The following is a 44,451-nucleotide window of genomic DNA, read 5'->3' as shown; positions in this document are numbered from 1 at the left end:
GGGGCGCCGTTTGCGCCTGCGGCTTGCAGATGGCCGTGAAGCCGGCGGCCATGAAGGCGGCCATGCGGGCCTTCACGGCTTCGAAATCGTCGGAATCGCACAGGCCTCCGGACAGGCGGTTGATCCGCCCCGTCCGCGCCAGGGTCAGCATCAGGGCGCCGGTGACGAAATGATAGCCCCAGAAGATGTCCTCCTCGGCGCACCCCGGCAGGGCCTTCTTCAGGATGTCGATCAGGCGCAGCACGACCGGATCGAAATGCAGGTCCATCAGCTCGGCGCCGTAGGAGGTGTTCGACACCTGGGCGCCCAGGACGCCGTAGTTCTTCCAGTTCTCGCCACCCTGGCTGTAGAGGTCCAGGTCGGTGTCCAGAAACGCGCGCAGCGCCCCCTCCAGGGTGGGCCTGCCCTGGGTCTCGGCGTCATAGCGGTCCAGCGCCGCCATCCGCTTCTTGATCGTCACCTCGGCGCGGCGGCCGATCACGGCGTCGAACAGCTTCTTCTTGTCGGTGAAATAGTAGTTCAGCAGGGTGTGGTGGACGCCCACCCTCTGGGCCACGTCCTTCAGCGTCACCCCGTAGAGACCGTGCTGGGAGAACAGATGCTCGGCGGCGTCGAGGATCTGCTCCATCATGTCGGCGCGCTGCTGGACCTTGGTCCGGCGGCGGCGCGGCCGGGGCGCCGCGGCGGGGTCTCGCGCCGGTTCCGGCGCGGGCCGTTCAGAGGTCTCTTCAACTGCCGCCATAATCCACTCTCAAACGCATCTTGTCGATCTTGCCGGTCGAGGCCAGGGGCATCTCGTCCAACCGCACCACGACATCCGGTATCCACCACGGAGCGACCCTGTCACGCAATGCGCCCAGCAGTTCGTCGTCGTCCACCCCGTCGCCTTCGTTCATCCGCACCACCAGGACGGGACGCTCGCCCCATTTCGGGTCGGGGCGTCCGATCACGGCGGCCAGGGCCACGGCGGGATGTTCATTGACCACGGCCTCGATCTCGGCCGGATTGATCCATTCGCCGCCCGACTTGATCAGGTCCTTTGCCCGACCGGTGATGATCAGATTGCCATCCGCGTCGATTCTGGCCAAGTCGCCCGTCGAGAACCAGCCGTTTTCATCGACCGCCGGAGCATCGGCGCCGAAATAGCGCTGGATGACCGAGGCGCCGCGCACCAGAAGATGGCCCTCGACCCCGCGCTGCTGGGCCAGGGCGCGGCCGTCGGCGTCAGCCAGCAGCAGGTCCACCCCGACCGCGGGCCGGCCCGAGACCTGGGCCGAGCGGGTCGCGTCCGACAGGGGGGCGCAGGCGCCCAGGGGCGACAGCTCGGTCATGCCCCAACTGGTCTGGACCACCACCCCCAGCCGGCGCTCGATCCGCTCCATCAGGGCCGGCGCCAGGGGCGCGCCGCCGACGATGATCCGCTCCAGGCTGGGCGTCTCGCCGCCCGCCGCCTCCAGGTGCTCGACCAGGCCCAGCCAGACCGTGCCGATGCCGACCCCGATGGTGACGGCCTCATCGTTGATCAGCGCGGCCAGGCTGGCGCCGTCCAGGTGACGGCCGGGCAGGACCAGCTTGGCCCCCGCCGCGGCCGTGGCGAAGGGCAGGCCCCAGGCGTTGGCGTGGAACATCGGCACGGCGGCCAGGACGCTGTCGCGCCCCGTCAGGCCCATGACGTCCGCCTGCAGCAGCCGCAGGGTGTGCAGATAGTTGGACCGGTGGGTGTAGGTCACCCCCTTGGGCGCCCCGGTCGTGCCCGAGGTGAAGCACAGGCCCGCCGGCGACGCCTCGTCGAACCCGCCCCAGATCTCGTCCGTCGCGGCCGTCGCCAGCATCGGCTCCAGCCGCTGGACGGGGGGCCGGCCCCCGGCGTCGTCCCCAGTGTCCGCGGCGTCGATAAGCAGCACCCGGGTCAGGCTGGGCGTCCGCGCCGCGACCCGCCGGGCCAGGGGCGCCAGGTCGCCGCTGGCGATCAGGATGCCCGCCTGCGACTGGGCCAGCATGGCCGCCAGCTGGGCCTCGGTCAGCCGGGGGTTCAGGGTGTGGCACACCGCCCCCATGCTCATGATCGCATACCAGGCCTCGACATGGGCCTGGCTGTTCCAGGCCAGGGTCGCCACCCGGTCGCCGCGCCCCACGCCCAGGCCGGCCAGGACGTGCGAGGTCCGCACCGCGCGCTCCCTCAGGCCGGCGTAGCCGATGCGACGGCGGCCGCCGTCGTCACCCGCGGTGACGATCTGGGTGTCCGGGCGCCACTTGGCCGCGTGATCCAGGAACTTGTCGAGGGTCAGGGCGTAGGGCTGCATGCCTCCGTCGTTCATCGGCAGCCCGAACCGGCCGCGGGAACCGGCAGGGCGGCGACGCCCACCAGCCAGCTCCAGGCCGTTCCGCCCGTGGCGCGGCGGCGGCAGACCTCGATCTCGCGCACCTCATACATGCCCGGCATCAGCCTTTGGCCGGGCTGGGGCCGCTGGTCGAAGCCCATGTAGTTGCGTTCCTGGCCATAGGGCGCCCAGGCAGGCTGACCCGGCGCCGCCGGCACTCCATCGCGCGCGAAGCTGAGCCAGTAGGCCTGCATGGCGCGCGCCAGATCGGCCTCGGCCTGGGTATCGGGAATGGCCGGCCAGCGCGGCGGGGTGCGGTCGCGGCCGTCGAAGACATAGGGGATCTCAGCCGCGTGGAAGGCGTGCAGTCCGGCCTCGTCCGCGGCCGGATAGCCGTGGTCGAAGAAATACAGATAGGCCGGTTGTCCCAGGGCCGTCTGGCGCCGGACCAGCCGCTCGGCGGTCCAGCCGTAGAGGGCGTCGCGCGGCGCCGCCAGGACCGCCTCTTCCAGGTCGGTCGACGGATACAGTTCCAGGAAGGCGTCGGCGAGGTCGCCATACCGTTCCCGCACGGCCGCCTCATAGGTCGCGGCGTCGGCCGGGACAGGCGGCGCCAGGGCGCGGAGCGAGCGGATTTCGCCCTGGTTGAACCCTGTCAGGATCGGCACCGGCGCCTGTTCTCCGCGATCGAAGATAGTCACCAGCTGTTCCGGCAGGACGTCGCCGTCGATCGTGCCCCAGGGCACGAAACCGGCGCCGGCCGCCGCCTCGGTCAGGGCCTGGGCGTCCATGGCGCGCAGGTCCGCCAGATTGCTCAGGGCCAGCCGCCCCTGCAGCCACATGCCCACCGCCTCTGCCGGGGGCATGCCATGGCGGTTCGTCCGCAGCTCGGGCGTCGACAGCATATAGGCGCTCTGGGCGATGGCCTTGTGGAACAGATCCCGCGCCTGGGGCGCGGCCATCAGATACATGACGCTCAGCGCGCCGGCCGACTCGCCGGCGATGGTCACATTGCCGGGGTCGCCGCCGAAGGCCGAGATGTTCTCCTTCACCCACCGCAGGGCCTGGATCTGGTCCAGCAGGCCATAGTTGCCGGACACGTTGCGGCGCGACTCGGCGCTCAGTTCCGGATGGGCCAGATAGCCCAGGACGCCGAGGCGGTAGTTGATCGAGACGAAGACCACGCCCTGGGCCGCCATCCTGGCGCCGTCATAGGCCTGCTCGCTGCTGGCCCCGTTGACCAGGGCGCCGCCGTGGATCCAGACGAAGACCGGGGCGCCGGCGGCGTTCTCGGGCGCCCAGACGTTCAGCGACAGGCAGTCCTCGCTCATGGGCGGGGTCTCGCCGGCGTAGATGCTCTCGCCGCGCGAGATCAGCTGGTGGCAGGCGGGGCCGTACTGGGTCGCGTCCCGCACCTCGCGCCAGGGCCGCACCGCCTCGGGCGCGCGCCAGCGGCGCCAGCCGGTCGGCGGGGCGGCATAGGGAATGCCCTTGAAGACATTGATCCCGTCCAGCGCCTGGCCCCGCACGGGCCCGGCCGGCGCACGGACGACAGGGTCGGCCGCCTGAGCCGGAGCGTGGGCGCAACCCAGGACGGCGACGGCGGCCAGGGCGCCGAGGATGGAACGGATCATCGGGCTTCCTCCGAACGAACCTGACGACGGATCTTGGCCGCCAGGCCCAGGAACATGACAATGGCCAGGCCGTAGAAGGGCATCAGGGTGTAGAAGGCCAGCTGCAGGGAATTTCCCGTGTGTCCGGCCTTGCCGAAGGCGTCGCTGACGGCGCCCAGATAGGTCGGGCCCAGGCCCAGGCCGATCAGGTTCATGACCAGCAGCAGCAGCGCGCCGCTCAGCACCCTCTGATCGGGCCGCACCTCTTCCTGCACCAGGGTGACGGCCGGCGAGAGATAGAAATAGTTCAGCCCGATCGGCAGGATCAGGAAGACCAGGGCCAGTTCCCAGGTCGGGGCCCAGATGAAGCCCGCGAACAGGGGGGCCGCGATGGCCAGGCCGATCGCCGGCAGATAGGCATAGGCCGTCTTGGACCGCCGCGCGAACCGGTCGATCAGCCGCCCGGGGGCGAACATGCCCGCGCTGACGCCGACGCCGACCAGCAGGGCGTACCACACGGCCACCTCCTGCAGGGTCATGCCCTTCTCCCGCATCAGGAACAGGGTGGCGAAATTCAGGAAGGCGTAGGTCACGAACTGGGTCGCGCCGCAGGCCAGGGCCATGCCGCGCAAGACCGGGTTGGCGAAGAAGGCCTTGGTCGTCGACCAGAAGCCGGCCTTGGCCGGAGCGGTCGCGACGGGTTCCATCGGCGCCGGCGCGACGGCTTCCGGCGCGGCGTCCAGTCCGCCCTTGCGCGGCTCGCGGACGAAGAACCAGACCCCGATCGCCGTGATCACCCCGACCAGCCCGACCCAGAGGAAGGCGTCGCGCCAGGAATAGGCGGCCGCGATCGAGGCGCCGAAGGCGACGCCCAGGGCCTGGCCGATGGGCGGTCCCAGGTTGAACAGGCTCAGCGCCGTGCCCCGCGTGCCGCGAGGGAAATAGTCCGAGATGATGGCGTAGGACGGCGGCACGCCGCCCGCCTCGCCCACACCCACGGCCATCCGCGACAAGGCCAGCTGGGCGTAGTTGTTCGACAGGCCGCAGGCCGAGGTCGCCGCGCTCCACAGGGCCAGGGAGAAGGCCAGGACTTTCACCCGGTTGGTGCGGTCGGCCAGCCAGCCGACCGGAATGGCCAGGGTGCAGTAGAACAGCGCGAAATACAGGCCGCTGATCATGCCCAGCTGGCCGTCTGTGACGCCCAGTTCGTCCTGGATCGGCTTGGCCAGGATCGACAGCAGCTGCCGGTCCAGGAAGTTCAGCACATAGATGAAACACAGGACGCCCAGAACGATCCAGGCGCCAGGTCCCGGGCGCGCGCTGGACGCGCCCGGGTTGGCGGCGGCGGATGCACTATCCGCCATGTTCAGAACTCATAGCCGAGACGCACGCCCACGGTGCGGGGGCGCTGACGGCCATACCGCCCGTCAACAAAAGCCTCGGGGTGGACATAGATCACCGACCGGTCGTTGAAGATGTTCTCCGCATAGGCCGCGATCGTATAGTTGCGGAAGGCCAGGGCGAAGTTGGCGTTCACGAAGGTGTAGCTGTCGGTGTAGTCGTAGGTCGGCAGCGGAACGGCCGGCCGGCCCGGCGTATTCGGGAAGGTGTTCGGGAAGTCGCCCACGTGCGAGATGGCGACGGTCGCCTGGGCGTCGACGCCGGGCGCGAACTCCCAGCCATAGCCGACCCGCAGCGAACCCTTGAACTCCGGCCCCGCCAGGCGGGCGTCCAGGACGGCGCCGGAAACCGCGGCCTCCTGGGCCGTCAGGCCGGTGACCTTGGCGTCGTTGAGGGCGCCGTTCAGCACCACGGTCCAGCCGTCGAACGGCGCGGCGAAGACCTCGAACTCGATGCCCTTGCTGGTCGCCTCGCCGATATTGGTGGCGAACTGGACCGAGTCGGACACGCGGTTGGCCTGGACCTGGATATCGTTCCAGTCGATCCAGTAGGCCGCGATGTTGGCGCTCAGCCGGCCGTTGAACCAGCGGCCCTTCACCCCGATCTCATAGTTGATCAGATCGTCCGAACTGGCGCCGGCGGGAATGACGATGTCCGTCGGATCCAGGGTGCTGACCGCGCCGGCGCGGGCGTTGACCACGGGCGCCCTGAAGCCGGTGGCCACCGCGGCGTAGGTGGTCACCGATGGATTGGGCCGCCAGGACAGGCTGAAGCGGTAGGAGGGCCCGTCCTCCTCGACCTTGACCCCGGTCGCCTCATCGATCGGCACGATGGTGATCGGCATGTTGGTCAGGCCGTAGTAGGCCAGGGTCAGGTAGTTGCTGTTGTAGCCCCCGGCCATGGTGAAGCCCTGGGCGTCGGTCGAGCCGTAGCGCGCGCCGACAGTGGCCCACAGGTCCGGCGAGAAGCGATAGGTCAGTTCCCCGAACACCGCCGCTTCATGGCTGATGAAGTAGGAGTGGAACCGCTGATAATACTCGTCGGGCAGGCCGGTCAGGCGGCGGGCAGCCAGATAGGCGGGGTTCGAGCGGTAGCCGTACAGGACGTCCCGCTTGCGCTGGAAGTAGAAGGTCCCCACCGACCAGTCGATACGGCCGCCCGGATCGGACACCAGGCGCGTTTCCTGGACGAAATTGTTGTCCCAGGCGTCGGCGTCCAGGGCGAAGGGGAAGAACTGGGCGTAGGTGCCCGCCAGGTCGACGAAGAACAGGGCGCTGTAGTCGCCCCAGGTGGTCGAACTGGTCAGCTTGGCGCCGTCGAACTGGTATTCCAGCGTCACATTGACGTTCGACATATCGCCCGAGAAGCGGTCGGGCCGGTCGGAACGACGGACATCCTCGCCAAGGGCCGGGTTGCTGAGCGAGGAGTCGGCGGGCTTGCTGATCTCGTGCGAATACATCAGCCGGGCCGAGAAGCGGTCGTTCGGCTCCCACTGCAGGATGGCGCGGCCGCCGTGCTGGCGCAGGGAGTTGGAGCCTTCGACGCCGGTGCCGATATTGTCCAGCCAGCCGTCCTCGTCACGCAGGAAGCCGACCACCCGCAGGCCCAGTTCGTTCTCGATCAGCGGAACATTGACCATGGCGTTGTAGCGCTGACGGAAGGCGCCGCCGGACATGACGCCATAGTCCACCAGGGCCGAGGCGTCGAACTTGTTCGGGTCCGGATCGTGGGTCAGGATTCGCAGGGCGCCGGCCAGGGAGCCAGAACCGAACAGCGTCCCCTGCGGCCCGCGCAGGAACTCGATCCGCTCCACGTCGTAGAGGCTGGGGTCCATGATGGTCGAGTTGCCGTTGGCCGAGATCGGCAGTTCGTCGATGTAGATGGCGACCGTGCTCTGCAGATTGGCGCCGTAGCCGTTGGTGGCGATGCCGCGGGCGGTGAAGTTGTTGAAGTTGGCGCTGGCGCGGTTGACGATCACGCCCGGCGTGGCCTCGGCCAGGCCGTCATAGCCCACAGCCCCGCGCTCGTTCAGGTCTTCCTGCGACAGGCTGGTGATGCTGAGCGGCACGTCCTGAAGCTTCTCGGTCCGGCGGGTCGCGGTGACGACCACCTCCTCGACCGTGGTCGCTTCCTGATTGCTGCCGGACGTCTGCTGGCGGCCGTCCTGGGCCTGGGCGACGCCCGGCGCGAGACCGATGATGACGGCGGCACTGGCCGTCGCGAATAGAGTGGCTCTCATTCTTCCCTCCCGTGCTCGATCATGGTCGCCGAGCGTGAGAGGAGTGGGACATGTCCCGCGCCGTCTGTCAACATTCGCTCACATGAGTGCGAATATCTTGTCGCATGAGCTGCTGAGGTCGCCTGCGGCCGCCCGGGGCAGGACTGGGACTTGTCGGTTCAGGCGGATTCCGGCGGCGCGGGCGTCGCGGCCGGTGCGTTGAATCGCCGCCCCGCCATCTCCAGCGGCAGGCTGGGCAGATCGACCGCGCGGCCATCCGGCAGGGTGACGGTCGTCAGCCCTCCGGACGCCTTCAGATGGGGATCGTCGAACAGGTCTTCCGGCTTGCCGATCGGGGCGAAAGGCAGGCCCGAGCCTTCCAGCCGCGCCAGAAGTTCGGCGGCGGTGAACCCCCCCACGGCCTCACGCACGACCGGCAGGATATCGTCGCGCGCGGCGACCCGGTCGGCGTTGCGGCGCAACCGCTCTTGCCCACCCAGGACGCCCAGATCGAACAGATCGCAGAACTTCAGCCACAGGGCGTCGGTCACCACACCAATGAAGACCCCCTGCCCGTCCGCGGTGGTGAAGACGTCATAGATCGACCAGGCCGACAGCCGCGCGGGCATCGGGTTGGCCGCCTGTCCGGTCACCGCCTTCTGGGCCATGTGCTGGCCGACCAGGAAAGCCGTGGTCTCGAACAGGGAGCTGCGCACCAGCTGCCCCCGCCCGGTCCGGCGGCGTTCCTCCAGGGCGGCCAGGACGCCGATGACGCCGAACATGCCGCCGGTGACGTCGATGACCGAGGCCCCGGCCCGCAGGGGCCGTCCGGGCGGGCCGGTCATATAGGCCAGGCCGCCCATCATCTGGGCCACCTCGTCCAGCGCGGTGCGGGACTCGTAGGGCCCCGGCAGGAAACCCTTGGCCGAATAGTAGATCAGGCCCGGATTGGCCTGCGACAGCCGGTCATAGGACAGGCCCAGCCGATCCAGGGCGCCAGGGCGGAAATTCTCGATCAGGACGTCGGCCTGGGCGCACAGGGCCCGCGCCTCGTCCAGGCCGTCCTCGGACTTCAGGTCCAGGAAGACGCTGCGCTTGTTGCGGTTGTACATGGCGAAATAGCCGGCGCCCGAGCCTGGCAGATGGCGCGTATGATCGCCCTCGCGCGGCTCGACGCGCGTCACCTCGGCCCCCAGATCGGCCAGGATCACTCCGGCCGCCGGCCCCATGACCATATGGGTGAACTCGACGACCTTCAGTCCGGCCAGCGGCCCCTGCCCCGCCTCAACCATGGAGAATCCCTGTTTCCAAATCCGGCGGCAACCTATACGGACATAATGGTATAATAATAGGTCTTTTGTGATGGGCGACGACATTCTGGTCAGCGAAGTGGGGCCGCGCGACGGGCTGCAGAGCCTGTCCAGCATCATGGGCACGGCCGACAAGAAGCGCTGGATCACCGCCCAGCATGCCGCCGGATTCCGCGAGATCGAGGTCGGTTCCTTCGTTCCGGCGACCCTGCTGCCCCAACTGGCGGACACCGGCGAGATCGTGGCATGGGCGCGCGAGACCCTGCCCGACCTGACCGTCGCGGCCCTGGTCCCCAACCTGCGCGGAGCCGAGGCCGCCATCGCCGCGGGGGCGCACAAGATCTCCCTGCCCGTCTCGGTCAGCGAGACCCACAGCCTGAAGAACGTCCGCCGCACCCACGACCAGATGGTCGAGGCCGCCGCCGCCATCGCCGCCCTGATCCGCGACCAGCCCCAGGATCGCCGCCCCCATTTCGAGGGCAGCCTGTCGACCGCCTTCGGCTGCACGATCGAGGGAGAGGTCCCGGAAGCCGCCGTGGTGCGGATGGCGGAACGGCTGATGGCGGCGGGGTGCGACGAGGTGGGCCTGTCGGATACCTCGGGCTATGCCGACCCGGCCTCGGTGCGGCGGCTGATCCGCGCCGTGCGGGCGGCGGTCGGAGACGCGGCCCTGACGGGGCTGCACCTGCACAATACGCGCGGCCTGGGTCTGGCCAACGCCATGGCCGGGCTGGAGCTGGGCATCACCACCCTGGACAGTTCCCTGGGCGGGGTCGGCGGCTGCCCCTTCGCCCCGGGCGCCAGCGGAAATATTGTCACCGAGGACCTGGTCTTCATGCTGGAGGCCATGGGCTATGACACCGGCGTCGACATCGACGCCCTGATCGCCCTGCGCCGCGAGGTGGCGGCCATGCTGCCCCACGAGGAATTCTACGGCTTCCTGTCCGAGGCCGGGCCGCCCAAGGGCTGGCGCGGCTTCTGACCGGTCACAGATAGACCCAGGGCCGGGCCTGCCGGTCGCGCGCCCAGAAGGCCTCGATCTCGTCCCTGTGGCGCAGCGTCAGGTCGATCGCGTCCAGGCCGTGCAGAAGGGCGACCCTGTGCTCCTCGGCGATCTGGAACGGGATGTGCGATCCGTCCGGCGCGATGACCAGCCCCCGCTCAAGATCCACCGTGGGCCGGGCCCGCGCCGGATCGGCCTGGACCTGGGCGGCCAGGGCCTCGACCGTTTCACGCGCAAGAACCACCGGCGCGACTCCGTTCCGCACGCAGTTGTTGAAGAAGATCGGATTGAAGCTGGGGGCGATGACGGCCCGGAATCCGTATTCCTTTAGCGCCCAGACCGCGTGTTCACGGCTGGAGCCGCAACCGATGTTGTCGCCGCCGATCAATATGCCGGCCCCGGCATATTCTGGCCGGTTCAGGGCGAAGTCAGGCCGGGGCTCGCGCCCGCCGATCTGGGTATAGCGCCAGCCGGCGAACAGGCCGTCGCACAGCCCCGTCTTGCCGACCGTTTTCATCTCGCGCGACGGGATGATGATGTCGGTGTCGATATTGTCCCGCATCAGGGGCACGGCCACGGCGGTCAGGCGGACGAAGGGCTCCATGCCTCAGCCCCCCATCCGGCGCGGATCGGCGATGGCGCCGGCCACGGCCGAGGCGGCGACCACCTCGGGGCTGGTGATATGGGTCCGGGTCTCCGGCCCCTGGCGGCTTTCGAAATTGCGGTTGGTCGAACTGACGACCCGCTGGCGCGGCCCGAAGCTTTCGCCGCCGGCGAAGAAACACATGGAACACCCCGGTTCGCGCCATTCGAACCCGGCTTCAAGGAAGATTCGATCCAGCCCCTCGGCCTCGGCCTGGGCCTTCACGGCGCCCGAACCGGGCACGCAGATGGCGCGCACGCCCGGCGCGACGCGACGCCCCCGCAGCAGGGCCGCCGCCCGGCGCAGGTCGCTGATCCGGCTGTTGGTGCAGGAGCCGATGAAGGCGGCGTCGATGGGCAGGCCTTCCAGCCGTTCTCCGGCCTCCAGCCCCATGTAGCGTAGGGCCCGCCCATGGATTTCGGCGCCGTCTCCGGTCGGCGCGGGCGGGATTCGGCCGTCGACGGCCATGGATTGCTGCGGGCTGACGCCCCAACTGATGCTGGGCGAGACCTCGGCGGCGTCCAGGACGATTTCGCGGTCGAAGGCGGCGCCGTCGTCCGACCGCAGGTCCCGCCAATGCGTCAGGGCGGCGTCCCAGGCTGCGCCGTCCGGGGCGTAGGGGCGGCCATGCAGATAGTCAAAGGTCCTCTGGTCCGGCGCGATAACCGCAGCGAAGGCGGCGAACTCGGTCGCCATGTTGCACAGGGTCAGCCGCGCCTCGATCTCCAGGGCCTCGACCGCCGGCCCGGCGTATTCCACCGCATGCCCCTGCCCGCCCGCCGAACCGAACCGCGCCAACAGGGTCAGGGCCAGGTCCTTGGCCGTCGCCCCTTCGGGCAGGCGCCCCTCGATCCAGACCCGCATGGATTTGGGCCGCATGACCCGCAGGGCGCCGGTGGCCATGGCGTGCTCCGCCTCGGTCGATCCGATGCCCCAGGCCAGGGCTCCGACCGCGCCCTGGGTGCAGGTGTGGCTGTCGGGGCAGACCACGGTCAGGCCGGGCAGGGCCAAGCCCAGTTCCGGCGACAGGACATGGACGATGCCCTGGCGCGGATCGCCGATATCGAACACCGTCAGCCCCGCCGCCCGCGCCTCGCGCCGGGTCTCGATGATGAAGGCCTCTCCGCCCGGCATGACGGTGGCGTCGCCTCGGCCCGGCCGGGTGTCCACGATATGGTCCATGGTGCAGAAGACCCGGGCCGGATCGGCGACCGGGCGGCCCGCCGCCGCCAGGCCCTTCAGGGCCACCCCGCCGGTCCGTTCGTGCAGGAACAGCCGGTCGATCGCCACCAGGTCCGCCTGCCCTGGCGTCCGACGGATCAGATGCTGGGCCCATATCTTGTCGAACAGGGACCGCGGCGATGAATGGCGTGACGCGGCGCGGGACATGGGCAAACTATGGGGATGGCCGGAGAAACGATCAACGAAAGCCGGCAAAGGTCCGGACTATATGGCCGCTCAACGCTTGATTCTCACGGAAACGTGATTGATTTGTGACGAACTGGCCGGGAGTGCGCTCAAAAAGGCATAGGCTTCAGGCCAAAAATCCGGGAAGGTTTGCCTAATCGCATAATGATATATCATTTGCGAAAACACGGGGAGAATAACGTCGCCATGGGCAACAACACTTTCAAGGCGGCCCTGGCCGCCACCGTCGCGCTAAGCGCCTTCAGCGTGGCCGCTCCGGCCCTGGCGCAGGACGCCGGGGCGACCCGCGATCCGGCCAGCCGCCTGGACGACATCGTCGTCACCGCCCGGCGCCGTGAGGAATCGCTGCAGTCGGCGCCGGTCGCCATCTCGGCCCTGCCGGCCGAAGAGCTTCAGTCGGCGCGCGTCGAACGCCTGGCCGACCTGGCCAAGGTGGCCCCCGGCCTGACCTTCACCCCCCTGTTCGGCGCCCAGAACCAGCTGCCGATCATCCGCGGCGCGGCCCAGACCTTCGGCCAGCTGAACGTCGGCGTCTTCCTGGACGGCGTCTATCTGAGCGGCAAGGCCGGCGCCGACCTGGAAATGGCGGACCTGGAGCGGATCGAGGTCGTGCGCGGCCCGCAATCGGCCCTGTATGGCCAGAACACCTTCGCCGGCGCCATCAACTACATCACCCAGCGCCCGACCTCGGTCCTGAGCGGCGACATCGAGGGCACCCTGGGTTCCGACGGCCTGCGCAAGCTGACGGTCGGGCTGAGCGGTCCGATCACCGACACCCTGGGCTTCCGCATCGGCGCCTACACGCGTGAGTTCGACGGCTTCTACACCAGCGCCATCGACGGGGGCCGCGTCGATTGGTCCGAAACCAGCGGCGTCATGGCGACCCTGGACTTCGCCCCGACCGACAATTTCTCGGCCGTCCTGCGCGTTACGGCCTCGAACGAGGATTCGGGCCAACCGGCCTCCGTCGTCGTGCGCAACAACGCCTTCCCCGGCACGCCGGCCGGCGCGGCCGCGACCATCACCCGCAACCTGCTGTATGTGGGTCAGGTGCCGTCGATCGACGCCGACTCCATCTGGGTCAACACCAAGCGCACCAGCAACGAGGTCGGCGACTACGGCACCCGCCAGGACACTTTCCGCGCCAGCCTGACGCTGGACTACGACTTCGGCGCCGCCGCCCTGACGTCGATCACCTCCTACAGCGACCGCAGCGCCGAATACACCTATGACGGCGACAACACGATCTGCGACCGGGCGGGCGGCTGCCCCAATTTCGGCTGGCCCTTCGCCCCGGCCATCGCCCAGGGAACGACCGGTTTCGCCACCTCGTCGGCCGATGAGGGTTACACCGACTTCAGCCAGGAACTGCGCCTGGCCTCGACCACCGACGGCCCCTTCAGCTGGCTGGTCGGCGCCTACTACTACGACGGCGAAGTCGATGCGGTTCAGCGCAGCCTGAGCGGCTTCGGCAACCCGGCCGTGGTGGCCGCCTTCGGCTTCCCGCGCATGGTGACCACGACCGAGAGCCTGTCGGTGTTCGGTTCGGCCTCCTACGACATCAGCGACCAGCTGACCCTGACCGCCGAGCTGCGCTACCAGACCGAGGACCAGACCTACGTCCAGGGGCCGACCAATGCGTCGGCGACGGATGCGGCCTCGACGGCGACCTTCAACCTGAAGAACAGCTTCGAGTTCGTGACGCCGCGCGTGATCCTGAACTACGAGATCGAGCCGGGCCGGATGGTCTATGCCTCGGTCGCCAAGGGGGCCAAGACCGGCGGCTTCAACACCAACATCAACATCGCCGCCAACCAGCGCAGCTACGATCCGGAATACAGCTGGAACTACGAAGTCGGCGGCAAGTTCGACTGGATGGACGGCCGGGCGCGCACCAATATCGCCCTGTTCTACACCGACTGGACCGATCAGCAGACGGCCTGTCAGAACCCGCTGTCGTTCGGCGGCTCCTCGACCCAGCGGACCTATACCTGCAACGTCGCGGACTCGACCATCTACGGGCTGGAAGTGGACGGCACCTGGCGCGTGTCGGACGACTTCACGGTGGTGGCCAGCTACGCCTTCACCCGCGCCCGCTACAACAGCTTTGTCGATGACTCCCTGGCCGCCGTCCTGCTGCAGCTGGGCCAGCCGGCGTGGAATTTCGACGGCCGTCACCTGCCCTACGTGCCGGACCACAAATTCACGGTCTCGCCGCGCTACACGGTCGCCAACGCCTTTGAAGGCCTGGATTTCGAAGGCCGCATCGACATGCAGTACCAGTCCGAGACCTTCGTCCGGGCCGACAACATGCAGTCGTTCGGCGCCAAGATGACCGTGGATGTGCGCCTGGCGCTGCTGTCGGACAGCTACAGCTTCCGCTTCTTCGTCAACAACGTCTTTGACGATGATACGCCGGTGGCCGCCGTCCGCTTCTATGACGCGGTCAACTACTCGGTGGGGTCGCCCCTGGTGACCGCGCCGGATCGCCGGATGTTCGGCGTCAGCGCCGGCTACCGGTTCTGATATAGACGACCTGCATGAGGCTCCGGAGCCGGCGGCTCCGGAGCCCTTTTCTTGTTCGGAGCCCAGACATGAAAACCTTCCTCGCCACCCTGGCCGCCGGCGCCGCCCTGATGGCCTCGACCGCCCAGGCCAGCGACCTGGACCTGGCCACCCCGCGTGACGCCCTGACCGCCCTGCGCAAGGTCCACTGCTCGACCCAGGACGGGCAGGAGGTGGTCTATCACTGGTCCGGCAATGTCTGGTCGCGGGTGGAGGGCGAGCCGGACCGCCTGCTGTTCCGTGTCGAGGGGATGAACATCCGCCAGTGCGTCGGCGTGCATGACGCCCAGCGCGGCGACGGCTTCCGCCTCGTCTCGCGCGAACTGATGCTCTACCTCGACCCCCGCACCGGCGAGGTGCTGCGCACCTGGACCAATCCCTGGACCGGCGCCGAGGTGTCGGTCATGCCCGTGGCCAACGACCCTGTGAACATGCGCCCCTTCTTCGAGCGCGACGCCCAGGGCCGCCCGTTCAATCCCGGCTTCCGCCTGCAGGACGACCGCGTCTTCGCCGCCAGCGAGATTCCGCTGTTCTACACCAACCCCCTGGCCGGGGATTATCAGGACTATGTCGGCAACCAGTATCACGCCATGGAGATCTTCGACTTCGTGGCCCAGCGCGACGCCCTTCTGGGTTCGGACACCACCACCGCCGGCGCCGCCCTGGCCTGGGTGCGGATCGCCCCCTGGCTGCCGTGGATGAAGATGGGCGGCCGCCCCGGCCTCATGGTCTTCAACGCCATGGGCCAGACCATCGCGGGCGTGGACGCCCTGCCAGAGCCGCTGAAGTCGGCGATCGCGAACGACTATCCGATCTACGCCTCGGCTCCGCCGCTGGACGACGCCCGGCCCAACGCGACCAGCTGGACCGTCGCCCGCGACGCCATCGACGCCGAACGCCGCGCCGCTGCGCCCCGGCCCGCCGCCGCTTCCGGTCACTAAGGCCGCAAAAGAAAACCCCCGAAGGCCGTGGCCTTCGGGGGCAGGTCGTCAGGGAGGAGACGCAGAAGCCCAGGTCACGACACCCGCTTTTCCTTGATGCAGGTGCGCTTGAACAGTTCATCGTTCTCGAACCAGTGCCAGGTCCGGGCCCGTTCGTTGCCGTCGGCCGAAATCTGAATCATCTCGTAGAGGTAGGCGTTCGGCAGGTCCTTGCGCTCCCAGCGCAGCAGGATGGTCTGGGGGTCGGCCTCCCAGCAGTTGCCGACGATGCGCTCGTTGTCCCACCAGATCTTGCCGTCGCGGTAGGTCGAGGGGAAATGAATCTCTTCCGTCCGGCCGTCGTCCCAGGTGTAGGTGTTGATCTGGTGGTATTCGCTGTCGCTGGGGAACTGGCATTGCAGGCGCGACTTGTGGCGGTCGATCTCGTTGTTGTCCTTGTCGACGTGGATATAGACCCCTTCCCAGACGCCTTCGTGGCGGGCCAGCAGGGGCATGTCCTTGCGAATGTTGCTCACGGCGGTTTCCTTCCAGCACGCCGACGCGGCGTCAGCGATTGATATAATGATATATCTAATAGTCCATTTCGAGCAAGAGCGGAAAACGACGTGACCGAACCCTTCGCCGACGGCGCCATCCTGTTGTCCGTGGACGCGGACGTGGCGACCGTGACCCTGAACCGGCCGGACAAGCGCAACGCCCTGACCCAGGCCATGTGGCGCGCCCTGCCTGGGGTGATGACCCGGGTCGAACAGGATCGCGCGGCCAAGGTCACGGTCCTGACCGGCGCGGCCGGGACCTTCGCCGCCGGCGCCGACATCGCCGAGTTCGAGACCGTCTATGCGACCCGCGACAGCGCCGCCGCCTATGCCGTCGAGATCGCCGCGGCCATGGAGGCGGTGGCCCATCTGTCCAAGCCGACGATCGCGGCCATTCCCGGCGCCTGCGTCGGCGGCGGCCTGGGCCTGGCCCTGTGCTGCGACCTGCGGATCGCTTCCGACCGGGCCAAGCTGGGCATCACCCCCGGCAAGCTGGGCCTGATGTACAGCCTGGGCGACACCCGCCGCCTGGTGGAAGCCGTGGGGCCGTCGGCGGCCAAGGATATCCTCTACACCGGCCGCATCCTGACGGCGGACCAGGCCCTGGCCGTCCGCCTGATCGACGCCGCCTGCCCCGCCGAGACCCTGGCGGACGCGGTCGCCGAGAAGGCCTCGGCCATCGCCTCGGCGTCCCAATGGTCGGCCCGGCGCACCAAGGCGGTGGTGCGCCGCATCCTGGATGGCCAGGTCCAGGACGATGACGCCACCCGCGACTGGTTCCTGGATTCGCTGGAAGGGGAAGACTTCCGCGAAGGCCGCGACGCCTTCCTGCAGAAGCGGACGCCGGTGTTTCCGTACCGATGAGGGTTGGATGACGGTTCAGACTGATCAGATCGGGTCTCCCCAGCGCTCGCCGAAATGGGCCGTTCTGCTGGAGGTCGCCGCATTCGTCGTATTCGCCCTGCTGTCCAAATTCCTGCTCAGCCTACTGTTCTGGCGCTATGCAGGCCCGGTTTCCCTGCTTCTCACGCTTGTCGTTCTAACCGCCTATCTGCGGTTCAGGGGGCCGGGCTGGAAGATGTTCGGGCTTGTTCCACTGCCGGGGTGGAAGGCCAGGCTGATGGTCATCCCCCAGGCGGCGCTGGCGCTAGTCGCATTCGCCATCGTGGTGGCCCTGACGACGGTCATCGGCCCCTCGATGGGGCTGGATTTCCTGACGGAAGTTCCGTCCGAAGTGGACGACCGGTGGGGCGAAGTGGCCGGGAGCCTGCCTCACTACCTGATGTGGCTGGCCATCGTCTGGACCGCCGCCGCCTTCGGCGAGGAGATGTTCTTCAGGGGGTATCTGATCTCGCGCCTGCGCGAGGTTTTCCCCGGTCATCGGCTGGGGGCCATACCGGCGGTCATCATCCCGGCCCTGATCTTCGGCTACGGGCATTTCTATTATCAGGGTCTTCGGGGCGCAGTCGTCACAGGCGCTATCGGTCTGGCGTTCGGCACGATGTTCCTGCTGTTCAAACGCAACCTTTGGCCGCTGATTCTCCTGCACGGCCTGATCGACACCCTGACGTTCACCGCCATCTTCATGCGGTGGGACTAGCCGAAGCCCCCTACCCCACGAACTGCTCCGGCGTGACCATCTGGGCCGCCAGCCGGTCCGCCAGGGCCAGGGCCTCGCCCTCGTCCCAGGCCATGACCTGCATCGACAGCGGCAGGCCGTCCACCTCGCCGGCGGGGAAAGCCGCCGCGGGCAGACCCGCGACATTGGCCATGGCGGTGAAATCGGCCTGATTGACCGGCGCCGCATCCTCGAAGGCGAACGCCGTCTGTGGCGCCGTCGGCGACAGCAGGCCGCGATAGGGGCGCAACCGGTCCCGCACCCGCGCCGCCGTGACGTCAAGCTCACGATAGGCCCGCGCCAGCCTGGGCGCCGGTTGCCGGGCGCCCCACGCCAGGCCCGCCGCGAACGCCTGTGAAAAGCCTTCCGGTCGTTCAGCCAGGACGGCTCCGTGGACGACATGCCCCTCGACCTCCGAGACCAGCAGGCCCAACCGCCGCACGGCGCCGAAGTCATAGTCGTCCAGCCGCAGGGGTTCGACGATCAGCCCCAAAGCCCGCGCCCGCTCGACCGTGCGCGCGGCGGCTTCGGTTACGGCGGGCTCCGCCTCCACCTGACCGGACCAGTCCAGCACCGCCAGAGGCCGCCTGTCCTCATCTGCGCCCGCCGCCTCGGCCATCCCCGCCATCACCAGCCCGCAATCCTCGGCCGAACGCGCATGCGGCCCCACCGTGTCCAGCGTCCAGGACAGAGGGATCAGCCCCGCGTTGGACACCCGCCCCCTTCCGGGCTTCAGGCCGAACACGCCGCAATAGCCGGACGGAATCCGCACGCTGCCCATGGTGTCGGTGCCCAGCGCCGCCGCGCACAGGCCGGCCGCCACGGCCGCGCCCGATCCGCCCGACGATCCGCCCGGGGTGAAGCCTGCCCGATGCGGGTTCTCGGTGCGCCCGAACGTCGGGTTGTCGGTCGTCGCGCCCAGGGCGCCCTCATGCAGGTTCAACGTCCCCAGGATCACCGCCCCGGCCGCCCGCAGCCGCGCCACGCAGTCGGCGTCTTCCACTGCGATCCGGTCACGATAGGCGGCGACGCCCGCGTGCCAGGGCAGGCCACACACCGCGATATTGGCCTTCACACCGATGGGAACCCCGTCCAGCGGCGACAGGGGCCGTCCCGCCGCCCACCGCGCGCTGCTTGACGCCGCCGCCGCCCGCGCGCCCTCGGCGTCCACGTCCAGAAAGGCGTTGATGCGCGGGTTCAGCCGCTCGATCCGGTTCAGATAGGCCTCGGTCGCCTCCAGCGGCGTCACCGCGCGCGCGCGATAGAGGGCCGCCAGACCCGCGACCCCCGCCTCCACGACCGGATTGGAAAAGGCCAAGCCCCAGCCCCCTATTTGAACCGTTCGTCGATAAGCCGGATCGGCTTCTGGCGCACGTCGATCTGGGTCAGACCGGCGGTGGCGCCGCGCGCGACCAGTTCGATCACCGGCTCGATGCCGATCTTGCGCTTCAGGATGTCGGCGAAGGCCCGGGCCGTCGCCGGCGACAGGTCTGTCGCCTCGGCCACCACGATAAAGCTGTCGCGATCCTGGGCGTCACGGGTCGCGCGGCAGATGAACTCCTTGGCGAAGGCCGGATGCTCGTCCAGCATCGGACCGACGCCCTGCGGGAAGATGTTGATGCCGCGGATCTTCACCATATTGTCCGACCGGCCCATGAAGCCCTCGACCCGGCGGTATTCGACGCCGATGGAGGACTTGCCTGGCTTCCACTGGGTCACGTCATGGGTGTTGAAGCGGATGATCGGATAGAGGTCGTCCTTGAACAGGCAGGTGCAGACCATGTCGCCGACACTGCCATCCTCGATCACCTTGCCGCTGTCGATGTCGCAGACCTCCAGATACTGGGCGTCCTCCTGGACATAGAGGCCGTCGCGGTCCGGCCCCTCGGCGGCGATCAGGCCGGTGTCGCCGACGCCGTACCAGTCGAAACATTCGGCCCCGCCCCAGGCCTCGCCGATGGCGGCCTTGTCCTCGCGGCCCATGTGCCCCGAGATCATCCGCACCGGAATGTCGCGGCCGGGCTCCAGCCCCATCTCGCGCGCCACCGTGGCCAGTTTCTTGATGTAGTCGGCGAAGCCCACGATCACCGTGGCGCCGAAATTCCTCATGATCTCGACCTGCTGCACCGAGCGGGTCTCCACCCCCGTCCCGGCCGACAGGAAGACGGCGCTGGTCCAGTGGGTCACGGCCTCGCGCACATAGTGGCCGCCGTTGATCATGCCGTGGCCATAGACCGAATGGACGATGTCGTCGGGCCGCAGTCCCTGGAAGCGATACAGGCGCGCCAGCAGGATGTTCTGCACCTCGCGGCTCTTGGGCCCGAACAGCAGCACCTGCGGCTTGCCCGTGGTGCCCGAGGTGGTGTGCAGGATCACCGGCGGGCGCTGGTCATAGGCCTGGAAGCCGGCGAAATCCCCGAACGGCGGGTCGCGGTCCAGGCTGGCCATGATGTCCGACTTGTCAAAGATCGGCAGGCGCGGCAGGTCCTCCAGCGAGCGGATGTCGCCCGCCTCGATCCCGCGGTCGCCCCACAGTTTGCGATAGAAGGGCGTCTTCCAAGCCAGGGCGACACAGCGCAGGAACAGCCGGTTCTGGTGCGCCGTCAGCTCGTCGCGGCTGACCGTCGTCGCATAGCGGGTGAAGGCGTCCCCGATCGGATGATCGGCCGTCAGCCCGTCCGGGCTCATGTCCTGCCAGTAGTGCCGGTGCAGGTCGGTCATGCGTCGTCTCTCCCCGCGGCCAGGCGGAAGGCCCGGCCCGCGTCATCCCAGGTCTCGAAGTCGTCGATCATCGTCGAAAGCGCCGGATGGACCCGCTCCAGGCCGCCGAAGGCCAGGCAGGCCCGGGCCTTGGCCAGATGCTGGTCCCGGCTTAGCGGCCAGTCGGGCGCGCCGAACTGGGCCCTGATCGGCAGGCGGACCTCGCCGCCGTCGCTCAGCCGCGCGATGGCCTCGGCCGGGGCGAAGGCGGCCGGGTCGGGGTTGTCGTCCACCACCACCTCGATCCGCTGCGCCAGGGCCAGGACGGCCGGGTCGGCCAGGGACGCCTCGGTGAAATCCTCCAGCCCCACCGGCCGGCCGCGGGTCAGGGTGACGGCCGCCAGCCAGGCCGCGCACAGCCGGGCGTAGGCGACGCTCATCCCTTCGACAGCCGGACGGCCCACCAGATAATGGATGATCGGCGGGGCCCTGTAGGTCAGCCGCTCCAGGGACCGGGGCGTCACCCCATGGTCGCGCATCAGGATTTCGGTGGCGACGATACAGCCCTGGGCCGCGCGTCCGGTCGGATAGGGCTTCCAGCTGACCTCGGCGATGCGGAACCGACGCCCCAGGTCGGCGAAGGCCGCCTCGGCCTCATGGTCGCCCTCGAACAGGGGCAGATAGCCGAACCGCCCCTGGATCGACTGCGCCGGCCCCGGCAAACCGGCGCGCGCCAGGTCAAAGGCCGCCACGGCGTTGCGCGCCGCCTGGCCCATCTGGACCGGCAGGGTCGCCTTGCCCTCGACATGGGCCTGCATGGTCCCCGAGGCGAAGGACAGGGCGTAGCCGAAGGCGTCCAGGGCGACCTGGCGCGACGGCTTGGTCAGGCTGATCAGGGCGGCGACGCAGCCGAAGATCCCCGCCGTCGCCGGGCGGAAGAAGCGCAAGGGTCGGGTCGCCGCAACCCCCAGTCCGGCCGAGACATCGACCCCGGCGACCAGGGCGGTCAGCACCGCCTCGCCCGAACAGGGTCCGGCCCGCTCGACCTCGGCGAACAGGGCGGCGACGAGGGTGGCCAGGGGATGCACCACCGCCGGCTCGTGGACGCAGTCGAATTCCTGATTGTGGATCTGGAAGGCGTTGACGAAGGCCGCCTGCGGCGCGGGCAGGCGCACCTCGGGCCGCCCCAGGACCGAGCATTTCCCCCCATCGCCCCAGGCGCGCGCGGCGCTCAGCACCGCCTCGGCGAACGGCGCGTTCCGGCCGGCGACGCCGACACACAGGCTGTCGTGCAGAAAGGTGCGGGCCGCCGCCCGGGCCCCGGCGTCGATGTCGGCCCAGCGCAGGGCCAGGGCGTGATCCGCCAGACGTTCCGCCAGATCGGTCATGATCCACTCTCCAGGCCCGCGATCGGCGCCGCCGCCCACAGGTCCGACAGGCCCGCCCCTTCGCCCAGGGACAGGGCGGCGGCGATCAGGCCGTCCGCCTGAACGTCGGTCAGGCGGCCCCAGGCGAACAGGGCGCGCGCCTTGGCGACCAGGGCCGCATCGTCCAGCGGCCGCTCGGGATCGCCCAGGGCGTCCGGGGCCTCGGCGCGAAGGGTCCGACCGTCCGACAGCACCGCCTGGGCCGTCGCCCCGAACCGGGCCGGGTAGCCGGCGTCGCAATCCGCATCGCGGACCGGGCGGACAAGGGCGCGCAGGCTGGCATTGTCGGGATCCGCCACGGCCTCGGGCGTGAACCGCTCCAGGGCCGCGTCGCCATGACGCCAAGCCACGGCCGCCGCATGCTGGAGCGAGAATTTGGCCTCGACCGGCGTCGTCGGCGCCGGGCGATCGCAGAAGGTCAGGGCGTCGCCATAGACGCCCAGGGTCAGGCTCTCCAGGTCGGCGCCCGCCGCCTGCCGCCGCAGGTCCAGCACCGCGTCGATCGCCGCATGGGCGTGTCGGCAGGCGGCGTGCGGCTTGAAGCTGACCTCGTGGATGGCCCAGGCCTCCCCCCCGTCCAGGATCGCCTCCGGGCGGCCATCGGGACACAGGCCCGCGAAGAAGCCGTGCGGCCCCTCGAAAATCTCCAGCGGACCGGCATAGCCGTCGCCCGCCAGCAGGGCCGAGGCCAGGCCGTTGGCGGCGGCCCGGCCATCGTGCAGGGCCTTGGTGAACACCGGCTCGTGCCGCACCTGCCACAGGCCGAACGCCTGCTGGCCCGCATTGCCCAGGGCCCAGGCGGTCTTCAGCCGGTTCAGCCCCAGGATGGACGCCGCCCCGGCCGCCGCCCCGAAGCCGCCGCAACTGGCCGTGACGTGAAAGCGCGCGGCGTGATCCGGCCCGACCGCCCGGCCGACACGGATCATCGCCTCATAGCCGCGGATCGCCGCGTCCAGGATGGCGTCGCCGTCATCGACCCCCGTCGCCTCGGCCGCCGCCAGGACCGCCGGGAAGACCACCGGACCAGGATGCAGCAGGCCCCTCCGATCCACATCGTCCATTTCCAGCAGGGCGCCGGCCGGGCCGTTGGCCAGGGCCGCCGCCTGCGGTCCCGCCCGGCCGCCGCCGATGATCCGGCAGGCGCCGATGCCCTCGCGCCGGGCCAGCCGACGCGGCTCCGCGGCGCCCGGCTCGCGCGATCCGGCCACGGCGCAGGCCAGCCAGTCCAGCAGATGCCGGCGCCCCCTATGACGATCTTGTGCACGCGGCGCCCGCGCCAACCGGTTCGCCAGACGCAGGGACAGGCTTCCCTCTTGTTCGGACATGGTGGCAAAAGGTTTCTTTGCGCAACGCGAGTCAGACATGAGCCAACCCCGCTATCGGCAGCTTGCCGACATCCTGCGCGGCGAAATCGTCTCGGGACGCTATCCGGTCGGAAGCCAGCTGCCGCCCGAGTTCGAACTGTGCCAGCTGTATGACGTGTCCCGGCACACGGCGCGCGACGCCCTGCGCCTGCTGTTCGAGGCCGGCCTGGTCGAGCGTCGGCGCGGCGTCGGCACCACGGTGATCCGCGACCACAGCGCCCCGGCTTTCGTCCAGCCCCTGGGCGGGACCCAGGCCCTGATGCAATACGCCCGCGACGCCCGGCTGCAGATCCGCACCGCGGGCCTGCGTCGGCTGGAGCCGCAGGAGGCGATCCGCATCGGTCTGAACGAACAGGCGGCCGACGCCTGGCTGGTGGCGTCCGGCCTCCGGCGCAACGACGGCAAGCCCGTCGCCCTGTCGCAGATCTATATCGCCCCCGCCTATGCCGAGATCGCCCCCAAGCTGCGCGACTGGGACGGCGCCATCCAGCAGTTGATCGCGCGTGATTTCGGCGTCGTCGTGCATCGGATCGAGCAGGAGATTTCGGCCGTCAACCTGACCGCCGAACAGGCGCGTTTCCTCAAGGCCGAAAAGGGCGGCGCGGCCCTGCACACCCTGCGCCGCTATTTCGACGCCGACGGCCGGCTGATGCTGGCGTCCGATTCGACCCACCCGGCGTCGCGTTTCGTCTACGCCATGACCTATCACCGCGAGAGCTGAGGCGGTCATCGCCAGCCCGCCTTCGCGGCCGGAACCGGCGGCGGCGGAAGCGCCGGATCGATCCGCGCCGGCTCTTCGCGGAACAGGATCGGCGTGCCGACCACCTCATTCCCCTCGGCGTCGCGGGCCAGCATGCCGCGCGCGGTCGTCGCGGGATCGTCGAAGGCGTCCTTCAGGGTCCGCACCGGGGCGAAACAGATGTCGCGCCCCTGGAACCAGTCTTCCCATTCGGCGCGCGTGCGGCCCCGGAAGGTCTCGCGCAGGAAGGCGCGCAGCGGCTCCTGCTCCGGCCCCGGCGGCCGGGCGGCGATATCGATCAGGTCCGGCCAGTCCAGGGCGGTCAGCAGGTTGCGCGCGAATTTCAGCTCCGACCCGCCCAGCACGATCCACTGGCCGTCGGCGCATTCATACAGGTTGTAGAAGGCCGCCCCGCCCCAGGACCGCTCGGCCTTCGGCTCGTGCGCCTGGCCCGTGGCGAAGATCCGGCCGGTGACATTGGGCGTCCAGGCCAGGGTGGCGTCGTACATGGAGACGTCCAGATAGTCCCCCTGCCCCGTCGTCTGGCGCCGCAGCAGGGCCATCAGCACCCCCGACAGGGCGGTCAGGGACGACAGGGCGTCGGCCACCGGCATGTGCGGCATGGTCGGTTTGCCGTCCTGCCCCTGGTTCAGCGACACCACCCCCGCCAGGGCCTGGACCGCCACGTCATGCGCCGGCAGGTCGCGATAGGCGCCGCTCTGGCCGAAGGCGCTGACGGCGCAATAGACCACGCCGGGATTATAGGCCCGCACGGCGTCGTAGCCGACGCCCAGCCGGTCGGCCACGCCGGGACGGAAGGCCTCGACGATCACGTCCGCCTGCGCCGCCAGGGCGTGGAAATCGGCCAGGCCCTCCGGCGTCTTCAGGTTCAGGGAAACACTGCGCTTGCCCCGATGGGTGTTGCGGAACCAGACCGAGGCGCCGTTCTTGACGTAGCCGATGTGGCGCGTCGGCTCGCCTTCGCCGGGCGGCTCGATCTTGATCACATCGGCGCCGTGGTCGGCCATCATCAGCGTCAGCATCGGCCCCGGCAGGAACAGGGACAGGTCCAGAACCCTGACGCCCTCCAGCTTCATTCCGCGGCCGCCGCCTTGGCGCCCAGAAGCTCGGCGTTGTGCTCGCCCATGCGCGGCGCCCGGACGCCCGGCGCGCGCCGACCGTCGATCTTGATCGGGCAGGCCAGCAGATGCAGGCCCTCGGGCCGTTCCGGATGTTCGACCACATCGCGCATCCCGACTTCGGCGACATAGGGGTTGTCCAGCGCCGCCTTCAGGCCGCGCACCGGGGCGAAGGGAACCTGGCCGCCCAGCAGGGCCAGCCACTGGTCGGTGGTCCGGGTCTGCATCACCGCATCCAGCGCCTCGGTCAGGGCCTCGATATTCTCGCGCCGCGAGGGGATGTCCTTGAATCGGGGATCGGCCTTCAGTCCGGGCTGTTCGGCCAGGGCGCAGAAGGCGTCCCAGAATTTCGGCGTCTGGCACATCAGCATGGCCCAGCCGTCGGCGGTCCTGACCAGTTGCGACGGCGCGATCGACGGATGGGCCGCGCGCGGCATCCGCTCGATCTCATGGCCCTCGTTCATGGCCCAGGTCGCCGGATAGGAGGTCTGGTGCAGGGCTACGTCGAACAGGGACACGTCCACGTCGCGCCCCTTGCCCGTCGATCGCGCCCCCAGGATGGCCGAGACCACGCCCAGGGCGAAGACCGAGCCGGTCATGAAGTCGACCATGGACAGGCCGAACCGGATCGGCGGCCCGTCCGGCTCGCCGGTCAGGCTCATGAACCCGGCCTCGGCCTGCATCAGATAGTCATACCCCGGCCAGGCCTTGCGCGAGTTGTCGCGGCCATAGGCCGACAGATGGCCGCAGACGACGCCGGGCCTGATCGCCTTCAGGTCGTCATGGGTGATCTTCAGCTTGGCCGGCTGGTCGCCGCGCAGGTTGTTGACCACGGCGTCGGCGGTGGCGACCAGCCGCTCGAACGCGGCGCGGCCCTCCGGCGTCTTCAGCTCGATGGTCACCGACTTCTTGCCGCGCGAGAAGGTCTGGAAGAAGTGGCTGTCGTTCTCGCCCAGAAAGAAGGGGCCGGTGGCGCGGCTGACGTCGCCGCCCATGGACACGGCCTCGATCTTGATGACCTCGGCGCCCAGTTCGCTCAGCAGCTGGGTGCCGTAGGGGCCGGCGCCATACTGTTCGACGGCGATGACGCGCACGCCGGATAGGGGCTGGCTCATCAGACCTTGTTCCTGGCGATCAGCTGTTTGGCGATGATGATCCGCTGGATCTCGTTCGAACCCTCGCCGATGCACATCAGGGGGGCGTCGCGATAAAGGCGCTCGACCGGAAACTCCTTGGAATAGCCATAGGCGCCGTGGATGCGCATGGCCTCGGTCGCCACCTCCAGCGCCGTTTCCGAGGCGAAGAATTTGGCCATCCCCGCCTCCATGTCCACCCGCTCGCCCCGGTCGTAGAGACGGGCCGCGTCCTCGACCAGCAGCTCCGACGCCCGCACCTTGGTGGCCATCTCGCCCAGCTTGGTCTGGATGGCCTGGTGCTCGCAGATCGGCTTGCCCATGGTCTTGCGCTCCTGGGAATAGCGCACCGCCTCCTTCAGCCCACGCCGGGCCACGCCGACGCCGCGCGCGGCGACGTTGATGCGGCCGATCTCCAGCCCGCCGGTGGCCATGAAGAAGCCCTGCCCCTCCTCGCCGCCGATCAGGCTCAGTTCGGCGTCGCATTCATAGCCGTCGAAGGCGATCTCGCCGGTGTCCACGCCCTTGTAGCCCAGCTTGGGCAGCTTGCGGCCCGCCTGCACGCCCGGCAGGGGCGCGCGTGTCTCCGGGTCGATCTTGGGGGTGATCAGCATGCTCATCCCCTTGTAGCGGGGGCTGGCCTCCGGGTCGGTCTTGACCAGCAGGGCCAGGCAGTGGCCGTTGACCACATTGGTGATCCAGGTCTTGGACCCGTTGACGACGTATCTGTCGCCGACCCGTTTCGCCGTGGTGCGGATACCTTGCAGGTCCGTGCCCGCATCCGGCTCGGTCAGGCCCAGGCAGCCGCGCAGTTCGCCCGCGGCGAACCTGGGCAGCCAGTAGTCCTTCTGCTTCTGGGTGCCGAATTTCTGCACCACGATGGCCATCATCAGGTGGGAGTTGAACACCCCCGTCAGGCTCATCCACTCCTCGCTGATCCGCGCCACGATGCGCGAATAGGTCGTCGCCGACAGGCCCAGCCCGCCGTATTCCGGATCGATCAGGGCGCCGAACAGGCCCAGGTCGACCATGTCCTGGACCAGCTCGGCCGGATATTCGTCGTCATGCTCCAGTCGCATGGCGACGGGCGCCACCTTCTGCTCCAGCCATTTGTCGATGGCGTCCAGGATGGCGCGCTCATCGGCCTCCGAGATGTGGCTGTGGTCGGCCATCAGTAGTGGCCCACCTTGTCCTCGACCGCATTGCCGCGCGCCGGGATCAGCAGGTTGCGCTTGAAGCTGCAGACCACCTCGCCGCGCTGGTTCTTGCCGATGGTGTTGATGGTCACGATGCCCTGGCCGGGGCGGGACTTGCTCTCGCGCTTCTCCAGCACCTCGCTCTCGCCATAGATGGTGTCGCCGGCGAAGACCGGGGCGGTGAATTTCACCTCGTCCATGCCCAGGTTGGCGATGGCCTTCTGGCTGGTGTCGGTCACGCTCATCCCGATCAGCAGGGCCAGGGTGTAGGGGCTGACCACCAGGTTCTTCTTGAACTCCGAGGCCGCCGCGAACTCGGCGTCGAAATGCATCGGATGGGTGTTCAGCGTCAGCAGGGTGAACAGGTGGTTGTCGTATTCCGTCACCGTCTTGCCGGGGCGGTGCTCATAGACATCGCCGACCACGAAATCCTCGAAATAGCGGCCGAAGGTCTCGCGATACCGTTGCGGGCCGACTTCCTTGACGTTCTGGACCATCGTCTTTTCTCAGTTTCTCGCGGCGGTTTCGAGGACGCGGTTCGCCGCCCTCAGGATAGGCAGGTCGATCAGCTTGCCGTTCAGCAGGGCCGGGCCGCCCTGGGCCGCCTCGAAGGTCTCGATCACCTTCCGGGCGTGCTCGACCTGGGCCGGGGTGGGGGTGAAGGCTTCATGGACCCCCTTCACCTGATCGGGATGGATGCAGGCCCGGCCGGTGAAGCCCATGGCCCGCACCCGGCGCGTCGTGGCGACCAGGCCGTCGGGGTCGTGGACGTCCAGATAGGGCACGTCCAGCAACTGGACCCCCGCCCGGGCGCAGGCGGCGACCAGTCGGCCGCGGGCATAGGCCAGGGCGTCCCATTCCATGTCCGAGCCGATGTCGACCGAATAGTCGGCGCCGCCGAACAGCACGCCTTCCAGCCCCGGCGCGGCGGCGATGTCCCAGGCGTTCTTCAGCCCCTCGGTCGATTCGATCACCGCCCACAGCGGCGCGTGGTCCGGCCCCAGCCGATCGGCCAGCCGGGCGATCTGGTCCGCGCTTTCGGCCTTGGGCAGCATGATCAAGGCCAGGCCCGCGATCCCCTTCAGGGCCTCGACGTCGGCCTCGAACTCCGGCGCGCCGACGCCGTTGATCCGCACCGCCGCCGGTCGCTGGGCCAGGAAGGCGGCCGCGGCCGCCCGCGCCTCGTCCTTGGATTGCGGCGGGGTGCCGTCCTCCAGGTCGATACAGGCGATGTCGGCGCCGGCGGCCAGGGCCTTTTCAAAGCGCTCTGGCCGCGCCCCGGGCACGAACAGAAGGGAGCGGTAGATCATCAGACTCTCATCAAATGTCCGGACAAACTAGGCGGCGTACTCCGCCCGGTCAAATGGATTTCAGGGCCTCAGGCGGCGGGCGAGGGAACGGCGGCGGAGAAGGCGGCGGCGATCTCCTCGCGCGTGGCGATCCAGACGTCCGGCCGGGTCTTCACATGGTCCAGGAAGGCCCGGAAGGCGCCGATCCGCCCCGGCCGGCCGATGATCCGCAGATGCAGGCCCAGGCTCATGTAGCGGGCGCCGATCTCGTTCGCCTCGGCGTACAGCTGCTCGAAGGTCTCCACCGCATAGGCGGTCCAGTCGCCAGGCGTCAGGGACGGCGCCAGCCAGAATTTCATGTCGTTGGAATCGATGGCGTAGGGCAGCACCACCATCGGCGTCCGGGCGCCATCCGGCATCTCGACCAGATCCCAGTAGGGGAAGTCGTCCGAATAGTCGTCCATGTGATAGGTGAAGCCCTCCTCCACCAGCAGCCGCCGCGTCACATCGGTGTGCAGATAGCGCGACAGCCACCCGGCCGGGCGCCGGCCCGTGGTCCGCTCCAGCGAGTCGCGGCCCTTGCGGATATAGTCGCGCTCGGCCTCCTCCTTCATCCAGAACTGGTGCGCCCAGCGCCAGCCGTGGCAGCAGACCTCGTCGCCGCGCGCCACGATGGCCTCGGCCAGCCAGGGCGCGCGCTCCAGCGCCAGGGCCGCCGCCGTCCAGGTCGCCCGGATCCCGGCCCGGTCCAGTTCGCGCAGCACACGCGGCGCCCCGGCCCGGATGCCGTACTGATAGTTGCTCTCGTTGCCGTGCACCCGCATCGCCCGCTTGGGCGAGGCCGACAGCTCGTCGACCGGCTCGGGTCCCTTGTCGCCATCGACGATGTTCTGCTCGGCGCCTTCCTCGACATTGACGACGACCGACAGGGCCAGCTTCGCCCCATTCGGCCAGGTGAAGCCCTCGGGCGGGACCGAAGGGGTGGCGGGCGGACGGTTCATCAATGCGGCTCCTCCCCGCCGGACACGTTCAGGCTCTCGGCGGTGATGTAGGCGGCCTCGTCCGAGCACAGGAAGGCGACGGCGTTGGCGGTGTCCTGGGTCAGGCCGGGCCGGCCCATGGGGATTCGGGCCGCCATCTTCTGCAGATAGTCCTCGACCGAAGCGGCCCCGGTGACCTTGGAGAAATACTCGTTCTGCCAGGCGCCCAGGCCGGTCGTCACATGGTTGGGGCAGACGTTGTTGACCGTGATCCCCAGCGGCCCCAGCTCGATCGCCGCCGACCGCGCCAGTCCCACCAGACCGTGCTTGGACGAGGTGTAGGCCTGGGCGTGCGGAAAGCCGGACTTGGCCGCCTGGCTGGCGATGTTGACGATGCGTCCGCCGCGACCCTGCCCGGCCATCACCCGCGCGGCCGCCTGCAGGCCGAAGAAGGCGCCGGTCAGGTTGACCCCGATGACGGCGTTCCAGTCGTCCGGCGTCACCTCCAGCAGGGGCTTCATGATGTAGCCTATGCCGGCGTTGTTGACCCAGATGTCCAGCCCGCCGTGGGTCTTCACCGCATGGTCGGCCAGGGCCTGGACCTGGGCCGGGTCGCGCACGTCGCAGACGCAGGTCGAGGCCTCGACCCCCAGCTTGCGGATGTCGGCGGCGATGTCCTGCATCTCGGCCGTGGCGCCGATCATGGCGCCGGGCGTGGCGGCGTCGCGCGAGGCGCCGATGTCCGAGATCACCACGGCGGCGCCTTCGGCCGCCAGTTGCAGGGCGATGGCCTCGCCCAGCCCCTTGCGCCGGCCCGAGCCGGTGATCACCGCCGTCCTGCCGGTGAACCTCCCCATTACAGGGGCTCCGTCATGACGAAGGTCACATCGACCATGCCGCCGAACTCGGCCGCCACCTTCTGCATCAGGGGCGAGGCGACCTCCTCGCCGAACAGGGCCATGTCCTCGACGTCGATGATCTCGAAATAGGCGTAGGGCGGCGGGGCGTCGGAACCCAGAACGGCGGTCGAGCGCAGCACCTGGAAGTCGCCGATGGAGCCCAGCCCCTTGACCGTCGGCATGTCCACCGTGCGGGCCCAGGCCTCATAGTCCGCGACGGCGACGCCCGGCTTCAGATTGAAAAAGGCGATGATCCGCGTTGCGGCCATTTGGTTCTCTCCCCTTGCTCGACACGGGCGTTCGGCCATGCCAGAATAATGATATAAACATAGACCATTTGTGTTCGAAAGCCCTCAGCGAGGTTTACATGGCCGGATCGTCCTCCCGCTCCGGAAACCTGCCCAACGGCGGCCCCGCCCAGACCTATGACGGGCCGCCCGACTACCAGGCCGTCGGTCGTCACGCCGTGTTTCCCGACACCACCCATGACGAGGTGGCGCGGCTGAATTTCCTGGCCCACATGAACCGCCACCTGTCGACGCGGGTCATGCCCTTCGTGAAGACCGCCTGGGAGGCGCGGGTCGAGCCGGCTCTGGAAAAGTCCGGACAGACCCCGCGGTCGCGCCACGATGTGCGCAAGGCCCTGCTGAACGAGCCCCTGTTCCAGACCTGGTCCGCCCTTCGCCGCATGACGATGGAACAGCGCCAGCAGGCCGGCCGCTGGACCTCGGTGCGTCAGGCCGAGGACCTGGCCGCCCGCGTGCGCGACCTGACCGAGGGCGATCCGCGGCTGCAGCTGGACCCGTCCCTGCCCATCCCGCGCTATGTCTCGGCGGTCGATCACCACTGCATGCCCGGCAGCTATCACGCCGAGCTCTTCCCCGGCGACGTGTCGGTGGCGGCCAGCTACGACCACGGCATCTTCGCCACCACCGGCGGCATGCTGGGCCGCTATCTGGACGGCGGAGGCCAGGCGGTCGCCCGCTGGATGCAGCGCACCCATCCCGAGTTCCAGCCCCGCCGCATCCTGGATATCGGCTGCACCCTGGGCCACAACATCGTGCCGATCGCCCAGGCCTATCCGGAGGCCGAGGTCATCGCCATCGACGTCGGGGCGCCGATGCTGCGCTACGGCCTGGCGCGCGCCAAGTCGCTGGGGGTCGAGAACATCACCTTCATCCAGGCCGACGGATCGGACCTGTCGCGCTGGGCCGACGAGAGTTTCGACTGGGTCCAGACGACCATGTTCCTGCACGAACTGTCGTATGCCTCGATGAAGGCCATCTTCGCCGAGAGCCACCGCGTGCTGCGTCCCGGCGGCTTCGTCCTGCATGTCGAACAGCCGCAGTACACGCCCGACATGCCCCTGTTCGAACAGGCCATGCGCGACTGGGACAGCTTCTACAACAACGAGCCCTTCTGGAGCACCCTGCACGAGATCGACCTGGATGGCTGGCTGGTCGAGGGGGGCTTCCAGCGCGATCGGCTGCTGCACGTCGGGGTCACCGCTGTGGTGGATCGCGAACTGTTCCCCGACGCGGCCGACGACGACAGCGAGGACTATGGCCGCAAGGCCGCCTGGCACGTGATCGGAGCGCGCAAATGAGCATCGGCCTGGCTCTGGACACCGCTTCGGCCAAGCCGGCGGGCAAACGCCCCTGGTTCCATGATCGGGAGGTGGAGCGCGCCATGGCCATCGCCATGGCCGCGGTTCAGGAACTGGCGGTCGCGCGCCAGCGGCTGGACACCCTGGAGCGCCTCCTGGAATCCAAGGGACTCCTCGCCCGCGAGGAGATCGAATCCTTCCGCCCCGACGCCGATCAGGCCGCCGAACGCGGGCTCTGGATGCAGGAATATCTGGTCCGCGTCCTTCGCATCGTCCAGCAGGAGGGCGAGGCCGTCACCGCCGACGCCCGGGGGGACATCCGCTCCGAGGACGTAGCGGCCGAGCTGGTCGAAGGCGCGGAGTAAGACCTCAAATCGGCGCCTCGCTCTCGACCAGAACCACCCTGCAGTCCGCCAGGCCCTCGCGCATTTTCCGCACCTCGGCGTATTCGGGGCTGTTCCAGAAGTTCAGCACCGTCTGGCGATCCGGCCATTCCTCGATCACCACCGAGACCCGCTCGGGCCCCTCGCCTTCCAGAACCTGTCCGTCCGGCCGCATCAGCCGATAGCGGCCCCCCAGGCTCTGGACCAGGCGCGCCGCCGCCGCGCCATACTCGGCCAGAAAGGCCTCCCGGTCGTGCAGGACGGCGGTGACGATCAGATAGGCAGGCATGGCGTCTCCGGCGCGACAGCGGATTTCAGATGATCTATCTCTATATCAATCCAGACCGCCGACCGGGAGCCGCCTGATGCGGATGCTGCGCGCCGCCACCCTGATGACGCCCGATCCGGAGGCGACGGCGCGGCGCTATGGACAGTGGCTGGACTATCAGACGGTCGAAACCGGCCTGATCGACGCCGACCTGGCCGCCGCCTGGGGATCGCCGGCGATGGCCGGGCGCCGCCAGGCGGTCTGCCGTCCGGCTTCGGGCGCGGACCTGTTCCTGCGGTTCGTGGAAGGGACGGCGCCGGCCGGCTATAGGCCGTTGCGCACCCATGGCTGGGCGGCGACCGAGATCTGCGTCCAGGACGTCCTGGCGGTCCATGAGCGGATGGCCCGGCCCGACAGCCCGTTCCGGGTCATCGGCCCGCCGCGCCGGCTGGACGGCATGGCGATGATCCACGCCATGCAGGTGCGCGGACCGGATGGAGAGATCGTCTATCTGACCCAGATCGAGGACGACCCGCCGGGCATGACCCTGCCCCGCGCCGCCGGGCTGATCGACACCGTCTTCATCATGGTCATGGCCTGTTCGGACCTGACGGCGTCCAAGGCCTGGGTCGAGGCGACCCTGGGAGTCCAGACCACGCCGACGATGGACATCCGATACACCATGCTGGCCCAGGCCTTCGACCTGCCGGTCGAGCGCAAACACCCCATCGCCATGGCGCTGCATGAGGGTGACGGCTTCCTGGAGCTGGACCAGTATCCGGCCGAGGCCGCGCCGCGTCCGCGTCGGCCGGGCGAACTCTTCCCCGGAGTGGCCCTGACCACCTTCCTGCACCCGGACCTGTCGGCCGTGCGGGCGGACTGGTCGTCGCCCCCCGCACCGCATCCGGGAACCCTCTACGGCGGACGTCCCGCCGGCGTCCTGACCGGACCCGACGGGACGATGATCGAACTGGTCCAGGCCTAGGCTTGCTCGACCGGCGCCGGCGTCTCGAACCGCCGGTAGCGGCCCAGGGTCAGCAGCATGAAGGCCGAGACCAGCAGCAGGATGGCCGAGGTGTGCAGGGTTCCGGCATAGGAGCCGCTCTTGTCGAAAGCGGCGCCGAACACCACCGGACCCAGCCCCGCCCCCAGGGCGAAGAAGCCGTAGAGGGCGCCATAGACCCCTCCGTAGCCCTTCATGCCGAAATAGCGGGCCACCATGAAGGCCATCAGGTCGTATTCCAGCCCGGCCGCGAAGCCGATGGCGAAGATGGAGGCCGCCGTCACCGGCACGCTGGTCCCGCCCGCGGCCAGGTGCCAGTAGGCCAGGGCCGGCACGGCCAGGAAGACGAAGGCCACGCCCGGCGCCCAGAAACGGTCGATCAGCCAGCCGCCCAGGATGCGCCCGACGATCACCGACAGGCCGATCAGAGAGGCCAGCCAGACCACGTCGCCGGCCTGGAAGCCGGACTGGCTGAGGATCTTCTCCATGTTCGGGATCGAGCCCCCGACCGCGAAGCTGATCAGCAGGAAGGCCACGCCCAGCACCCAGAACCGCCACTGCAGCAGGGTCTTGCCGAAGCTCAGTCCCGGGGTGGCCAGTCGCTGGGCCGCCTGGCGCGCCAGGCGTTCGGTCGAGGTCTCGCGCACCTTTCCGCCGCGGTCATGGAAGAAGAAATACCCCACCGGCAGGGCCAGGATCAGCGGCAGGGCGCCGATGGCCACATAGGCGCCGCGCCATCCGAACTCGGCCACCAGCCAGGCCGTCAGGGGCTTGACCAGGAAGCCGAACAGGCCCGTGCCCAGCAGGGCCAGCCCCAGGGCCAGCCCCTTGCGCTGCTCGAACCAGTTGTTGACCGCCCGCGTCCAGGTGATCGGCAGGGTTCCCGCCCCGGCCACCGCCATCACCGCCCAGGTGGCGTAGTAAAGCGGCAGCGAGCCGTTCGAGAAGGCGAAGCTCATGAAGCTGAGGCCGAACAGGGCCACAGACGTCAGGGCCACCGGCCGCACCCCGTAGCGGTCCGCCAGCAACCCCACCAGCGGCGCGGCCAACAGCACGGTGAAGGTCATCACCGTCAGCCCGGCCATGATCTCGCCGAAGCCCCATCCGAAGCTCTGGGCCAGATAGGGCGCCAGGGCCCCGGTCGTGTACATCGGCACCGGCGACAGCCCCAGGCCGATGCCCAGCATCGCCGCCACCACCACCGGCCATCCGCGGCGGAACTCGCCCCCGCCCGTCTTCTGATCCATGGGTTTCCCCCTCCCTCGTCTCTTTATGGTTTTCGCTGAGGTCGCAGACGCGGCCTAGATGACGCCCTTGTCCACCAGCCCCTGGATCGCCTTGCGCTGCCGCTCGGCATAGAAGGGCGCGCCCGGCGCGGTCGGCTTTCCGTCGGCGTCCAGCAGGCTGTCGCGCGGCTGGATCTCGAACCCCTCATAGGCGTCGCGCCACAGGCTCATCGGCTGGCGCGACAGGATGTTGCCCATGCCGGGCCGGCGGCGATAGCGGCGCAAGCCCGCGATATCCAGTTCGGCGTAGGCGGTCATGCTCTCGCCATAGCCGGCCTCGGCCAGGACCAGGCCGCGATAGTCGATCACCTTGGACGAGCCATCGGTCGAGGCGCGCGGAATGGCGATGCCGTCGATGCCGGCGCTGTTGGCCGAAACCACATAGGCCAGGTTCTCGATCGCCCGCGCCTGTTTGGCGATGTTCTTCGGGCTGGGCAGGGCGCTGGCCGCCTCGCTGGTCGGATGGACGATCACCTCGGCCCCACGCAGGGCCAGGGCGCGGGCGATCTCGGGATAGAGAATCTCTTCCGAAGAGATGGCCGCCAGCCGCCCGATCTCGGTGTCGGCCACCGGGAACAGGGCGTCACGGCCATAGATTTCGACATAGCGGGCGTGGACGTCATAGGGGCTGGGCGCGAACATCGACACCAGCCGCCGGTTCCTCAGCACCGTCTCGCCCGACGGCGCCACCACGAAGGAGGTCTGGAAATACAGGCCCGGAAAATGCGGGTCGCGCTCATAGGCGTTGCCGCCGATGAAGACGTCCGCCGCTCCCGCCATTTCGCCCAGGGCCTGATACTCCGGCCCGTCGATCTCCAGCGCCGCCTTCTCGGCCCAGACCCCCGCCGGCTCGCCCATCGGAAAGCCGGTCAGGAAATATTCGGGCAGGACCACCAACCGAACATCGGCGCCGATGAACCGCTTCGAGGCGATGATCTGGGCCCTGATGCGATCCAGCGACCGGGCCATGCGCGCCCGCGCCTGTTCGGTCGTCTGGTCGGCGTTGACCGCATCGCACGCGGTCTGCAGCGCCAGGGCGATATAGGGATCGGGATTTGGCATAGAGACTTCAGACCAATCTGGCTTATTGATATATCTTATCGCCGACAGGGCGGGAGGGACCATCGTGACCAAGGACGTCGAGGCCTGGCCGCTTCCTGAGGCTTCGCACCTGGACGAAAGCCTGCCGACGCCGCTGTATCACCAGATCTATCTGGTGCTGCGCGAACAGATTCGCTCCGGGACCATTCCGCCCAACGCCCTGCTGCCGGGCGAGCAGCAACTGGCCAAGATGTTCAATGTCTCGCGCATCACGGTGAAGCGGGCGCTGAACGAACTGGCGGCGGACGGCCTGCTGAACCGGCATCGCGGCCGGGGCACGATCGTGACGGACGCGGCGGCCGTGCCGGTGGTCAAGGGGTCGTTCGACAACCTGCTCGAAAGCCTTCGCATCATGGGGCTGGAGACCGAGATCGAGGTGCTGGACGTCGCCAACCTGGCGGCCGGGGCGGCCATCGCCAAGCTGCTGGAGATCGAGCCCGGCGCCCAGGTCCAGCGCGCGGTGCGGCGGCGCAAGCTGCAGGGCGAGCCCTTTTCCTATCTGGTGACCCATGTGCCCGGCGACATCGCCGACCGCTATTCGGTCAAGGACCTGGCCACCACCTCGATGCTGACCCTGCTGGAGCGCAGCGGGGCGGCGGTGTTCGACGCCGAACAGTGGATCACGGCGGTGGCGGCCGAACCCCTGGTGGCCTCGGCCCTTGGGGTGTCGGTGGGCGGCCCCCTGCTGAAGGTCGAGCGGGTCATGCGCGACGTGGAGGGACGGCCGGTTCAGCTGATCCATTCCCACTATCGCTCGGACCGTTTCCAGTACCACATCAAGACCCATCGCAGGAAACCGCCGGGCGGCGGCAAGGCCGAAAGCTGAGCGTTCCCCGACGCCCGACCCTTGCAATCCTGACATGGATAAAATGATATAGGAATATGTCATTTGAGCAGACGATCCCGGACGACGCCGAGGCGATCCTGAGCCCGGCGGGCGGCGGGCGGCCGCCCCTGCCGGTGCGCGACCCGCGCACGGGCAGGATCGACGCCGTCATCCATCCGTCCTCGTCCGAAAACCTGGCCGGCCTGGCCCTGACCCTGCGCCAAAATCAGGTGGAATGGGCCGCGCGCGGCTTCGCCGGGCGGCTGGAGACCCTGGATCGCTTCGCCGCCGAACTGGCCGCGCGGCGCGACGCCCTGACCGCCGCCCTGGAGCGCGACACCGGCCGCCGCCGCATCGCCGGGATCGAGGCGGACGTGCTGGGCGGCATGATCGCCGGGGTGCGCGCGGCCGCCGCTTCGTTCGGACAAGCCGACTGGTCCCAGGGCCGATCCGTCCCCCACATCCGGCACCGGCCCCAGTGGGTTCCCTATTCCCTGGTCGGGGTCATCAGCCCCTGGAATTTCCCCTTCCTGCTGTCGATGATCGACGCCCTGCCCGCCCTGGCGGCGGGCTGCGCGGTCATGGTCAAGCCGTCGGAGGTGACGCCCCGCTTCGTCGCGCCGGTCATGCAGGCCATCGCCGCCACTCCGGGCCTGTCGGACGTCTTCGCCTTCGTGGTCGGGGACGGGGCGACGGGTCAGGCGGTCGTCGATCTGGCGGATTGCATCTGTTTCACCGGCTCGGTCGCCACCGGACGCAAGGTGGCGGTCCAGGCCGCCGGACGGCTGATCCCGGCTTTCCTGGAACTGGGCGGCAAGGACCCGCTGGTGGTCCTGGCCGGCGCCGATCTGGAGGCCGCGACCGACGCGGCGATCCGCGGCTGCGTCCTATCGACGGGCCAGGCCTGCCAGTCGATCGAACGGATCTATGTCGACCGCGCGCTTCACGACGCCTTCCTGGCGCGGCTGGTCCAGAAGGCCGAGGCGGTGCGGCTGAACGGACCGGACATCGCCACCGGCGACATCGGCCCCGTCATCTTCGAGAAACAGGCCGTCATCCTCCAGGCCCAGATCGACGACGCCCGCGATCGGGGCGCGCGCATCCTGACCGGCGGCCGGATCGAGACGATCGACGGCGGTCTTTATCTGCGGCCCACGGTCATCGCCGACGCGACCCACGACATGCTGGCGATGCGCGACGAGACCTTCGGTCCCCTGTTGCCCGTCATGGCCTTCGACGCAGAGGACGAGGCGGTGCGCCTGGCCAACGACAGCGACTACGGCCTGTCCGGCGCCGTCTTCGGCCCGGACCTGGACGCCGCCGCCCGGGTGGGCGAGCGGCTGGATTGCGGCGCCGTCAGCCTGAACGACGCGGCCCTGACCACCCTGTTCCACGAAGCGGGCAAGCAGAGCTTCAAGGCCTCGGGCCTGGGCCCCTCGCGCATGGGCGCCGACGGCCTGGCCCGCTTCCTGCGCCGCAAGGCCCTGATCGCCAACACCGCCCGCCCCCTGCCCCTGCAGGCGTTTTCCGAAGACGCCTAGAGCCCACGGAGCCGACATGACCCAGGACCTGCGTTTCCAGCCCACCATGGTCCGCGAGGACAAGACCGCGCGCCAGATCTTCGAGGCGGTCAAGGCCAACCCCGCGCGCGCCCGCTTTGGCTTCGGGAACCGGCTGGCCGTGCTGAACGTCGATTTCCAGCAGGCCTACACCCGCCCCGACCTCTTTCCCAGGACCGCCTATGTCACCGACCCGGACCAGATCGACTGGGTCAACCGCATCTCGGCCCTGGCCCGGTCGAAGGCGATGCCGGTGATCTGGTCGCGCGTGGGCTATCAGGCCGACGCCGGGGACGCCGGGGTCTGGGGCACCCGCACCGACACCCCCGACAGCCTGCAGAACATCAAATACGACAGCGAACGCCACGCCTTCGATCCGCGCTGCGCCATCGACCCGGCGGACATGACCTTCACCAAGCGCATGCCCAGCATGTTCTTCGAGACCCCCCTGGCCAGCTATCTGACCTGGCGCGGGGTGGACACGGTGGTGGTCACCGGCGGCTCGACCTCAGGCTGTGTGCGGGCCACAGCGGTCGACGCCCTCAGCCATGGCTATCGCGCCATCGTTCCGGAGGAGTGCGTGGCCGACAAGCACGAGAGCTATCACTACGCCAACCTGACCGATCTCCAGCTCAAATACGCCGACGTCACCTCGGCCCAGGAGGTGATCGACTGGCTGGAGGCGCGCTGAAGCCGGTCGGGATCAGCGGGCGGCGTCGGCGATCTGAGAGGCCGTCGCGCTCCAGACGGCCTTGTCGCCGCCCAGGGCGTTCAGCACCGTCTTCAGAGCATGGGTCCGGAACGGCTGGCCGCTGACATAGGGCGTCAGGGTGAAGCCCAGCACCCGGCCGCCGAACCGTTCGCCCCCCGCCTTCAGATAGTCCGCGGCCTCCAGGATCTGGCGCGCCCACATCTCTTCGGAATGACGCTTGTCGATCAGCAGGAACCGGTCGTCCAGTTCGTTCGACAGGGGCACGGCCGAGACCGCCCCGGCCGGGGTCTGCATGACCACCGGCGCATCGTCCTGCTCCCAGTCCAGACAGACGTCGAACCCGGCCTGGGCGATCATCTCCAACGTATGGAAGGACTGCTGGCGCGCGGGGCTCAGCCAGGCGCGAGGCGACAGGCCCGCCGCCTCGAACCGCGCCCGGGTCTCGGCGACCCAGCCGGCCTCGACCTCCCGCTCCAGCCCGCCCCAGTGGATGTGTTCGGTCGACAGGCCGTGGGCGGCGATCTCGTGTCCGTCGGCCCGCACCCGGTCGATCAGCGGCCGCAACCGCTCCAACTGGTTGGCGTTGACCGGCACGGTCGCCTTCAGCCCCGCGGCCTTCAGGGCGTCCAGGATGCGGAACACCCCGACCCGATTGCCATAGTCGCGCGTCGTATAGTGGCGCAGGTCCGGATAGGGGGTGACCATGGCGCCGGGATGTTTGAACGGCTTGCCCGGCGGCGTCAGGCCATGGTGCTCGATCGGCACGACGATCAGGGCGGCCACCGTCCGACCCTGGGGCCAGGCGAGGCGCGGCCGCTGGGCCTGGGGCCGCCAGTCGTACAGGCCCTGGTCCATGCCGTAGGCCCGGTTGGGATAGTCCAGATAGTCGTCAGGCAGCGCCATCGCCGAACCCCGTCCCTCCGGTCGCCAGGCCGCGCGCCGCGATGTCGCCCTGCGTCTGGTCCCAGTAGTTGTCGCGATAGTGGCCGGCGATCTCGACCGCCGTGGTCATCCAGACCTCGTCGTGCGACGCGATGTGGCGCAGCGCCTCCTCGAACGGCCGGATGCGGTGGCTCTGGCCGACCAGATAGGCGTGCAGCGGAATGCACATCACCGTGCCCGACTGCTGTCCCTCCTCCAGCAGCTGATCGAAATGACGCTTCAGCACATCGGCGTAGCGCCAGGGGTCCATGGCCTGGGCGCCGTAGGTGATGACGTCGTTGACCTCCAGCGAATAGGGCATGGAGATCAGCCGCCCGGTCCGGGTCTTGATCGGCTGGGGCTGGTCGTCCTGGAACAGGTCGCAACTGTACCAGAAGTCGTTCTCGGCGATCAGGTCGAAGGTGCGCTCCGTATGGGTCAGGGCCGGGGCCAGATAACCGCGGATGCGCTGGCCCGTCGCCTTCTCGACCGTGGCGATCGAGTCCTGGATCATGGCCCGTTCCTGGGCCTCGTCCATGCCGTAGGAATAGCGGGTGTTGTAGATGCCGTGGCTGAAGAACTCCCAGCGCCGCTCGACGCAGGCCTCGATGATCTCCGGATGGTGATCGATCAGGGCGGTCGACAGCGAGATCGAACCCCGCATCCCGTATGTGTCCAGCAGCTCCATCAGCCGCCAGTGGCCGACCCGGTTGCCCCAGTCGCGCTGGGAATAGCCGACCACGTCCGGCGACGGCTTGGGCCAGCCGGGCCGCTGGGGGTTCTTCGGCGGGTCGAACTCGTAGAACTCGATATTCGGGGCCACCCAGAAGGCCAGCGTCTTGCCGCCGGGCCAGACGATCCGGGGACGGGCCTCATAGGGCCAGTAGTCGTACAGGTTGGGGTCGGAAACCATGGATCGCAAATGATCTAAAGATAGACCATCTGCCGATCCGCCCGCCCTGATGTCAAGCGCCCGGCGGGGTCAGTGACCGACCGGAGCCTCGGCCACGTCCTCGTCGCGGGCCGGGGTTCGGGCGGCGGCCACGGCGAAGACCGTCAGCAGCACATAGGCCGCCAGGGGCACGGCGAAGGCCAGGTTCAGCCCCTGCTGGTCCGCCACCCAGCCACCCAGCGGCGGCAGGACGGCGCCCCCGACGATGGCCATGCACAACAGGCCCGAGGTGGCCGAGGTCGAGGCTGTCGACCGCTCCAGCGTCAGGGTGAAGATGGCCGGGAACATGATGGAGTTGAACAGGCCGACCGCCAGGGCGCAGAAGGCCGCCGTCGCCCCCCCGCTACGGGTCACCACCAGGCACAGCACGGCCGCGCAGACGGTGCAGACCGACAGAAGCCAGCTGGCCGGCACGCGGGTCAGGAAGGCGCTGCCGGCGAACCGGCCCATCAGGGCGCCGGCCCAGTAGAGGGCGACCAGCCGCCCCGCGTCGTGGATCGGCAGGCCCAGGGCGCCGTTGGAATGCAGGAAGTTGGTCATCAGGCTGCCGATGGCCACCTCGGCGCCGACATAGAGGAAGATGGCCGCCGCCCCGAACAGGGCCCAGCGCGAGCTCAGGGCGCGCAACGGCGAACTGACGATCTCGGCCCGCGCGCCCGGCGCCTCCAGCCGCCGCCGGACGCTCCAGATGAAGACGCCCAGCAGGCCGAAGAAGACCGCCAGGCCGATGAAGACCGCATCGATGTTGCGCAGGGTGGCGTCGCGCGCCTCCGCCGCATGGGCGGCCAGAACCGGGGCGGCGGCCGTGACCTGGGGCAGGATGGCGACCGGCTTGGCCGCCAGCCCGCCGACATAGTTGTGCAGGAAGACCATCCAGCCGCTGGCCAGGCCGGCGGCCAGGCCGACGACGATCCAGCCCCGCACGTCGCGGCGCAGGGCGCCGATCAGCACCCCGGCGACCAGGCCCAGGCCGACGCCCATCAGGATCAGGATCAGGGCCTTGGGAGAGGCCAGGACGCTGACCCCGCCGACCGCGAACACCCCGCCGGTCAGCATCACCGTGGCGCCCAGCAACGGCCCCAGAACCGTGCCCAGGGAGTTGAAGGCCTGGGACAGGACCAGGCGGAAATGCGACCCCTTCGGCGGCCCCAGAACGGCGGCCAGGGGATTGGCCGCGACCTGCAGCAGGGTCACCCCCGCGGCGATCACGAACAGGGCGGCCAGCACCCCGGGATAGAAGTCGACCAGAGTGGCCAGGGGCACGATCAGCGCGCCCAGCACCATGACCCCCAGCGCCCCGACGATCGACCGCGCATAGCCCATCCGCGCCAGCACCGCCGCGGCCGGCAGGGACACCAGCCCATAGGCCGTGAACCAGGCGGACTGGGTCAGCAGGGCCTCGGCGTAGTTCAGGTCGAACACCTCGCGCACCGCCGCGATCAGCGGGTCGATCAGGGAGGTGGCCAAACCCCAGGCGAAGAACAGGGTGGTGACATAGGCGAAGGCGACGCCGGCGCCGCGCGCGCCCGACTGCGTTGGTCCGGTCATTTCGGCTTCCCCTCCGGCCTGGATCGATTCCGGGGCGCAGGTTCGTCCGTGCGCGGCGGCGCGTCCAGCGGTTTCCGTTTGCCGGGGCTGGTCTTGGCGCGCGGGGCGGGTGATGGTGGGCCATGACCGGACCCGCCCTGAACCGCCGCGGCCTGCTGGCCGCCTCCGCCGCCCTCGTCGCGTCGCCCTTCGCCGCCCAGGCCCGCGCCTCCTCCCGCACCGAACCCGAGGACTGGGACGCCCTGGCCCAGGATGTGCGCAGCGAATTCCAGTGGGCCTGGCGCCACTATCGCCAGAAGGCCTGGGGCCGGGACGAGATCAATCCGGTGTCGGGGACGTCCCGGTCCTTCTTCATCGAGGGTCACGACCTGGGCCTGTCGCTGGTCGAGGCCCTGGACACCCTGTGGCTGATGGAGCTGGACGAGGAGTTCCAGGAGGGGGTGGACTGGGTCAAGTCGAACCTGGACTTCGACATCGACGGCTCGTCCCAGGTGTTCGAGACCAATATCCGCCTGGTCGGCGGCCTGGTGTCGGCGCATCTGGCCAGCGGCGACCCCGTTCTGCTGGACAAGGCCCGGGACTTGGCCGACCGGCTGATGAAGGCCTTCGACGCCTCGCCGCACGGCCTGCCCTATCGCTATGTGAACCTGAAGACCGGCGCCGTGCGCGACCCGGAGACCAACCTGGCCGAGATCGGCACCTATGCGACAGAGTTCGGCGTCCTGGGCCGGCTGGTCGGCGACGACCGCTATTACGCGGCGGCCAAGCGGGCGATGAAACACGCCCTGGATCGACGCTCCGACCTGGGGCTGATGGCCGCCAACATCCATGCCGAGACGGGCGAATTCATCAGCCGCAACGCCTCGATCGACGTCTATGCCGACAGTTTCTACGAATACCTCTGGGACAGCTGGGAACTGTTCGGCGACGCCGAGATGAAGACCTGGGCCCAGGAATGCGCCGACGCCATGATCCGGCATCAGGGCAAGCGCTACGACGGCCTGCTGTGGTTCCCCATGGTCGACTATGAGACCGGGGCGGTGACCAACACCTCCCAGACGGTTCTGGGCGCCTATCTGGCCGGCCTGCTGGGCCAGGTCGGGCGCAAGGCCGAGGGCGACGACTTCCTGGCCACCTATACGGCGATGCAGGACCGATACCTGATCATCCCCGAATCCATCGACGTCACCACGGCCCAGCCGCGCACCAAGCGCACCGGCCTGAGGCCCGAGTTCGCCGACGCCTGCCTGAACCTGTGGCTGGGCGACCGCGACGACCGTTATCGCGCCCTGACGGCCGTCCACTATCGCAACATGAAGGCGACCTCCAAGGCGGCCTACGGCTTCACCTCCCTGTCCGACATCACCACCCGGCCGATGGCCCAGGGCGACAACTGCCCCGGCTACTGGTGGTCCGAGCAGATGAAATACTACTGGCTGATGTTCGCCGACTGCCGACGCGTCGACTACGACCAGCTGCAGATGAGCACCGAGGCGAACGTGCTGCGCGGGTTCGTGCGATAGGTTCGTCTCCTCCCCATTCCATGGGTGGGGGGATCGGGCGCGATAGCGGCCGAGACGGAGGGGGTCTGTTCGTCGCGTGGCCCAAGAGCCTCTTCGTTGCGCCATCGTCCTTCTCCCCTTGCGGGTGGAGGAAGGTCGCATGCGACCGACGACGGGTGGCAGGCGAAGCCTGACGGATGAGGGGTCGCGCGGGCCCTGGCCATCATCCGACGCTAACCCCACGGGCCTGAGAGACCCCTCATCCGACCCGCTGCGCGGGCCACCTTCTCCCGCAAGGGGAGAAGGAAGAATTGGCGGCGC

General features: G+C 69.0%; 40 protein-coding genes. 13 read left to right on the top strand and 27 right to left on the bottom strand.

Going from position 1 to position 44,451, the window contains the following annotated elements:
* The 6 genes from KF910_RS12865 to KF910_RS12840 form a co-directional block, all read right to left on the bottom strand.
* A partial coding sequence (locus KF910_RS12865) for a TetR/AcrR family transcriptional regulator (RefSeq protein ID WP_292263517.1) occupies positions 1-631 on the bottom strand: 631 nt, incomplete at its 3' end.
* Positions 632-728: 97 nt separating this feature from the next.
* Positions 729-2,303, bottom strand: a complete 1,575-nt coding sequence (locus KF910_RS12860; protein ID WP_292263516.1) for a long-chain-fatty-acid--CoA ligase — start codon at positions 2,301-2,303, stop codon at positions 729-731.
* 11 nt (positions 2,304-2,314) lie between these two features.
* Positions 2,315-3,955 (bottom strand): carboxylesterase/lipase family protein, encoded by a 1,641-nt coding sequence (locus KF910_RS12855; RefSeq protein ID WP_292263514.1) that lies wholly within the window; start codon positions 3,953-3,955, stop codon positions 2,315-2,317.
* Entirely contained in the window at positions 3,952-5,298 is a 1,347-nt protein-coding gene (locus KF910_RS12850; RefSeq protein ID WP_292263512.1) for a spinster family MFS transporter, read from the bottom strand. Before KF910_RS12850 ends, KF910_RS12855 begins: the two co-directional genes overlap by 4 nt.
* Positions 5,299-5,300: 2 nt before the next feature.
* On the bottom strand, positions 5,301-7,574 hold the full coding sequence (locus KF910_RS12845) for a TonB-dependent receptor (protein ID WP_292263510.1): 2,274 nt from the start codon (positions 7,572-7,574) through the stop codon (positions 5,301-5,303).
* Between the two features lie 158 nt (positions 7,575-7,732).
* A complete protein-coding gene (locus tag KF910_RS12840) occupies positions 7,733-8,845 on the bottom strand; it encodes a CaiB/BaiF CoA transferase family protein (RefSeq protein WP_292263508.1) in 1,113 nt (370 codons plus the stop codon).
* A 70-nt stretch (positions 8,846-8,915) separates the two neighbouring features.
* Between KF910_RS12840 and KF910_RS12835 the strand changes: the two genes are divergently transcribed.
* Positions 8,916-9,845 (top strand): hydroxymethylglutaryl-CoA lyase, encoded by a 930-nt coding sequence (locus tag KF910_RS12835; RefSeq protein ID WP_292263506.1) that lies wholly within the window; start codon positions 8,916-8,918, stop codon positions 9,843-9,845.
* Positions 9,846-9,849: 4 nt separating this feature from the next.
* On the opposite strand, the gene leuD is transcribed toward KF910_RS12835, so the two are convergent.
* Positions 9,850-10,470 (bottom strand): 3-isopropylmalate dehydratase small subunit, encoded by a 621-nt coding sequence (gene leuD / locus KF910_RS12830; protein ID WP_292263504.1) that lies wholly within the window; start codon positions 10,468-10,470, stop codon positions 9,850-9,852.
* A gap of 3 nt (positions 10,471-10,473) precedes the next feature.
* A complete protein-coding gene (locus KF910_RS12825; protein ID WP_292263502.1) occupies positions 10,474-11,898 on the bottom strand; it encodes a 3-isopropylmalate dehydratase large subunit in 1,425 nt (474 codons plus the stop codon).
* 225 nt (positions 11,899-12,123) lie between these two features.
* Between KF910_RS12825 and KF910_RS12820 the strand changes: the two genes are divergently transcribed.
* Positions 12,124-14,463, top strand: a complete 2,340-nt coding sequence (locus KF910_RS12820) for a TonB-dependent receptor (RefSeq protein ID WP_292263500.1) — start codon at positions 12,124-12,126, stop codon at positions 14,461-14,463.
* Positions 14,464-14,531: 68 nt separating this feature from the next.
* Complete coding sequence (locus KF910_RS12815; RefSeq protein ID WP_292263498.1) at positions 14,532-15,443, top strand: DUF1838 family protein; 912 nt, start codon at positions 14,532-14,534, stop codon at positions 15,441-15,443.
* Positions 15,444-15,517: 74 nt separating this feature from the next.
* Here KF910_RS12815 and KF910_RS12810 read toward each other — a convergent pair whose 3' ends face one another.
* Positions 15,518-15,958, bottom strand: coding sequence for a hypothetical protein (locus tag KF910_RS12810; RefSeq protein WP_292263496.1), 441 nt, complete (start codon positions 15,956-15,958; stop codon positions 15,518-15,520).
* A gap of 90 nt (positions 15,959-16,048) precedes the next feature.
* On the opposite strand from KF910_RS12810, the gene KF910_RS12805 reads away from it, so the two are divergent.
* Together KF910_RS12805 and KF910_RS12800 are read left to right on the top strand one after the other, a co-directional pair.
* Positions 16,049-16,843 (top strand): enoyl-CoA hydratase/isomerase family protein, encoded by a 795-nt coding sequence (locus tag KF910_RS12805; RefSeq protein WP_292263494.1) that lies wholly within the window; start codon positions 16,049-16,051, stop codon positions 16,841-16,843.
* A 7-nt stretch (positions 16,844-16,850) separates the two neighbouring features.
* Positions 16,851-17,579: a CPBP family intramembrane glutamic endopeptidase gene (locus tag KF910_RS12800; protein WP_292263492.1), complete on the top strand. Its 729-nt coding sequence runs from the start codon at positions 16,851-16,853 to the stop codon at positions 17,577-17,579.
* Between the two features lie 10 nt (positions 17,580-17,589).
* Here KF910_RS12800 and KF910_RS12795 read toward each other — a convergent pair whose 3' ends face one another.
* Genes KF910_RS12795 through KF910_RS12780 form a run of 4 tightly spaced genes read right to left on the bottom strand, consistent with a single transcriptional unit; the run spans position 17,590 to position 23,049 of the window.
* Entirely contained in the window at positions 17,590-18,915 is a 1,326-nt protein-coding gene (locus KF910_RS12795; RefSeq protein ID WP_292263490.1) for an amidase, read from the bottom strand.
* An 11-nt stretch (positions 18,916-18,926) separates the two neighbouring features.
* Complete coding sequence (locus KF910_RS12790) at positions 18,927-20,318, bottom strand: phenylacetate--CoA ligase family protein (protein WP_292263488.1); 1,392 nt, start codon at positions 20,316-20,318, stop codon at positions 18,927-18,929.
* The gene (locus tag KF910_RS12785) at positions 20,315-21,685 is read right to left on the bottom strand and encodes an MmgE/PrpD family protein (RefSeq protein ID WP_292263486.1); all 1,371 of its coding nucleotides are present in this window, start codon (positions 21,683-21,685) and stop codon (positions 20,315-20,317) included. The genes KF910_RS12790 and KF910_RS12785 overlap by 4 nt, the downstream gene beginning before the upstream one ends.
* On the bottom strand, positions 21,682-23,049 hold the full coding sequence (locus KF910_RS12780; RefSeq protein ID WP_292263484.1) for an MmgE/PrpD family protein: 1,368 nt from the start codon (positions 23,047-23,049) through the stop codon (positions 21,682-21,684). Before KF910_RS12780 ends, KF910_RS12785 begins: the two co-directional genes overlap by 4 nt.
* A gap of 37 nt (positions 23,050-23,086) precedes the next feature.
* Here KF910_RS12780 and KF910_RS12775 point away from each other — a divergent pair, with 37 nt between their 5' ends.
* Positions 23,087-23,809 (top strand): GntR family transcriptional regulator, encoded by a 723-nt coding sequence (locus KF910_RS12775; RefSeq protein ID WP_292263482.1) that lies wholly within the window; start codon positions 23,087-23,089, stop codon positions 23,807-23,809.
* Positions 23,810-23,814: 5 nt separating this feature from the next.
* On the opposite strand, the gene KF910_RS12770 is transcribed toward KF910_RS12775, so the two are convergent.
* From KF910_RS12770 to KF910_RS12735, 8 genes are all read right to left on the bottom strand, one after another.
* Positions 23,815-24,924, bottom strand: coding sequence for a CaiB/BaiF CoA transferase family protein (locus tag KF910_RS12770; RefSeq protein WP_292263480.1), 1,110 nt, complete (start codon positions 24,922-24,924; stop codon positions 23,815-23,817).
* Positions 24,921-26,081 carry a CaiB/BaiF CoA transferase family protein gene (locus KF910_RS12765; protein ID WP_292263478.1) on the bottom strand — a complete coding sequence of 387 codons (1,161 nt, stop codon included), beginning with the start codon at positions 26,079-26,081 and terminating at the stop codon, positions 24,921-24,923. Before KF910_RS12765 ends, KF910_RS12770 begins: the two co-directional genes overlap by 4 nt.
* Complete coding sequence (locus KF910_RS12760; protein ID WP_292263476.1) at positions 26,081-27,271, bottom strand: acyl-CoA dehydrogenase family protein; 1,191 nt, start codon at positions 27,269-27,271, stop codon at positions 26,081-26,083. The genes KF910_RS12765 and KF910_RS12760 overlap by 1 nt, the downstream gene beginning before the upstream one ends.
* Positions 27,271-27,792 carry a MaoC family dehydratase gene (locus KF910_RS12755; protein WP_292263474.1) on the bottom strand — a complete coding sequence of 174 codons (522 nt, stop codon included), beginning with the start codon at positions 27,790-27,792 and terminating at the stop codon, positions 27,271-27,273. Before KF910_RS12755 ends, KF910_RS12760 begins: the two co-directional genes overlap by 1 nt.
* 9 nt (positions 27,793-27,801) lie before the next feature.
* Positions 27,802-28,605: an HpcH/HpaI aldolase/citrate lyase family protein gene (locus KF910_RS12750; RefSeq protein WP_292263472.1), complete on the bottom strand. Its 804-nt coding sequence runs from the start codon at positions 28,603-28,605 to the stop codon at positions 27,802-27,804.
* Between the two features lie 68 nt (positions 28,606-28,673).
* Complete coding sequence (locus tag KF910_RS12745; protein WP_292263470.1) at positions 28,674-29,585, bottom strand: polysaccharide deacetylase family protein; 912 nt, start codon at positions 29,583-29,585, stop codon at positions 28,674-28,676.
* On the bottom strand, positions 29,585-30,421 hold the full coding sequence (locus KF910_RS12740; RefSeq protein WP_292263468.1) for an SDR family NAD(P)-dependent oxidoreductase: 837 nt from the start codon (positions 30,419-30,421) through the stop codon (positions 29,585-29,587). Before KF910_RS12740 ends, KF910_RS12745 begins: the two co-directional genes overlap by 1 nt.
* Positions 30,421-30,732, bottom strand: a complete 312-nt coding sequence (locus tag KF910_RS12735) for a hypothetical protein (protein WP_292263466.1) — start codon at positions 30,730-30,732, stop codon at positions 30,421-30,423. The genes KF910_RS12740 and KF910_RS12735 overlap by 1 nt, the downstream gene beginning before the upstream one ends.
* A 98-nt stretch (positions 30,733-30,830) precedes the next feature.
* Between KF910_RS12735 and KF910_RS12730 the strand changes: the two genes are divergently transcribed.
* Positions 30,831-32,069, top strand: coding sequence for a class I SAM-dependent methyltransferase (locus tag KF910_RS12730; protein WP_292263465.1), 1,239 nt, complete (start codon positions 30,831-30,833; stop codon positions 32,067-32,069).
* Positions 32,066-32,434: a hypothetical protein gene (locus tag KF910_RS12725; protein ID WP_292263463.1), complete on the top strand. Its 369-nt coding sequence runs from the start codon at positions 32,066-32,068 to the stop codon at positions 32,432-32,434. The genes KF910_RS12730 and KF910_RS12725 overlap by 4 nt, the downstream gene beginning before the upstream one ends.
* Positions 32,435-32,438: 4 nt before the next feature.
* On the opposite strand, the gene KF910_RS12720 is transcribed toward KF910_RS12725, so the two are convergent.
* Positions 32,439-32,741 carry a DUF1330 domain-containing protein gene (locus KF910_RS12720; RefSeq protein ID WP_292263461.1) on the bottom strand — a complete coding sequence of 101 codons (303 nt, stop codon included), beginning with the start codon at positions 32,739-32,741 and terminating at the stop codon, positions 32,439-32,441.
* A gap of 76 nt (positions 32,742-32,817) precedes the next feature.
* Here KF910_RS12720 and KF910_RS12715 point away from each other — a divergent pair, with 76 nt between their 5' ends.
* The gene (locus KF910_RS12715) at positions 32,818-33,705 is read left to right on the top strand and encodes a hypothetical protein (RefSeq protein WP_292263459.1); all 888 of its coding nucleotides are present in this window, start codon (positions 32,818-32,820) and stop codon (positions 33,703-33,705) included.
* Here the strand turns inward: KF910_RS12715 and KF910_RS12710 are convergent.
* Complete coding sequence (locus KF910_RS12710) at positions 33,702-34,970, bottom strand: MFS transporter (RefSeq protein ID WP_292263457.1); 1,269 nt, start codon at positions 34,968-34,970, stop codon at positions 33,702-33,704. The two genes, KF910_RS12715 and KF910_RS12710, sit on opposite strands and share 4 nt — an antisense overlap.
* 54 nt (positions 34,971-35,024) lie before the next feature.
* Positions 35,025-36,071 carry a nitrilase-related carbon-nitrogen hydrolase gene (locus tag KF910_RS12705; protein ID WP_292263455.1) on the bottom strand — a complete coding sequence of 349 codons (1,047 nt, stop codon included), beginning with the start codon at positions 36,069-36,071 and terminating at the stop codon, positions 35,025-35,027.
* 64 nt (positions 36,072-36,135) lie between these two features.
* On the opposite strand from KF910_RS12705, the gene KF910_RS12700 reads away from it, so the two are divergent.
* The 3 genes from KF910_RS12700 to KF910_RS12690 are packed head-to-tail and all read left to right on the top strand — an operon-like array spanning position 36,136 to position 39,186.
* A complete protein-coding gene (locus KF910_RS12700; RefSeq protein WP_292263453.1) occupies positions 36,136-36,936 on the top strand; it encodes a GntR family transcriptional regulator in 801 nt (266 codons plus the stop codon).
* 56 nt (positions 36,937-36,992) lie between these two features.
* Positions 36,993-38,477: an aldehyde dehydrogenase family protein gene (locus tag KF910_RS12695; protein WP_292263451.1), complete on the top strand. Its 1,485-nt coding sequence runs from the start codon at positions 36,993-36,995 to the stop codon at positions 38,475-38,477.
* A gap of 16 nt (positions 38,478-38,493) precedes the next feature.
* A complete protein-coding gene (locus KF910_RS12690) occupies positions 38,494-39,186 on the top strand; it encodes an isochorismatase family protein (protein WP_292263449.1) in 693 nt (230 codons plus the stop codon).
* A 12-nt stretch (positions 39,187-39,198) separates the two neighbouring features.
* On the opposite strand, the gene KF910_RS12685 is transcribed toward KF910_RS12690, so the two are convergent.
* The 3 genes from KF910_RS12685 to KF910_RS12675 all read right to left on the bottom strand — a co-directional run bounded on the left by KF910_RS12685 (position 39,199) and on the right by KF910_RS12675 (position 42,628).
* Entirely contained in the window at positions 39,199-40,110 is a 912-nt protein-coding gene (locus KF910_RS12685; RefSeq protein WP_292263448.1) for a polysaccharide deacetylase family protein, read from the bottom strand.
* On the bottom strand, positions 40,097-41,041 hold the full coding sequence (locus KF910_RS12680; protein ID WP_292263446.1) for a polysaccharide deacetylase family protein: 945 nt from the start codon (positions 41,039-41,041) through the stop codon (positions 40,097-40,099). The genes KF910_RS12685 and KF910_RS12680 overlap by 14 nt, the downstream gene beginning before the upstream one ends.
* Before the next feature lie 69 nt (positions 41,042-41,110).
* Entirely contained in the window at positions 41,111-42,628 is a 1,518-nt protein-coding gene (locus tag KF910_RS12675) for a glucose/galactose MFS transporter (protein WP_292263444.1), read from the bottom strand.
* Between the two features lie 122 nt (positions 42,629-42,750).
* On the opposite strand from KF910_RS12675, the gene KF910_RS12670 reads away from it, so the two are divergent.
* Complete coding sequence (locus KF910_RS12670; RefSeq protein WP_292263442.1) at positions 42,751-44,151, top strand: glycoside hydrolase family 47 protein; 1,401 nt, start codon at positions 42,751-42,753, stop codon at positions 44,149-44,151.
* Positions 44,152-44,451: the final 300 nt, after the last annotated feature.

Source organism: Brevundimonas sp. (assembly GCF_019636155.1).
Taxonomy (GTDB): domain Bacteria; phylum Pseudomonadota; class Alphaproteobacteria; order Caulobacterales; family Caulobacteraceae; genus Brevundimonas.
This window is presented reverse-complemented; position numbering and strand designations above follow the sequence as displayed.

Bases quoted from the DNA above. Each gene is read 5' to 3' on its own strand.
- KF910_RS12755 (WP_292263474.1), bottom strand. From the start codon at position 27,792: ATGGTCCAGAACGTCAAGGAAGTCGGCCCGCAACGGTATCGCGAGACC.
- KF910_RS12845 (WP_292263510.1), bottom strand. From the start codon at position 7,574: ATGAGAGCCACTCTATTCGCGACGGCCAGTGCCGCCGTCATCATCGGT.
- KF910_RS12725 (WP_292263463.1), top strand. From the start codon at position 32,066: ATGAGCATCGGCCTGGCTCTGGACACCGCTTCGGCCAAGCCGGCGGGC.
- leuD (WP_292263504.1), bottom strand. From the start codon at position 10,470: ATGGAGCCCTTCGTCCGCCTGACCGCCGTGGCCGTGCCCCTGATGCGG.
- KF910_RS12680 (WP_292263446.1), bottom strand. From the start codon at position 41,041: ATGGTTTCCGACCCCAACCTGTACGACTACTGGCCCTATGAGGCCCGT.
- KF910_RS12745 (WP_292263470.1), bottom strand. From the start codon at position 29,585: ATGAACCGTCCGCCCGCCACCCCTTCGGTCCCGCCCGAGGGCTTCACC.
- KF910_RS12780 (WP_292263484.1), bottom strand. From the start codon at position 23,049: ATGTCCGAACAAGAGGGAAGCCTGTCCCTGCGTCTGGCGAACCGGTTG.
- KF910_RS12730 (WP_292263465.1), top strand. From the start codon at position 30,831: ATGGCCGGATCGTCCTCCCGCTCCGGAAACCTGCCCAACGGCGGCCCC.
- KF910_RS12765 (WP_292263478.1), bottom strand. From the start codon at position 26,081: ATGAGCCAGCCCCTATCCGGCGTGCGCGTCATCGCCGTCGAACAGTAT.
- KF910_RS12835 (WP_292263506.1), top strand. From the start codon at position 8,916: ATGGGCGACGACATTCTGGTCAGCGAAGTGGGGCCGCGCGACGGGCTG.
- KF910_RS12705 (WP_292263455.1), bottom strand. From the start codon at position 36,071: ATGCCAAATCCCGATCCCTATATCGCCCTGGCGCTGCAGACCGCGTGC.
- KF910_RS12685 (WP_292263448.1), bottom strand. From the start codon at position 40,110: ATGGCGCTGCCTGACGACTATCTGGACTATCCCAACCGGGCCTACGGC.
- KF910_RS12790 (WP_292263488.1), bottom strand. From the start codon at position 20,318: ATGACCGACCTGCACCGGCACTACTGGCAGGACATGAGCCCGGACGGG.
- KF910_RS12785 (WP_292263486.1), bottom strand. From the start codon at position 21,685: ATGACCGATCTGGCGGAACGTCTGGCGGATCACGCCCTGGCCCTGCGC.
- KF910_RS12815 (WP_292263498.1), top strand. From the start codon at position 14,532: ATGAAAACCTTCCTCGCCACCCTGGCCGCCGGCGCCGCCCTGATGGCC.
- KF910_RS12840 (WP_292263508.1), bottom strand. From the start codon at position 8,845: ATGGTTGAGGCGGGGCAGGGGCCGCTGGCCGGACTGAAGGTCGTCGAG.
- KF910_RS12770 (WP_292263480.1), bottom strand. From the start codon at position 24,924: ATGAAGCTGGAGGGCGTCAGGGTTCTGGACCTGTCCCTGTTCCTGCCG.
- KF910_RS12775 (WP_292263482.1), top strand. From the start codon at position 23,087: ATGAGCCAACCCCGCTATCGGCAGCTTGCCGACATCCTGCGCGGCGAA.
- KF910_RS12675 (WP_292263444.1), bottom strand. From the start codon at position 42,628: ATGACCGGACCAACGCAGTCGGGCGCGCGCGGCGCCGGCGTCGCCTTC.
- KF910_RS12800 (WP_292263492.1), top strand. From the start codon at position 16,851: ATGACGGTTCAGACTGATCAGATCGGGTCTCCCCAGCGCTCGCCGAAA.
- KF910_RS12760 (WP_292263476.1), bottom strand. From the start codon at position 27,271: ATGGCCGACCACAGCCACATCTCGGAGGCCGATGAGCGCGCCATCCTG.
- KF910_RS12820 (WP_292263500.1), top strand. From the start codon at position 12,124: ATGGGCAACAACACTTTCAAGGCGGCCCTGGCCGCCACCGTCGCGCTA.
- KF910_RS12860 (WP_292263516.1), bottom strand. From the start codon at position 2,303: ATGCAGCCCTACGCCCTGACCCTCGACAAGTTCCTGGATCACGCGGCC.
- KF910_RS12850 (WP_292263512.1), bottom strand. From the start codon at position 5,298: ATGGCGGATAGTGCATCCGCCGCCGCCAACCCGGGCGCGTCCAGCGCG.
- KF910_RS12735 (WP_292263466.1), bottom strand. From the start codon at position 30,732: ATGGCCGCAACGCGGATCATCGCCTTTTTCAATCTGAAGCCGGGCGTC.
- KF910_RS12670 (WP_292263442.1), top strand. From the start codon at position 42,751: ATGACCGGACCCGCCCTGAACCGCCGCGGCCTGCTGGCCGCCTCCGCC.
- KF910_RS12750 (WP_292263472.1), bottom strand. From the start codon at position 28,605: ATGATCTACCGCTCCCTTCTGTTCGTGCCCGGGGCGCGGCCAGAGCGC.
- KF910_RS12855 (WP_292263514.1), bottom strand. From the start codon at position 3,955: ATGATCCGTTCCATCCTCGGCGCCCTGGCCGCCGTCGCCGTCCTGGGT.
- KF910_RS12720 (WP_292263461.1), bottom strand. From the start codon at position 32,741: ATGCCTGCCTATCTGATCGTCACCGCCGTCCTGCACGACCGGGAGGCC.
- KF910_RS12690 (WP_292263449.1), top strand. From the start codon at position 38,494: ATGACCCAGGACCTGCGTTTCCAGCCCACCATGGTCCGCGAGGACAAG.
- KF910_RS12740 (WP_292263468.1), bottom strand. From the start codon at position 30,421: ATGGGGAGGTTCACCGGCAGGACGGCGGTGATCACCGGCTCGGGCCGG.
- KF910_RS12825 (WP_292263502.1), bottom strand. From the start codon at position 11,898: ATGTCCCGCGCCGCGTCACGCCATTCATCGCCGCGGTCCCTGTTCGAC.
- KF910_RS12695 (WP_292263451.1), top strand. From the start codon at position 36,993: ATGTCATTTGAGCAGACGATCCCGGACGACGCCGAGGCGATCCTGAGC.
- KF910_RS12715 (WP_292263459.1), top strand. From the start codon at position 32,818: ATGCGGATGCTGCGCGCCGCCACCCTGATGACGCCCGATCCGGAGGCG.
- KF910_RS12710 (WP_292263457.1), bottom strand. From the start codon at position 34,970: ATGGATCAGAAGACGGGCGGGGGCGAGTTCCGCCGCGGATGGCCGGTG.